Origin of the sequence: Streptomyces sp. NPDC086835 (assembly GCF_044745705.1) — a bacterium.
In the GTDB taxonomy this organism is placed as follows: domain Bacteria; phylum Actinomycetota; class Actinomycetes; order Streptomycetales; family Streptomycetaceae; genus Streptomyces.
The window spans coordinates 1-52228 of the sequence record NZ_JBIVAU010000019.1; the positions used below are offsets into that span (position 1 = coordinate 1).

The following is a 52228-nucleotide window of genomic DNA, read 5'->3' on the forward strand; positions in this document are numbered from 1 at the left end:
GAGGAGGGGGGTGTCCGGAAGTAAAGCGTCGCAACTCGCGCGAAGCGCGGTGAGGACAGCCATTCCGGACACCCCCCTCCGGAGGCCCCGCCCCCGCACCCACCACCGGCGCAGCCACGCCCCAGGGGCGACACGCATCAGGACCAGGCCCCGCCCACCATGGGCGACACGCAACCGGACCACGCCGGGCCCTGCGGGGCGCATCACCCCGCACCGGGCCCACGCCCGCAGGGCGACGACCCGCACCCGCACCGGGCCACGCCCCGCCAGGGGCGACACGCACTCGAACCGGCCCCCCGTCGGCGTCAGCCGATGTCCGGCGGGTCGATGCGGATGCGTACCTGGTCCTGGCCGCCCCGTGCCAAGCGCGCCGCCTGCGCCGACTTGAGCGCGGCCGCCAGCGCCGCCCCGCTGCCCGGCGGCACCCGGAGCAGCGCCCGGGCGGCATCCGCAGGCGCGTCGGGCCGTCGCGCACCGGGGCGCTCCGGGATCGGCAGCGGGACGGGCCCGAGAACCTCCGCCTCCGGGGGCAGTTCCACGTCCGCGAGGAACGCCGTCACGGCCGGCGCCGCTCCGACGACCTCCGCCATCCGCGACACGGGCGGAAAGCCGAGCTCGGCCCGTTCCGCGAGCTCTCGCAGCGCGTGCCCGACCGGGTCCCAGCGGACGAGGGCCTGTACGGGCCGCAGGGTCGGTTCGGCGACGACGACGACCACTCCGCCGTCCGACTGGGGTCGCACGAGCGCGGCCGCGGCGATCCAGCGGCGCAGCGCTTCCTCGCCGGCGCGCAGGTCGGGCCGGCCGAGCATGGCCCAGCCGTCGAGGAGCGCCGCGGCCGTGTAGCCGCCGTCGGCGACGGGCTCCGCGCCGGGGGTGGAGACGACGAGCGCGGGGCGCGCCGGGACGCTGTCGAGGATGTGGTCGCGTCCGGAGGTCCGGACCGGCACGGCCGGGAACGCGCGGCCGAGTTCTTCGGCGGTGCGCCGGGCGCCGACGATCTGGGCCCGCAGCCGGGTGGCCCCGCAGGCGCCGCAGTGCCATTGGGGCTCTGCGCGCCCGCACCAGCCGCACCGTAGGTCGCGTTCGTCGGGCGCTTCGAGGGGTCCGGCGCAGTGGCGGCAGCGGGCCGGCGTGCGGCAGCGCTCGCAGGCGAGCCTCGGCACGTAGCCGCGCCTCGGGACCTGGACGAGGACGGGCCCGTCGGCGAGCCCGTCCCTGACCGCCTGCCAGGCGATGCTGGGCAGGCGTGCCGCGCGGGCGGCCTCGTCCCGTGCCAGGTCGTGGTCGCCGACCGTCCGTACCACCGGGGCGACGGCCCGGACCTGGGCCCGGTCGGCGACGAGCGGCGCCGCCCAGCCGCTCTCGACGAGCTGGGCGGCTTCGACGGTGCAGCTGGTGCTGCCGAGCAGGAATCCGCACCGGTCGTGGGTGGCCCGCAGTTCGAGGACTTCACGGACGTGGGGGAAGGGGGCGCGGTCGTCGCTGTGACTGGAGTCGCCGTCGTCCCAGACGACGACGAGCCCGAGGTTCTGTACGGGGGCGAACATGGCGGCGCGGGTGCCGACGGCCGCGCGGACGGAGCCGCGGCGCACGGCGAGCCATTGCCGGTACCGCTTCTCGGGGCCGGATTCGGCGGTCAGCAGTGCGTGGCGCCCTTCGCCGAGCAGGGCGGTGAGCGCGGTGTCCACGCGGGCGGCGCGCCGGCCGTCGGGGACGACGACGAGGGCGCCCCGCCCGGACGCGAGGGTCGCGGCGACGGCGCGGGCGAGTTCGTCGGGCCAATGCGGTCCGGGCAGCGCGGTCCACACGGCGCGTGGCGATCCGCCGGCCGCGAGGGACTCGATGAAGGCCTGGCCCCGCACGTACCGCTGCCAGGTGGCGGGGGCGGGCGCGGGGGGCGGCGGCAGCGGCTCCGGGGAGGGGGCGGACTCCGCCCGGCCGTTCCTCGGGGGTACGGCGAGCTGGAGCACGTCGGCGAGGCTGCCCGCGTACCGGTCGGCGACGGCTCGGGCGAGGGAGAGGATCTCGGGGCTGAGGACCGGCTCGGGCGAGACGACGTAGGCGAGTGCGGCGAGCGCTCCCTGGTAGTCGGATTCGGCGCGCCGCTCGATGAGGAAGCCGTCGATCAGGCCGCCGCCTTCGCGGCGTCCGCCGCGGACTCGGTGTGCTCCGGCGCCGAAGCGCACCCGCACCCGCACTCCGGGCCTGGCGTCGGCGTCGAGCTCCTCGGGAACGGCGTAGTCGAAGAACTGGTCGAGGTGGAGGGCGCCCTTGTTGACCATGACGCGGGCGACGGGGAGGTCCTTCGCGAGCGCGGCTCCGCGCCAGGTGCGTGGTTTCGCCTTGGGGACCTTGGCCTTGCGGACGCTCTCCCGGATGAGCGCAAGCTGCTCGGGCCCGTCGCCGACGGGCTCTGAAGGCTGCTTGTCCTCGCTGCTCACAGCCAAATCCTGCCAGAGACCACCGACAGCGCCGCGCGCCCGGCACCTGTCCGGGACCTGTCCACCCCGCACCTGTCCGGGACCTGTCCCCCGGCACGAGAAGGGCCCCGGACCGGGAACGGTCCGGGGCCCTTCGTGGAGCCGTGTGCGGGGTGGGTTACAGACCCGCCGCCGCGCGCAGCGCGTCCACGCGGTCCGTGCGCTCCCACGTGAAGTCGGGCAGCTCGCGGCCGAAGTGGCCGTAGGCCGCGGTCTGGGCGTAGATCGGGCGCAGCAGGTCGAGGTCGCGGATGATCGCGGCCGGCCTGAGGTCGAAGACCGCGGCGATGGCCTGCTCGATCTTCTCGACGTCGACCGTCGCGGTGCCGAACGTCTCGACGAACAGGCCCACGGGCTCGGCCTTGCCGATGGCGTACGCGACCTGGACCTCGCAGCGGGCGGCGAGGCCCGCGGCGACGACGTTCTTGGCGACCCAGCGCATGGCGTACGCGGCGGAGCGGTCGACCTTGGACGGGTCCTTGCCGGAGAACGCGCCGCCGCCGTGGCGGGCCATGCCGCCGTACGTGTCGATGATGATCTTGCGGCCGGTCAGTCCGGCGTCGCCCATCGGGCCGCCGATCTCGAAGCGGCCGGTCGGGTTGACCAGCAGGCGGTAGCCGTCGGTGTCGAGCTTGATGCCGTCCTCGATGAGCTGCTTCATGACGTGCTCGACGACGAACTCACGGATGTCCGGGGCGAGCAGCGAGTCCAGGTCGATGTCGGAGGCGTGCTGCGAGGAGACGACCACGGTGTCGAGGCGGACGGCCTTGTCGCCGTCGTACTCGATGGTGACCTGGGTCTTACCGTCCGGGCGCAGGTAGGGGATGGTGCCGTTCTTGCGGACCTCGGACAGACGGCGGGAGAGCCGGTGCGCCAGGTGGATCGGCAGCGGCATCAGCTCGGGCGTCTCGTCGCAGGCGTAGCCGAACATCAGGCCCTGGTCGCCGGCGCCCTGCTTGTCGAGCTCGTCCTCGTCGCCCTCGACGCGCTTCTCGTACGCGGTGTCGACACCCTGCGCGATGTCCGGGGACTGGGCGCCGATGGAGACGGAGACGCCGCAGGAGGCCCCGTCGAAGCCCTTCTTCGAGGAGTCGTAGCCGATCTCCAGGATCTTGTTGCGCACGAGCGTGGGGATGTCGGCGTAAGCCTTGGTGGTCACTTCACCGGCGACGTGCACAAGGCCGGTGGTGATCAAGGTCTCCACGGCTACCCGGGAAGTGGGGTCCTCCCGCAGGAGGGCGTCGAGAATCGTGTCGCTGATCTGGTCGGCGATCTTGTCGGGGTGACCCTCGGTCACGGACTCCGAGGTGAAGAGACGGCGGGACACATCGCTCCCTGGGGTTGCAGCGGCTGCTGGCTGATCATTGACGGACCGGCAGGGGGCTGCGCCCCGCGACGTTCCGCGACCAGTTTATCGGTCGCGCTCCGGGACCGGACAACCCGTCTCGCAGGCTGGGAGTCCGCTGACCTGGGGCCACGGCCGAGACGGTACGACGATAGCGTCTGGGGGTGAGCGATTCGCCACATTTCGCAGGTTTCTCGTGGTCGGCCCGTCGCGCCCGTGTCGCCGGGTGTTCACGGGGGCTTCGCAGCGCCTGTGGAGAGCGCGGGGGAGACCTCAGGCGAGCCGGGGCACGACGAGGTCCCAGACCGTGTCGGCGAGGGCTTCCTTGGGGCCGTGCGGCACCGGCGTCTCGCCGCCGTCCGCGGACAGCACGACGGCCTCGTTGACCTCCGCGCCGAACGTCCTGTGCTCCCCCACCTCGTTGACGACGAGCAGGTCACAGCCCTTGCGGCGGAGCTTGTCGCGGCCGTTCGCCAGTACGTCGTCGGTTTCCGCGGCGAAGCCGACGATCACCTGTCCGGGGCGGGCCCGGTCCGCGGAGATCTCGGCGAGGATGTCGGGGTTGCGCACCAGCGTGACGACCGGGGCCTCCACGCCGTCCTTCTTCTTGATCTTCCCCTCGGCGTAGGCGGCGGGGCGGAAGTCCGCGACGGCGGCGGCCATGACGACGGCGTCCGCGTCCGCGGCCGCCTTGAGCACGGCCTCGCGCAACTGCACCGCCGTGCCGACGTGCACGACGTCGACGCCTGCCGGGTCCGGCATCCCGGTGTTCGCCTCGACGAGGGTGACGCGGGCGCCGCGGGCGGCGGCGGTACGGGCGAGTGCGTAGCCCTGCTTGCCGGAGGAGCGGTTGCCGAGGTAGCGGACCGGGTCGAGGGGTTCGCGGGTGCCGCCCGCGCTGACGACGACATGGCGGCCGGCCAGGTCGGGCGCCTCCACTCCACGGGCGAGGACGCGGCGGCAGATCTCGAAGATCTCGCCCGGGTCGGGCAGCCGGCCCTTGCCGGTGTCGACGCCGGTGAGCCGGCCCACGGCGGGCTCGATCACGACGGCACCGCGGCGGCGCAGGGTGGCGACGTTCTCCTGGGTGGCGGGGTGCTCCCACATCTCGGTGTGCATCGCCGGGGCGAAGACGACCGGACAGCGAGCGGTGAGGAGGGTGTTGGTGAGGAGGTCGTCGGCGAGGCCGTGGGCGGCCTTGGCGAGCATGTCCGCGGTGGCGGGCGCGACGACGACGAGGTCGGCGTGCTGGCCGATGCGTACGTGCGGGACCTCGTGGACGTCGGACCAGACGTCGGTGTGGACGGGCTGCCCGGAGAGCGCGGACCAGGTCGGCGCGCCGACGAACTGCAGCGCCGACGCGGTCGGCACGACCCGGACCTCGTGGCCGGATTCCGTGAGCCTGCGCAGCAGCTCGCACGCCTTGTAGGCGGCGATGCCCCCGCTCACGCCCAGAACCACCTTCGGCCTGACCGCCGCGTCCACCGAGCCGTCCACTGAGTCCACCACCGCGTCTCCCGCCCTCCACTGGTGCCCACCGGTCGCTGGTCGGGCCCGGATCGTTACGTCCTCATGCTGCATCACTCACAGGACGAGCGTCTCGCATCACCCTCGATGCACACCACAGGCCCGGCGGACAGTCCGCCGGGCCTGTGGAGAAAAGCTTGCCGCGCTTACTGGGCCGGGCCCTCGATGGCCTCGGAGGTCAGCAGACCCGCGTTGATCTCACGCAGGGCGATCGAGAGCGGCTTCTCGTGGACGTGGGTGTCCACGAGCGGCCCGACGTACTCGAGCAGGCCCTCACCGAGCTGCGAGTAGTACGCGTTGATCTGACGCGCGCGCTTGGCGGCGTAGATCACGAGGCTGTACTTCGAGTCGGTCGCCTCGAGCAGCTCGTCGATCGGAGGGTTGATGATGCCCTCGGGCGCGGTGATGGAAGAGGACACGCTATGCCTTCCGAAGAACTTGCAGAAAGATCGGACAAAAGATCAAACAACTGCCATCAAGGCTAGCAGCTCACGGGCCACGTCCTCGACGGAGGTGTTGACCAGGGTGGTGTCGAACTCCGACTCGGCCGCCAGCTCCACCTTGGCGACCGTCAGCCGGCGCTCGATGACCTCGGGGGACTCGGTACCGCGCCCGGTGAGGCGGCGGACCAACTCCTCCCAGCTCGGCGGGGCGAGGAAGACCAGCCGGGAATCCGGCATGGACTCCTTCACCTGCCGGGCACCCTGGAGATCGATCTCCAGCAGCACCGGCTCGCCCGCCTCCAGGCGGTCGAGGACCGCGCGACGGGGCGTGCCGTAGCGGTTGCCCGCGAACTCGGCCCACTCCAGCAGCTCGCCGTTGGCGACCAGCTTGTCGAACTCCTCGTCACTGACGAAGAAGTACTGGACGCCGTGCTTCTCGCCGGGACGCGGCTTCCTGGTGGTTGCCGACACCGAGAGCCAGACCTCGGGGTGGACCTTGCGCATATGAGCGACGACCGTGCTCTTGCCGACCCCGGAGGGGCCGGAGAGCACGGTCAGCCGCGGACGTACCTCTGCTGCCATGCAGCGATTATTCCAGCCTCCCGGGAGTGCCCGGGACGTCAGGCGGCGCCGCCGCCGAACTCACGCTCGAGGGAGGCGATCTGGTTGGAGCCGAGACCACGGACCCGGCGGCTCTCGGAGATGCCGAGCCTCTCCATGATCTGCTTGGCGCGGACCTTGCCCACGCCCGGCAGGGACTCGAGGAGGGCGGAGACCTTCATCTTGCCGATGACGTCGTTCTCCTGGCCCTGCTTGATGACCTCGTGGAGGGAGGCGCCGGAGTGCTTGAGTCGATTCTTGACCTCGGCCCGCTCCCGGCGAGCCGCGGCGGCCTTTTCGAGCGCGGCTGCGCGCTGTTCAGGGGTAAGGGGCGGAAGAGCCACGCCTACGTCACCTCGGATGTCGAACTGTCGGATACGGACCGGTGAGGAACCTAGTCGCCCCACACCAGGGGGAGCAACGAGCAACGCAGCGCTTCTGCCCTGCACGTTCTCTTCGACGGAGACTAGCGGCCATGGCCGCTCCAGTCAGCGAGAACAGACGAAAAGTCCTGGTCAGCATCGACCGACCAGGACAATTCGGGCAAAACAACCGGGATTTGCGTGAAGAAACCGTCAAAGAATCTTCCGGCCGCTCCCTGCCGCCGCTCCTCGACCGCCCCGCGAGGGGTCATCGACGGCCCTGAAGGCACCCTTCCGCGCGTCCGCCGCTGGTGACGGCGTTACGCAGAGCCGACGTCGTATGCACGCAGAGCTTCCGCGGCGGGCGCGTCGGCGGCCGTCACACCGAGGCGACCGCCGCGCGGATCTCATCGGCGAATCGCGCGGCCGCGTCGCGCAGGCCCCGCACATCCGGTCCGTGCCGAAGGACACCACGGCTCACGCTCGGCACCACATTGCGCACGGCCGCGCCGAAGACGCCGGGGAGGTCGGCCGGCGTCGCGCCCTGGGCGCCGATGCCGGGGGCCAGCAGCGGCCCGTTGATGTCGAGGTCCACGCCCGCGTCGCCGAGCGTCGCGCCCACGACAGCGCCGACCGGTCCGAGCGGCTGCGCACCGGCGTTCTCCGCGGCCATGTGGTCGAGCATCACCTGGGCCAGCGACTTCCCGCCGGCCGCGGTCGAGCGCTGCACCTCCGCGCCCTCCGGGTTGGAGGTGAGCGCCAGGACGAAGACACCGCAGCCGCTCAGCACGGCCTGGTCCAGGGCCGGGCGCAGCGATCCGAAGCCCAGGTACGGGGAGACGGTCACAGCATCGGAGAACAGCGGGGAGTCCTTGCGGAGGTAGGTCTCCGCGTACGCGCCCATGGTGGAGCCGATGTCGCCCCGCTTGGCGTCCATCAGCACCAGCGCCCCGGCCGCGCGCGCCTCCGCCACGGCCTTCTCCAGCACGGCGATGCCGCGCGAGCCGAAGCGCTCGAAGAACGCGGACTGCGGCTTGAGGACGGCGACCCGGTCGGCCAGCGCCTCGACCGTGGTGCGGGTGAACCGCTCGAGACCGGCGACGTCGTCGTTCAGTCCCCACGCGGTGAGCAGCGAGGCGTGCGGGTCGATGCCGACACACAGCGGGCCGCGGGTGTCCATGGCGTGGCGCAGCCGTGCGCCGAAGGTTTCCGGGAGAGTCATGAAGCGGCCTTTCGCGTCTCGGCGCCGACGGCCTCGGCGAGGGTGGCGTACGGGCTCGCGGCGAGGCGCGCGGCGAGGCCCTTGTGGATGGCGCGGGCGTAGCAGGGGCCCTCGTAGATGAAGGCGCTGTAGCCCTGGACGAGGGTGGCGCCGGCGAGGATGCGCTGCCAGGCGTCCTCGGCGTTCTCGATGCCGCCGACACCGACGAGGGTGATGCGGTCGCCCACACGGGCGTAGAGGCGGCGCAGGACCTCCAGGGAGCGTTCCTTGACGGGCCGGCCGGACAGCCCACCGGTCTCCTTGACCAGCTCGGCAGAGGACTTCAGGCCGAGGCCCTCGCGCGCGATGGTGGTGTTGGTGGCGATGATGCCGTCCAGGCCCAGCTCCAGGGCGAGGTCGGCGACGGCGTCGACATCCTCGTCCGCGAGGTCGGGGGCGATCTTGACCAGCAGCGGGACACGGCGGTCCGTCACCGTACGGTCGGCGGCCTCGCGCACGGCGGTCAGCAGCGGGCGCAGCGACTCGGTGGCCTGGAGGTTGCGCAGGCCGGGGGTGTTCGGCGAGGAGACGTTGACGACGAGGTAGTCGGCGTGGGCGGCCAGGCGCTCTGTGGAGGTCACGTAGTCGCCGACCGCCTCCTCCTCCGGGACCACCTTGGTCTTGCCGATGTTGACGCCGACGACCGTGCGGAAGATCTCGCGGCGGGCCGCGAGCCGCTCGGCCACGGCGGCCGAGCCGTCGTTGTTGAAGCCCATCCGGTTGATCAGGGCGCGGTCGGCGACGAGCCGGAAGAGGCGCTTCTTGGGGTTGCCGGGCTGGGGCTGCGCGGTGACGGTGCCGATCTCGACGTGGTCGAAGCCGAGCATCGACATGCCGTCGATGGCGACGGCGTTCTTGTCGAAGCCGGCCGCGAGACCGAAGGGGCCGTGCATCCGCAGGCCGAGCGCCTCGGTGCGCAGTTCCTTGTAGCGGGGCGCCAGGAACGCGGCGGCGAAGGTACGCAGGACGGGGACGCGGACCGCGAGCCGGATCCAGCGGAAGGCCAGGTGGTGGGCCTGCTCCGGGTCCATCCGCTTGAAGACCAGGTCGAAGAAGAACTTGTACATGGGAAGTGGTGTCCTCATGAGGAGGGGGACACCGTTTCCGGTGTCCCCCTCGTCGTTGCTAGTCGCGGGCCGCGGTCAGGTGTTCCGCGTGTTCCTGCAGTGAACGGACGCCGACGTCACCGCGGTTGAGCGCGTCGATGCCCTGGACGGCGGCGGCGAGCGCCTGCACCGTCGTCAGGCACGGGACGCCCCGCGCGACGGCGGCGGTGCGGATCTCGTAGCCGTCGAGGCGGCCGCCCGTGCCGTAGGGGGTGTTGACGATGAGGTCGACCTCGCCGTCGTGGATCAGCTGGACGATGGTCTTCTCACCGCCCGGCCCCTCGCCCTCCGACTGCTTGCGCACGACGGTCGCGTTGATGCCGTTGCGCTTGAGGACCTCCGCGGTTCCGGAGGTGGCCAGCAGCTCGAAGCCGTGGGCGACCAGCTCGCGGGCCGGGAAGATCATCGAGCGCTTGTCGCGGTTGGCGACGGAGACGAACGCGCGGCCCTTGGTGGGCAGCGGGCCGTACGCGCCGGCCTGCGACTTGGCGTACGCCGTGCCGAAGACCGTGTCGATGCCCATGACCTCGCCGGTGGAGCGCATCTCCGGGCCGAGGACGGTGTCCACGCCGCGGCCGTGCACGTCGCGGAAGCGCGACCACGGCATGACGGCCTCCTTGACGGAGATCGGCGCGTCGAGCGGCAGGGTGCCGCCGTCGCCGTTCTTCGGCAGCATGCCCTCCTCGCGCAGTTCGGCGACGGTGGCACCGAGCGAGATGCGGGCGGCGGCCTTGGCGAGCGGGACCGCGGTCGCCTTCGAGGTGAAGGGCACGGTCCGGGAGGCACGCGGGTTGGCCTCGAGGACGTAGAGGATGTCGCCGGCCATCGCGAACTGGATGTTGATCAGTCCGCGCACGCCGACGCCCTTGGCGATGGCCTCGGTGGAGGCGCGCAGCCGCTTGATGTCGAATCCGCCGAGCGTGATCGGGGGCAGGGCGCAGGCCGAGTCGCCGGAGTGGATGCCGGCCTCCTCGATGTGCTCCATCACGCCGCCGAGGTAGAGCTCGGTGCCGTCGTAGAGGGCGTCGACGTCGATCTCGATGGCGTCGTCGAGGAAGCGGTCGACCAGCACGGGGCGGGTCGGGGAGATCTCGGTGGACTCGGCGATGTACGCCTCGAGGCGCGCCTCGTCGTACACGATCTCCATGCCGCGGCCGCCGAGCACGTACGACGGGCGGACCAGGACCGGGTAGCCGATCTCGTCGGCGATGGCCTTGGCGCCCGCGAAGGTGGTGGCGGTGCCGTGCTTCGGCGCGGGGAGCCCGGCCTCGGCGAGCACCTGGCCGAACGCGCCGCGGTCCTCAGCGGCGTGGATGGCCTCCGGCGGGGTGCCGACGACCGGGACGCCGTTGTCCTTGAGCGCCTGGGCCAGGCCCAGCGGGGTCTGGCCGCCGAGCTGGACGACGACACCGGCGATCGGGCCGGCCAGCGACTCGGCGTGCACGATCTCCAGCACGTCCTCGAGCGTCAGCGGCTCGAAGTACAGGCGGTCGGAGGTGTCGTAGTCGGTGGAGACGGTCTCCGGGTTGCAGTTGACCATCACGGTCTCGTACCCGGCGTCGTGCAGCGCGAAGGAGGCGTGGACGCAGGAGTAGTCGAACTCGATGCCCTGGCCGATGCGGTTCGGACCGGAGCCGAGGATGATCACGGCGGGCTTGGAGCGCGGCGAGACCTCCGACTCCTCGTCGTAGGACGAGTAGAAGTACGGGGTGCGGGCGGCGAACTCGGCGGCGCAGGTGTCGACCGTCTTGTAGACCGGGCGGATGCCGAGCGCGTGGCGGACCTCGCGCACGACGTCCTCGCGCAGGCCGCGGATCTCGGCGATCTGGGCGTCGGAGAAGCCGTGGCGCTTGGCGTCGGCGAGCAGCTCGGGGTCGAGCTTCTCCGCGGCGGCGAGCTCGTCCGCGTGCTCCTTGATCAGGAACAGCTGGTCGACGAACCACGGGTCGATCTTCGTCGCGTCGAAGACCTCCTCCGGGGTGGCTCCGGCGCGGATGGCCTGCATGACGGTGTTGATCCGGCCGTCGGTGGGACGGACCGCCTCCCGCAGCAGCTCGTCCTTGTCGCCGGTCTCACCGGTGAAGGCGAACTGGCTGCCCTTCTTCTCCAGCGAGCGCAGGGCCTTCTGCAGCGCCTCTGTGAAGTTCCGGCCGATGGCCATGGCCTCGCCGACGGACTTCATGGTCGTGGTGAGGGTGGCGTCGGCCGAGGGGAACTTCTCGAACGCGAACCGCGGCGCCTTGACGACGACGTAGTCGAGGGTCGGCTCGAAGGAGGCCGGGGTCTTCTCGGTGATGTCGTTCGGGATCTCGTCCAGCGTGTAGCCGACGGCGAGCTTCGCGGCGATCTTGGCGATCGGGAAGCCGGTGGCCTTGGACGCGAGGGCCGAGGACCGCGAGACACGCGGGTTCATCTCGATGACGATGATCCGGCCGTCGTCCGGGTTCACCGCGAACTGGATGTTGCAGCCGCCGGTGTCGACGCCGACCTCGCGGATGATCGCGATGCCGATGTCGCGCAGCCGCTGGTACTCACGGTCGGTCAGCGTCATCGCCGGGGCGACGGTGATCGAGTCGCCGGTGTGGACGCCCATCGGGTCGAAGTTCTCGATGGAGCAGACGACCACGACGTTGTCGTGCTTGTCGCGCATCAGCTCCAGCTCGTACTCCTTCCAGCCGAGGATGGACTCCTCGAGGAGCACCTCGGTGGTCGGCGAGAGGGTGAGGCCCTGGCCGGCGATGCGGCGCAGCTCCTCCTCGTCGTGCGCGAAGCCGGAGCCGGCGCCGCCCATGGTGAAGGAGGGGCGGACGACGACGGGGTAGCCGCCGAGCGTCTCGACGCCCTTGAGGACGTCGTCCATGGAGTGGCAGATCACGGACCGGGCGGACTCGCCGTATCCGATCTTGGCCTTGACGGCCTCGACGACGCCCTTGAAGAGGTCGCGGTCCTCGCCCTTGTTGATCGCCTCGACATTGGCGCCGATCAGCTCGACGCCGTACTTCTCCAGCACACCCTGCTCGTGCATGGAGATGGCGGTGTTGAGCGCGGTCTGGCCGCCGAGGGTGGGCAGCAGCGCGTCGGGGCGCTCCTTGGCGATGATCTTCTCGACGAACTCGGGGGTGATCGGCTCGACGTAGGTGGCGTCGGCGATCTCCGGGTCGGTCATGATCGTCGCCGGGTTGGAGTTCACCAGGATGACGCGCAGGCCCTCTGCCTTGAGGACGCGGCAGGCCTGGGTGCCGGAGTAGTCGAACTCGGCGGCCTGGCCGATGACGATCGGGCCGGAGCCGATGACCAGGACGGACTGGATATCGGTGCGCTTAGGCACGCTCGGCCTCCATCAGGGATACGAAGCGGTCGAAGAGGTACGCGGCGTCGTGCGGGCCGGCGGCCGCCTCGGGGTGGTACTGGACGCTGAAGGCCGGCTGGTCGAGCAGCCTGAGCCCCTCCACGACGTTGTCGTTGAGGCAGACGTGGGAGACCTCTGCGCGTCCGTAGGGCGTGTCGGAGACCTTGTCGAGGGGGGCCTCGACGGCGAATCCGTGGTTGTGCGCGGTGACCTCGACCTTGCCGGTCGTGCGGTCCTGCACGGGCTGGTTGATGCCGCGGTGGCCGTACTTCAGCTTGTAGGTGCCGAAGCCGAGCGCGCGGCCGAGGAGCTGGTTGCCGAAGCAGATGCCGAACAGCGGCGTCCTGCGCTCCAGGACCGAGCGGATGACGGTGAGGTCGGCGGTGGCCGGGTCACCGGGGCCGTTGGAGAGGAAGACACCGTCAGGGGCGACGGCGTAGACGTCCTCCGCGGTGGCCGTGCCGGGCAGGACGTGGACCTCTATGCCGCGCTCCGCCATGCGGTGCGGCGTCATGCCCTTGATGCCCAGGTCGAGCGCGGCAACGGTGAACTTCTTCTCACCGATCGCCGGGACGACGTACGCCTCGGTGGTGGCGACCTCCGCGGACAGGTCGGCGCCCTTCATCTCGGGCGCTTCGAGGACCCGGGCGAGCAGTGTCGCCTCGTCCGCGAGGGCGTCACCGGAGAAGATGCCGACGCGCATCGCGCCGCGCTCACGCAGGTGGCGGGTGAGGGCGCGGGTGTCGATGCCGCTGATGCCGACGACGCCCTGGGCCTCCAGTTCGTCGTCGAGGGTGCGGCGGGAGCGCCAGTTCGAGGGGATACGGGCGGGGTCGCGCACGACATAGCCGGCGACCCAGATCTTCTTCGACTCGTCGTCCTCGTCGTTGACGCCGGTGTTGCCGACGTGCGGCGCGGTCATGACCACGACCTGGCGGTGGTACGACGGGTCCGTCAGCGTCTCCTGGTAGCCCGTCATGCCGGTGTTGAACACCGCCTCGCCGAAGGTCTCCCCCACGGCCCCATAGGCACGGCCGCGGAAGGTGCGGCCGTCCTCCAGGACGAGTACGGCGGGAGCTTTGGCGGCTCCCCGGGTGGAGGTCGTCATCGTGCGGTGCCTTCCGTCGTCTTGATCATGTGTGTCAGGGTGTCGACCCACTCGCTCTGCCCGGCCGCGTGGTCGGAGCGGAAACCGGAGTCGATCAGCTTGTCGCCGTGCGCCCAGGTGACGATCAGCAGACCGCCCTCCGCGAGGACCTTGCCGGCGATGCCCTTGTCGAGGCGGGCCTCGCGCAGTGCCTGGACCGGTACGAAGAAGTCCTGCGCACCGGGACGTACCACGGCCAGTCCCGCGTCGGTGAGCGTGAGCTCGACGCGGCTACGGGTGCCGAGTCCGTGGGCGACGATCCGGTCCAGCCACTGCCCGGCGGTGGTGGAGCCGTGGTAGCGACCCGTCATCGTCAGTTTCGCCTCGCCGGGCTCCGCGGGCGCGGTGGGCAGCTCCGGCAGGTCCGACTGGAGGCTGCCGCGCCACTTCCATCCCTGGCGCATCAGCCAGTAGACGAAGGCGACGAAGGCCAGCAGTCCGACGACCCAGCCGATGCGGGCGGCCCAGTCCGTCACCTCCGCCGACTTCTGCTCGGCGGCCAGAATCATCAGTGCAGGTGTCACGCCAGCTTCCCGTCCACAACCGTTGCCCGGCCCCGCAGGAAGGTGTGCGTGACGCGTCCCGGCAGCTCACGGCCCTCGTACGGGGTGTTGCGGCTGCGGGAGGCGAAGCCCGCGGGGTCCACCGCTCCACGGTATGCCGGATCGACCAGGGTCAGGTTCGCGGGCTCACCAGCCGAGACGGGCCGTCCGTGGCCCTTGGCCCCGCCGATGACCGCGGGCTTGAAGGACATCCGGTCGGCGACGCCGGCCCAGTCGAGCAGTCCCGTCTCGACCATCGTCTGCTGGACGACGGACAGCGCGGTCTCCAGGCCGACCATGCCCATGGCGGCGGCGGCCCACTCGCAGTCCTTGTCCTCGTGCGGGTGGGGGGCGTGGTCGGTGGCGACGATGTCGATCGTGCCGTCGGCGAGCGCCTCGCGCAGCGCCATCACATCGCGCTCGGTACGCAGCGGCGGGTTGACCTTGTAGACCGGGTTGTACGAGCGGACCAGCTCGTCGGTCAGCAGCAGGTGGTGCGGGGTGACCTCGGCGGTGACGTCGATGCCGCGGGACTTGGCCCAGCGCACGATCTCGACGGAGCCGGCGGTGGAGAGGTGGCAGATGTGGACGCGGGAGCCGACGTGCTCGGCGAGGAGGACATCGCGGGCGATGATCGACTCCTCCGCGACGGCCGGCCAGCCGCCGAGCCCGAGCTCGGCGGAGACGATGCCCTCGTTCATCTGGGCGCCCTCGGTGAGGCGCGGCTCCTGGGCATGCTGGGCGATGACGCCGCCGAAGGCCTTCACGTACTCCAGCGCGCGCCGCATCATCACGGCGTCGTCGACGCACTTGCCGTCGTCGGAGAAGACGGTCACGCCGGCCGCGGACTCGTGCATGGCGCCGAGCTCGGCGAGCTTCTTGCCCTCGAGGCCGACGGTGACCGCGCCGATGGGCTGGACGTCGCAGTAGCCGGACTCCTTGCCGAGCCGGTAGACCTGCTCCACCACGCCGGCGGTGTCGGCGACGGGGAAGGTGTTGGCCATGGCGAACACGGCCGTGTAGCCGCCGCTCGCCGCCGCGCGGGTGCCGGTGAGGACCGTCTCGGAGTCCTCACGGCCCGGCTCGCGCAGGTGGGTGTGCAGGTCGACCAGGCCCGGCAGCAGGATCTGCCCCTGGGCCTCGATCACGGTCGCGTCTCCGGCCTCGATGCCGGTGCCGACACGCTCGATGGTCGCTCCGTCGATCAGTACGTCCTGGGGCTCGCCGCCGAGGACCTTCGCACCGCGGATCAGGGTCTTGCTCATCGTCTTACTTCTCCTCGGTACGGGTGTTCGTGGTGGGGGCGTCGGACTCGTTGCCGCCGAGCAGCAGGTACAGCACCGCCATGCGGATCGACACGCCGTTGGCGACCTGCTCCACGACGGTGCAGCGGGGCGAGTCGGCGACCTCGGCGGTGATCTCCATGCCGCGGACCATCGGCCCGGGGTGCATCACGATCGCGTGCTCCGGCATCCGCGCCATCCGCTCGCCGTCCAGGCCGTAGCGCCGGGAGTACTCGCGCTCGGTGGGGAAGAACGCGGCGTTCATCCGCTCGCGCTGGACGCGCAGCATCATCACCGCGTCGGACTTGGTCAGGGTCGAGTCCAGGTCGTAGGAGACCTCGCAGGGCCAGGTCTCCACGCCGACCGGAACCAGGGTCGGCGGGGCGACGAGGGTGACCTCGGCGCCGAGGGTGTGCAGCAGGTCCACGTTGGAGCGGGCGACCCGGCTGTGCAGTACGTCGCCCACGATCGTGATGCGCCTGCCGGCCAGGTCCTGTCCGATCCCGTCGTCCTTGCCGACGAGACGGCGGCGCATGGTGAAGGCGTCGAGCAGGGCCTGGGTCGGGTGCTGGTGGGTGCCGTCGCCGGCGTTGATGACAGGGGCGTCGATCCAGCCGGAGTTGGCGAGGCGGTAGGGGGCGCCGGACGCGCCGTGCCGGATGACGACGGCGTCGACGCCCATCGCCTCCAGGGTCTGGGCGGTGTCCTTCAGCGACTCGCCCTTGGAGACGGACGAGCCCTTGGCCGCGAAGTTGATGACGTCGGCGGAGAGGCGCTTCTCGGCGGCCTCGAAGGAGATCCGGGTGCGGGTGGAGTCCTCGAAGAAGAGGTTGCAGACGGTACGGCCGCGCAGGGCGGGAAGCTTCTTGATCGGCCGGTCGGCGACCCGGGCCATCTCCTCCGCTGTGTCGAGGATGAGGACGGCTTCGTCGCGGGTGAGGTCGGCGGCCGAGATGAGGTGACGCATCATCGGAGGGTTTCTCCAGGTCTGTGGAGGTTTGCGAGGCATGCGGGCGCGCGGAAGGGCACGCCGTACGAAGGGGTGGCCGTACGGGGGTGCTAGCGCTCCGCGGCGGGGGCGGTCTCCCGCACACCGAGCAGGACGGTGTCGCGGCCGTCCTCCTCCGAGAGCTGGACCTTGACCGTCTCGCGCAGCGACGTGGGGAGGTTCTTGCCGACGTAGTCGGCGCGGATGGGCAGCTCGCGGTGGCCGCGGTCGACCAGGACGGCGAGCTGCACGGCCCGGGGCCGGCCGAGGTCGCCGAGGGCGTCGAGCGCGGCGCGGATGGTGCGGCCGGAGAAGAGCACGTCGTCGACGAGGACGACGAGGCGACCGTCGATGCCGTCACCGGGGATCTCGGTGCGGGCCAGCGCACGGGCGGGCTTCAGCCGCAGGTCGTCGCGGTACATGGTGATGTCGAGGGAGCCGACCGGGATCTTGCGGCCGGTGATGCCTTCGAGTTTCTCGGCGAGCCGGCGGGCCAGATACACACCGCGGGTCGGGATGCCGAGGAGAACCACGTCGTCGGCGCCCTTGGCGCGCTCGACGATCTCATGGGCGATACGGGTCAGTACCCGCGCGATGTCGGGGCCTTCGAGAACGGGCCTGGCGCCATCGGAACTGCTGGAAGCGTCCATAGGAAACGGACCTCCTTCTCCGCCTCACGGGACGGACCTTAAAGGACGTCGGAATTGCGCGCTCAACGTTACCAGGGCTTGATGGATGAACCGATCCGGGTCCACCGGCCGCCGGCCGGAACCGGTCCGGACCCATTCGGCTTGACTCATCCAAGTAACGCTGCGTAACCTCACAGTGAGTTACCAGCCACGCGGCGGAGCCGCCCGTCGTCACTGCGTCCGGGGAGCTATATGTCCAGCGAATACGCAAAACAGCTCGGGGCCAAGCTCCGCGCCATCCGCACCCAGCAGGGGCTGTCCCTCCACGGCGTCGAGGAGAAGTCCCAGGGCCGCTGGAAGGCCGTTGTCGTGGGTTCCTACGAGCGCGGCGACCGTGCCGTCACGGTGCAGCGTCTCGCCGAGCTGGCGGACTTCTACGGCGTCCCGGTGCAGGAACTGCTGCCCGGCACCACGCCCGGCGGTGCCGCCGAGCCGCCGCCGAAGCTCGTCCTGGACCTGGAGCGGCTGGCGCACGTCCCCCAGGAGAAGGCCGGCCCCCTCCAGCGGTACGCGGCGACGATCCAGTCGCAGCGCGGCGACTACAACGGCAAGGTGCTGTCGATCCGCCAGGACGACCTGCGGACCCTGGCCGTGATCTACGACCAGTCGCCCTCGGTCCTGACCGAGCAGCTCATCAGCTGGGGTGTACTGGACGCGGACGCGCGCCGTGCGGTGGCGCACGAGGAGAGCTGATCCCCGGCTCTGCCTGCACTTTTGAAAAAACGTCACGCCGGAGGGCGGGGCCGGATTCCACCGGCCCCGCCCTCCGGCGTTCCCGCCCCCGGCATTCCCCGGCTCCGCTCCCCCGTCGGCCCGCCGGCGCGGGCCGAGAGCGAGCACTCCCGCATCCTCCCGCCCGACCCGCCGGAAAAACACCAGGCCCGGGGCGGAAGACTCTCGTCTTCCGCCCCGGGCCTGGTGAAACCGGCCGGGACGCGGATCAGTCGCGGCGCAGACTCGGCTTGAGGTCCTTGAAACGGCCCAGCAGGCCGTTCACGAAGGCCGGCGACTCGTCCGTGGAGAACTCCTTGGCGAGCTGCACCGCCTCGTCGATCACCACCGCGTCGGGGGTCTCGTCCTTCCAGACCAGCTCGTACGCGCCGAGCCGGAGGATGTTCCGGTCCACGACCGGCATACGGTCGAGGGTCCAGCCGACGGCGTAGGTGGCGATGAGCTCGTCGATGCGGTCCGCGTGCTCCGCGTACCCCTCGACGAGGTCCATCGTGTACTCGGCGACCGGCGGCTGCCTGTCGTCGGTACGGGCGTGCCGGACCCAGTCCGCGAGGACCGTGTGCACGGTCGCCCCGCGCTGGTCGGCCTCGAAGAGGATCTGGAAGGCGCGCTTGCGGGCCTTGTTACGGGCAGCCACGGTTAGCTGTTCACCCGGCCGAGGTAGTCGCCCGAGCGGGTGTCGACCTTGATCTTCTCACCAGTGGTGATGAAGAGCGGGACCTGGATCTCGTAGCCGGTCTCCAGGGTGGCGGGCTTGGAGCCACCGGTGGAACGGTCGCCCTGCACGCCGGGCTCGGTGTGCTGGACGGTCAGCTCGACGGCGGCCGGGAGCTCCACGTAGAGCACCTCGCCCTCGTGCTGCGCGACGCTGGCGGTGAAGCCCTCGATGAGGAAGTTCGCGGCGTCGCCGACCTGCTTGCGGTCGACCATCAGCTGGTCATAGGTCTGCATGTCCATGAAGACGAAGTACTCGCCGTCCATGTAAGAGAACTGCATGTCGCGGCGGTCGACGGTGGCCGTCTCGACCTTCACGCCGGCGTTGAAGGTCTTGTCGACGACCTTGCCGGAGAGCACGTTCTTGAGCTTGGTGCGCACGAAGGCCGGGCCCTTGCCGGGCTTGACGTGCTGGAACTCGACGACGGACCAGAGCTGGCCTCCGTCGAGCTTGAGCACCATGCCGTTCTTGAGGTCGTTCGTGGAAGCCACGGTTGCGGAATCTCCTGGACTGACGCTGGGTGGACGACCAAGTCTTTCGCACCGCGGCTCGCTACAGCGCGAGCAGCTCCTTGGTCGTGATGGTGAGTAGCTCGGGTCCGCCGTCCGCCTCCTGGCGCACGACGAGCGTGTCATCGATCCGGACCCCGCCCCGGCCCGGGAGGTGGACCCCCGGTTCGACGGTGACCGGCACACAAGCGTCCAGTTTACCCATGGCCGCAGGGGCGAGCTGCGGGTCCTCGTCGATTTCGAGCCCGACACCGTGCCCGGTACGGGGTGGGAGCTCCTCCCCGTGGCCCGCGACCTCCAGGATCTGCCGTGCCGCGTGGTCGACGTCGCGGTAGGCGGTACCGGGGAGCAGAGCCTCCCGGCCGGCCCGCTGAGCGGCGAAGACGAGCTCGTAGAGCTCGATCTGCCAGTCGGCCGGGGTCGTGCCGATCACGAAGGTCCGGCCGATCTCGCAACGATAGCCGCGGTAATTCGCACCGAGGCAGACGGTGAGGAAATCGCCCTCCTCCACGCGCCGGTCACTCGGACGGTGTCCTGTTCGTCCCGAGTTCGGGCCCGTGGCGACAGAGGTCGCGAACGCGGGGCCGTCGGCGCCGTGGTCGACCAGACGGCGCTCCAGCTCGAGGGCGAGATGCCGCTCGGTGCGGCCCACGAGGATGGACTCGAGCAGCTCACCGAGGGCCTGGTCGGTGATCTCCGCCGCGATGCGCAGGCAGGCGATCTCGTCCTCGTCCTTGACGATCCGCTGCTGCTCGACGGCGAGCCCGAGATCGGCGAAGCGCAGCCGGGGCGCGACCGATCCGAGCGCACGGTGCCGGGCGACCGTCAGATGGTGCTCCTCGACGGCCAGCGACTCGACGCCCTCCGTACGCGCCAGCTCGGCGGCGGCGACCGCCGCGTCACCGGCGGACGTCTGCATCACGACGAGCCGCAGCCCCTCGTCCGGCCGGCCGTCGGCGGGGTCGCCGGTCGGCGTGCGGGGACAGACGAGCACGTCGTCGGCGGGCCCGAGGAGCAGCACGGCGCCTGGCGGAGCCCCACCGGCGAGATAGCGGACGTTCGCGGGCCGGGAGATCAGGGCCGCCGCGCTGCCGGTCGCGGCGCATCGATCGCGCAGTCGGCCACGACGGACCCCATACACCTCAGACATTCTTCGAGCGTACGAGCGTGGGGGGCCGCGGGCCCGGTGACGCGGCCGAGGGGGTCCGCGCGGCGGAACCCGTTCCCCTTGGCCTGCCGGCCGCGGGGAATCCCCACTTCCCCGAACCGGGCTCCGCCCGGCCCCGGGTACCGCGCTCCGCGCGGCACTTCGGGGCTGCGCCCCCGTACCCCCGCGCCTCACACGCCGGCGAGGCTCGAAATGCCCCGTTCGGCGGAGGCCGGAGCCGCGGTGCGAACGGTCTCAGCCGCCGCGGGCGAGGCTGGACCCGTCGGCCGGGCCGGATGCCGCGCAGCGGCGTTTCCGGCCCGGCGTCGATCGAGGGCACGGCCGACGGCCGTACGGGGTCCGGGCCAAGACCGGTTCGGGAAGGGGCGGGGTGGGGAGCAGGCCCGCCGCAGGCGTAGCCCCGCCCGCCTACCAGCTCGGAGGGCTCGCGATCGCTCGCGCCAGCACGTCGTCGAGGACGCGCGCCGTCGTCTCCACGTCGTACTTCGAGTTGTCGATGATCGGCAGGCCCGATCCGTACCAGCCGGCCATCCGCCCGTGGATCCCGGCGACCTCCTCGTCCGACAGGCGCCGGTTACCGCTGCGTTCCGCGTTGCGTTCGAGGACGATCTCGAGGCCCGGCAGGAGCACCACGGGCAGCAGGCCGGGGCCGACGTGGCGCTTCCAGCCGCCGAGGCCGACGGCGGGGCGGTCGGGGAAGACCGCGTCGTCGAGGATGCAGGAGATGCCGTTCGCCAGGAAGTTACGGGCGGCGAAGCCGCAGGTGCGGCGGGCGAGGCGGTACTGGGCCTCGGAGTTGTCGTTCCAGCCGGACTGGGGGTCGGCGAAGCCGGAGCACACCCATTCCCGGACGTCGTCGAGGCTGATGTGCGCCGTCGGCACCCGGCGGTGGTTGGCCCAGTGGCGCGCCACCGTGGTCTTGCCCGCGCCGGCCGGGCCGATCAGGAGCACGGCGAGCATGGCGGTGCCGGTGCCGCTGTCCGCCGGGGGCGGGGCGGGTATGGGGACCAGCCCGCCGGGCGGGAGCTGGATGTGGCCCGTCGTCTCACGGGAGGGCTGCGGCGGGGCGCCGTGCGGTGCCGGGCCTGGCCGGCCGGGAGGCGCCACGGGGCCCGCAGGGGAGCTCTGCGGGGGTGGTGGCGGAGGCCCGGTGGGCGCCGCGGGCGGCGGCGGTGGCGGCCCCGCGGGAAGCCCTGGGCCGGGGCCCGGGTGCTGAGCACCGTGTATCCATCCGGTCGGTCCCTGCCCCGGTCCGTGGGGCGGCGGCAGCGGAGCCCCCACTGCGTGCTGCATCCGGTGCCACTCCGTCTCGTACGACTGACGTTCTGTCGGACGGCCGACGGCCGCCGTGCTACCGAACGGTACCCTCCCGGTGCCGCTCGGATGTGCGACCGGGCCCGGCCGCCGTAGCGACAACGGTCCAAGGCGGCTCGAAGTGCCCTGCTCCCCGCGCGGCGCGTCAGCCGTCGAGTTCCTCCGCCAGCGCGCGCAGCGCGAGCCGGTAGGAGCCGATGCCGAAGCCGGCCACCGTGCCGCTGGCGACCGCGGCCACCACAGAGGTGTGGCGGAACGCCTCGCGCGTGTACGGGTTGGAGATGTGCACCTCGATGAGCGGGGCCGTGCGCTGTGCGGCGGCGTCGCGCATCCCGTACGAGTAGTGCGTGAAGGCACCGGGGTTGAGAACGACCGGAATTGAACCGTCCGCGGCCTCGTGCAGCCAGCGGATCATCTCGCCCTCGTCGTTCGTCTCGCGCACGTCGACGTCGAAGCCGAGCTCCTTGCCGAGGGCCTGGCAGGTGTCCACCAGACCGGCGTAGGAGGTCGCGCCGTAGACGTCCGGCTCGCGGGAGCCGAGGCGGCCGAGGTTGGGGCCGTTGAGCACGAGCACCCGGCGGGTCATGCGGAGACCTCGCCGTAGGCGGCGAGCAGGACGGCAGGGTCGGGGCCTTCGAGCACGGTCGGCTTGCCCAGGCCGTCGAGGACGATGAAGCGCAGCATGTTGCCGCGGGACTTCTTGTCGACCTTCATGGTCTCCAGCAGCTTGGGCCACTGGTCACCGCGGTAGGTCAGCGGGAGTCCGACGGACTCGAGGACCGTGCGGTGCCGGTCGGCGGTGGCGTCGTCCAGCCGTCCGGCGAGGCGGCCGAGTTCGGCAGCGAAGACCATGCCGACGGAGACGGCCGCGCCGTGCCGCCACTTGTAGCGCTCGTTCTTCTCGATGGCGTGCGCGAGGGTGTGCCCGTAGTTCAGGATCTCGCGGAGTCCGGACTCCTTGAGGTCGCTGGAGACGACGTCGGCCTTGACCTGGATGGAGCGCACGATCAGCTCGGCCGTGTGCGGACCGGCAGGCGTGCGGGCGCCCTGCGGGTCGGCCTCGACGAGGTCGAGGATGACCGGGTCGGCGATGAAGCCGGCCTTGATGATCTCCGCCATGCCGCTGACGTAGTCGTTGACCGGCAGCGAGTCCAGGGCCGCCAGGTCGCACAGCACACCGGCCGGCGGGTGGAACGCGCCGACGAGGTTCTTGCCCTCAGCGGTGTTGATGCCGGTCTTGCCGCCCACGGCCGCGTCGACCATGGCGAGCACGGTGGTGGGCACGGCGATCCAGCGCACGCCGCGCAGCCAGGTCGCCGCGACGAACCCGGCGAGGTCGGTCGTGGCGCCGCCGCCGACGCCGACGATGACGTCGGTGCGGGTGAAACCGGTCTGGCCGAGCGCCTTCCAGCAGTAGGCCGCGACCTCGGCGGTCTTGGCCTCCTCCGCGTTCGGCACCTGGATCGCGACGGCCTCGTAGCCCTGGTCGGCGAGGTCCGCGCGCAGCGCCTCACCGGTCTCCGCGAGCGCCTCGGGGTGGAGCACCGCCACCCGCTGGGCCCTGGTTCCGATCAGGCCCGGCAGTTCGCCGAGCAGCTGCCGGCCGACCAGCACCTCGTACGGGTCCGTACCGGCCGTTCCGCCGACCTGGATACGGGTCACTGCCTGGTCAGTCATGCGTCCTTCAGCTCCAGTGCGTCGAGGACCGCCTGTGCGACCTCTTCGGGGGTGCGGTCGTCGGTGGCCACGACGACGCGGGCCACTTCGTTGTAGAGAGGCCGGCGGGCGTCCATCAGTTCGCGCCACTGCCGGCGGGGGTTGACGGCGAGCAGCGGGCGGGCCGTGTTGAGCCCGACGCGCTTCACCGCCTCCTCCACGTCCATCGACAGGTAGGCGACGGGCAGCCCGGTGAGCAGGCCGCGGGTCCCCTCGTCGAGGATCGCGCCGCCCCCGAGGGCGAGCACGCCCGTGTGCTCCGCGAGGGCGGACCGGACGGCCGCGCGCTCGAGGTCACGGAAGTGGTCCTCGCCGTCCTCGACGAAGATGTCGGAGATCTCGCGGCCCTCGGCGGCGACGATGTCCGCGTCGGTGTCCCGGAAGGCCACGCCGAGCCGGCCGGCGAGGAGCTCGCCGACCGTGGACTTGCCCGAGCCCATCGGCCCGACGAGGACGATCAGCGGGGCGCTCATCGGATGTGGAGGTTGTCGAGGTACGAGCGGACGTTGCGGCGGGTCTCCGTGACGCTGTCGCCGCCGAACTTCTCCGCGACGGCGTCGGCGAGGACCAGCGCCACCATCGCCTCGGCGACGATGCCGGCGGCGGGCACCGCGCAGACGTCGGAGCGCTGGTGGTGGGCGGCCGCGGGCTCGCCGGTCTCGACGTCGATGGTCCGCAGGGCGCGCGGCACGGTCGCGATCGGCTTCATCGCGGCGCGGACGCGCAGCAGCTCACCGGTGGACATGCCGCCTTCGGTGCCGCCGGACCGGCCGGACGTGCGGCGGATGCCCTCGTCGGTGGACACGATCTCGTCGTGCGCCTTGGAGCCGGGCACGCGGGCCAGCTCGAAGCCGTCGCCGACCTCGACGCCCTTGATGGCCTGGATGCCCATGAGGGCGGCGGCGAGACGCGCGTCGAGCCTGCGGTCCCAGTGGACGTGCGAGCCGAGGCCGACCGGCACGTTGTACGCGAGGACCTCCACGACGCCGCCGAGGGTGTCGCCGTCCTTGTGGGCCTGGTCGATCTCGGCGACCATCGCCTTGCTCGCGTCGGCGTCCAGGCAGCGGACCGGGTCGGCGTCCAGGCGCTCCTCGTCGGCGGGGACGGGAACGACACCGTACGGGGCCTTGGCCGCGGCCAGCTCGACCACGTGGGAGACGATCTCGATGCCCGTCGTCTCCTTCAGGTACGAGCGGGCCACAGCGCCGAGGGCGACCCGGGCCGCGGTCTCACGGGCGCTCGCGCGCTCCAGGATCGGACGGGCCTCGTCGAGCGCGTACTTCTGCATACCGGCGAGGTCGGCGTGACCGGGCCGGGGCCGTGTCAGGGGGGCGTTACGGGCCAGCTGGGCGAGCTCGTCGGGGTCGACGGGGTCGGCCGCCATGACCTTCTCCCACTTCGGCCACTCGGTGTTGCCGACCATGACCGCCACCGGCGAGCCCATGGTCAGCCCGTGGCGCACGCCGCCGATGAAGGTGACCTCGTCGCGTTCGAACTTCATCCGGGCACCGCGACCGTAACCGAGGCGCCGCCTCGCAAGGTGGTCCGCCACCATGTCGGTGGTGATCGGCACACCGGCGGGAAGACCCTCCAGCGTCGCCACCAGTGCGGGTCCGTGCGACTCGCCCGCGGTCAGCCAACGCAACCTGCTCAACGGTGCTCCTCATGCTCGCGCGTGGAACTGCGACGGCGCGGCCTGGGGAAACCTCCCGGCAGCGGCCGGGGAGGCGCGGCCCTGGCCCGCCTCCCTCGATCCTCCCACGTCCGCGCCCCGCGCCCGGCCACCGGTCCACCTGGCGGACGCCCGTGGACAGTCGGTCCCGAGCCGGTCAGTCGCCGTCGCGGCGCTGCTGGGGCGCGTACGCTCCCAGGAAGTCGGCGCCGCTGGACTGCTGCGGAGCCTGCTGTACCTGCCCCGCAGGCGCATACGGGCCGAGGAAGTCGGCGCCGCCGGGTTGCTGCGGAGCCTGCTGGGCAGGGGCGTACGGACCGAGGAAGTCCGCGCCGCTGCCCTGGCTGCCGGGCGCCACGGGCACCGGCTGCGGGCTGCGCGCGGCACGGCGCCGGGCGATCTTCTTGCGGATCGAGGACGCCCAGCCGAGGACGACCAGCAGGACGATCAGGCACAGAATCGGGATCTGCAGCCAGTCGGGCAGGAACGAGACGATGCCCTCGAAGATGTTCTTGGCGATCGACGCCTGCGGCTGACCCGTTTCCATGGCCGGACTCCCCCTGTGCTGTTGACGTGCCCCTGATCGAACGCGCCGATCCTAGCGGGCTCCGAGCGCGTGTTCGCCAGCGGTACGCATCTCCCGCAGCGGCGCGGGTGAGCGGCCCGTCATCTGCTCGACCTGGAACACCGCCTGGTGCACGAGGAGGTCGAGCCCGCCCACGATCCCGCCGCCGCTCTTCGACCAGGCCGCCGCCAGGGCCGTCGGCCACGGGTCGTACAGCACGTCGAAGAGGGTGCCGGACGCGGCAGGGACCGCGGCCGCGAGGGCGTCGGTGGTGCCGGCGGGCGTGGTGGCGATCACGAGCGGCGCGTGCAGTGCCTCGGCCGCGTCCGACCAGTCGGCGGTACGGACGTCGACGCCCAGTCGCTCGCCCCAGCCGCGCATCTCCGCGGCCCGCGCCTCACTGCGCACATACGCCGTCACCCGGCCGGTGCAGACACGGGCCAGGGCTGCGACCGCGGAGGAGGCGGTGGCCCCGGCGCCGAGGATCGCGGCGGAGTCCACCTCCTCGACACCTCGCTCGCGCAACGCCGCAACCATGCCGGGGATGTCGGTGTTGTCGCCGACCCGGCGGCCGTCGTCGGTGAAGACGACGGTGTTGACGGCCTCGACGGAGGCAGCCGTGTCACTGATCTCGTCGAGAAGCGGGATGATCGCCCGCTTGAGCGGCATCGTCAGCGACAGACCGGCCCACGACGTGTCGAGCTCCGCGACGAATCCCGGCAGCGCCGCCTCGTCGACCTCGAACCGGTCGTAGGACCAGTCGTCGAGGCCGAGTTCGGTGTAGGCGGCTCGGTGCAGCACCGGCGACAGCGAGTGCGCGATGGGCGAGCCGAGGACCGCCGCGCGGTGACGGGAGGGGGCGGGTGACGGCGCCATCAGTTGCCCCGCGAGTCGTTGAACTTGTCCACCAGCTTCTGGTGCTCGGCGAGTGTCTTCGCGAACTCGGTCTTGTTCATGCCGTCCGTCGCCACGAAGTACAGCCAGCCGTCGTCCGTCGGGTTGAGGGCCGCCGTCAGGGCCTCGTTGCCGGGGTTGCTGATGGGCCCCGGAGTCAGTCCCCTCTGGGTGTACGTGTTGTACGGGTCCTGGTTGCTGTTGATCTCGTCCTCAGAGATGTCGATCTTGCTCTGACCCTTGAGGTAGTTGAACGCGGAGTCGAACTGGAGCAGCTGGTTCGTCTCGGTGTTCTCGGGCTTGAGACGGTTGTAGATGACCTCGGACATCTTGCGGAAGTCGTCGTGCGTCTTGCCCTCGACCTGGACCAGGCTGGCGAGCGTGAGCAGCTCCCACGGGTTCTCGAGGCCGAGGCCCTTGGCCTTGGACTCCAGGCCCGCCTTCTCGTACTCCTGGTTGGCGCGGGTGACCATCTTCTTGAGGATCGCCTCCGGCTTGTCGCCCTGCGAGACCGGGTAGGCGGCCGGGAAGAGGAAGCCCTCGAGCGGATCCTTGACGTCCTCGTGGTTCTTCGCCCAGTCGGGCAGCCCGAGGCTGTCCGCCTTGGCCTCCGCGACCGACTCCGTCGTTCCCGGCTTGAGCTTGAGCTTCTTGTCGATCGACGTGTAGACCGCGGCGTTGCGGGTGCCCTCGGGGATCGTCAGGTTGTTGCGGCTGGCGGGGTTGAGCATCGACTCGACCGCGCTCTCGGCCGACTGCTCCTTCTTCAGGAGGTAGACACCGTCCTGGATGGTGCCGCCCTTGGGGTTCTTCGTCTGGGCGGCGACGAACGCCTCGACGCTCTTGACGACCCCGCGCTCCTTGAGGATGCCGCCGATCTCGTAACCGCCGGCGCCCTTGGGGATGGTCACCTCGACCGTTTCCGAGACACCCGTGCCGGAGAAGTCGGGAGCCTCGCCGAACTGGCCCTGCAAGAACTGGTATCCGAAGTATCCGACGGCGCCGAGGCCGCCCGCGAGGACAACCGCGACCACCAGGCAGGCCAGGCCGTTGCGGCCGCCCTTCTTCTTGGTCTTCGACTTCCCGCGGCGGTCGCGGCCGCCACCGTCGCCGCCGCCACGCGCTTCCTCGTCGTGGCCGTCGTCCTCGTCACGGCTTTCGTCGCCGGTGAAGAAGGGGTGGGTCTCCTCCTTCGCGGCTTCGGCGTCCCAGTCGGTGTCCGGCTCCGGCTCGGCGCGACGCCGGGCAGGCGGCTGCGGCGGCGGGTAGGCGTCGGGCGTGCCGTAGTAGTCGGCTTCCTGGCGGGTGGTGTACCCGGCGGGCTCGCCGCCGTAGGTGGCCGACGGGTCGGTGCCGTACGGCACCGAGGAGTGCTGACCGGTGTCCCAGCCGCCGCCGTCGTAGGGCTGTTGCTGCTGGTTCTGGGACTGCTGCTGGTACGGGTCCTGGTACTGCTGCTGACCGCCCTGCTGGTACGGGTCGTGGTACTGGCCCTGCCCCGTGTCGTAACGGCTCTGCCCCGTGTCGTACTGGCCCTGCCCGGTCTCGTACTGACCCTGCCCCGTGTCGTGCCGGCCCTGGGCGTACTGGTCCTGCCCATACTGGTACTGCTGGCCCTGCTGGTACTGGTCCTGCGGGTACTGCTGCTGCGGTTCGCCGGCGTACGGAGCATGACCGGCCGCGGGCTGCTGTCCTCCCCACCCCTGATCCCCGTACAAAGGGTCCTCAGGGTGCCACGGTTCGGAGCCGGGGCCCCGGCCATACTCAGTCATCGATCCCCTAGGGCCGCGAGACGGCGCGGAACGTTCCGCCTCTTTTCTGTGCGGCGGCTGTTCGAACACCGCCGCATCGCGCGGAACGTTACCGTATCGCGATCAGACAATCGGTTCGACGCCCTCACCCGGGGCATTGCCTGACGCTCGTTCGGACTCCAGAGCGTTCTGAAGGATCACCACAGCGGCAGCCTGGTCGATGACGGACCTGCCCTTTTTGGACTTCACGCCCGAAGCGCGCAGCCCCTGAGTGGCCGTCACTGTGGTCATCCTCTCGTCGACCAACCGGACGGGCACCGGCTTGACGCCCTGGGCGAGCGTCTGTGCGAAGCTCCGGATCTTCTTGGCCGCGGGCCCTTCCCGTCCGCTGAGGGAACGGGGCAGGCCGACCACGACCTCGATGGGCTCGTACTCCTCCACCAGTTGGCGCAGCCGCCGGTGGGCGGCCGGGACGTCACGTCCCGGCACGGTCTCCACCGGCGTGGCGAGGAGCCCGTCGGGGTCGCACGAGGCGACCCCGATCCGGGCGTCCCCGACGTCGATCGCGAGGCGACGTCCGCGGCGCATCTGCGGCCTGTCCTCGGTCACGCGGTCTCGGCGACGAGGCGCTCGACGGCGGCCACGGCGTCGCCGATGGCGTCCGGGTTCTGGCCGCCGCCCTGGGCGACGTCCGGCTTGCCGCCTCCGCCGCCGCCCAGCGTCTTGGCGGCCGTGCGGACCAGATCGCCGGCCTTGAGGCCGCGCTCGCGGGCGGCCTCGTTGGTGGCGATGACCGTGAGCGGACGGCCGTTGGCCGTCGTGAAGACAGCCACGACGGCCGGGCGGTCACCCGGAATGCGGCCGCGCACGTCGAGGACCAGCTTGCGCAGGTCGTCGGCGGACGTGCCGTCCGGGACGGTGCCCGTCACCAGGGCGACGCCGCGGACGTCCTTGGCGCCCTCGGCGAGCCCGGCGGCGGCGCCGAGCACCTTCTCCGCGCGGAACTTCTCGATCTCCTTCTCGGCGTCCTTCAGCTTGCCGAGCATGGCGGCGATCTTCTCCGGCAGCTCCTCGGAGCGGCCCTTGACCAGCTCCTGGAGCTGGGCGACGACCGTGTGCTCCTTGGCGAGGAAGTTGTACGCGTCGACGCCGACGAGGGCCTCGACCCGGCGCACGCCGGAGCCGATGGAGGACTCGCCGAGCAGCTTCACCAGACCCAGCTGGGCGGTGTTGTGGACGTGCGTGCCACCGCACAGTTCCTTGGAGAAGTCACCGATGGTCACGACGCGGACCCGCTCGCCGTACTTCTCGCCGAACTCGGCGATGGCGCCCTGCTTCTTGGCCTCGTCGATGCTCATGACCTCGGCGTGCACGTCGAGTTCACGGGCGAGGACCTCGTTGATCTTCTGCTCGACGTCGGTGAGAACCGTGCCGGGGACGGCGTTCGGCGAGCCGAAGTCGAAGCGGAAGCGGCCCGGGGAGTTCTCCGAGCCGGCCTGGGCGGCCGTCGGGCCGAGGGCGTCGCGCAGGGCCTGGTGGGTCAGGTGGGTGGCGCTGTGGGCGCGGGCGATGGCCCGGCGGCGGCGTACGTCGATGACGGCGTAGGCGGAGGCGCCGACGGTGACCTCACCGACCTGGACGACACCCTTGTGGACGCTGACGCCCGGGACCGGCTGCTGCACGTCGCGGACCTGGATGACGGCACCCGAGTGCAGCTTGATCCGGCCCTGGTCGGCGAGCTGGCCGCCGCCCTCGGCGTAGAACGGCGTGCGGTCGAGGACGACCTCGACCTCGTCGCCCTCGGAGGCCGCCGGGGAGGAGACGCCGTCGACGAGCAGGCCGACGACGGTGGACTCGCCCTCGGTGGACGTGTAGCCGGTGAACTCGGTGTTGCCCGAGGTGTCGGCGATCTCGCGGTAGGCGGTGAGGTTGGCGTGACCGGTCTTCTTGGCCTTGGCGTCGGCCTTGGCCCGGTCCCGCTGCTCCTTCATCAAGCGGCGGAAGCCGTCCTCGTCCACGGACAGGCCCTGCTCGGCGGCCATCTCGAGGGTGAGGTCGATCGGGAAGCCCCAGGTGTCGTGGAGCAGGAAGGCCTTGTCGCCGGGCAGGACGGTGCCGCCCTTGGCCTTGGTCTCCGTGACGGCGGTGTCGAGGATGTTGGTGCCGCCCTTGAGGGCCTTGAGGAACGCGGCCTCCTCGGCGAGGGCGACGGTCTCGATCCGCTTGCGGTCGGTGATCAGCTCCGGGTACTGCTGCCCCATCGTGTCGACCACGACGTCGACGAGTTCCTTGACGACCGGGCCGGTGGCACCCATCAGGCGCATGTTGCGGATGGCGCGGCGCATGATGCGGCGCAGCACGTAGCCGCGACCCTCGTTGCCCGGGGTGACGCCGTCACCGATGAGCATCGTGGAGGTGCGGATGTGGTCGGCGACCACACGCAGGGAGACGTCGGTGTCGTGCTTGTCGCCGTAGCGCACACCGGTGAGCTCGGTGGCCTTGTCCATGACGACGCGCAGGGTGTCGGTCTCGTACATGTTCTGCACGCCCTGCAGGATCATCGCGAGGCGCTCGAGGCCGAGACCGGTGTCGATGTTCTTGCTCGGCAGGTCACCGAGGATCGGGAAGTCCTCCTTGCCCTCGCCGGCGCCGCGCTCGTACTGCATGAAGACCAGGTTCCAGATCTCCACGTAGCGCTCGTCGTTGACGGCGGGGCCGCCCTCCTCGCCGAACTCCGGACCGCGGTCGTAGTTGATCTCGGAGCAGGGTCCGCAGGGGCCGGGGACGCCCATCGACCAGAAGTTGGGGCCCATGCCGAGGCGCTGGATGCGCTCGGCGGGTACGCCGATCACGTCGCGCCAGATCTGCTCGGCCTCGTCGTCGTCCTGGTAGACCGTGATCCAGAGCTTCTCCGGCTCGAGGCCGTAACCACCCTTGTCCTGGGGGCCGGTGAGCAGCTCCCAGGCGAACTTGATGGCGCCTTCCTTGAAGTAGTCGCCGAAGGAGAAGTTGCCGCACATCTGGAAGAACGTGCCGTGCCGGGTGGTCTTGCCGACCTCTTCGATGTCCGGCGTGCGCACGCACTTCTGCACGCTGGTCACGCGCGGGGCGGGCGGCTTGACCTCACCGAGGAAGTACGGCTTGAAGGGGACCATGCCCGCGGGGACGAGGAGCAGAGTCGGGTCGTCCGCGATGAGCGACGCCGAAGGCACGACGGTGTGCCCGCGCTCCTCGAAGAAGCTCAGCCAGCGGCGGCGGATTTCAGCCGACTCCATCAGTGGTCCTCATTCCGGTTGTACGAATGCTCGCCGTGCGGCTCTTCGCCGTGCGGCTGCTCGGTGTTCGAGTGCTTGCGGTGCGACTTCCCGCCCGGCTCCCCGCCGTGCAGGTACGTGATCTGCGCGGGCTTCCCCCGCCCGACCGCCGCCCGCCCCCGCTGGGCCGGCAGCTCGCCGTCGACGGGGGCGTGCAGCCCCAGTACCTCGGCGAGTTCGCCCTCGCGCTGCACCATTCCGGCGCGGACGTCGAGCGCGAAGTCCTTGAGCTTGTGGCCCGCGTCGACGGCCTTGTTCGCCGCCTGGGCGGCGAGGCTCTCCGGGGTGAGTTGCTTGAGCTTGCGGTTGACCTTGGTGGTGGCCCAAACGCCGGCTGCTGCGCCGGCGGTGAACCAGAACGTGCGGCGGAACATGGTGTTTCAGCCCTTCCGGTTCCTGCGCCGGGCGGCCGGCACGGTGCGGCCGACGATCACCGAACGGCGCGACGGCGCGGCGGGCTTGTCGTCGCCCTTGCGGCTCATGGCACGGCGGACGCCGTAGCCGAAGGCGGCCACCTTGACGAGCGGGCCGCCGAACGTGGAGGCGACCGTCGTGGAGAGCGCGGAGGCGTTGGAGGTGACCTCCTGGACGTCGGTCGCGATGGCGTCCACCCGCTCGAGCTGGGTCTGCGCGGAGCGCACGGTCGCGGAGGCGTCGGCCAGCAGGGGCACCGCCTGTTCGGTCACGTCCGCCACGAGTTTGGTGGTCGCCTTGAGCGTCTGGGCCAGCCTCACGAGCACCACGGCGAGGAAGGAGACCAAGATCGCCCAGAAGACGGCCACCAGAATCCCGGCAACCTCTCCACCGGTCACTGCGCACCGCTCTCTGCATCGTCTTCGGGTGTACGGGAAATCGTCCTCCGAGCCTATCGCGCCCTCGGCGGCGGCCCGTACCGCATTACCGGCGCGCTCCAGGCGGGTTCTCCGAGCCGATTGTACGCAGTGCTTACGCGTGAGTACGCTGCGTGTCCTATGCGACGTCGCCACAGCAGTCTTCCCGCGGAACTGAACCGTTTCGTGGGTCGCAACGACGAGTTGACCGCGCTCATCGGCGCCCTCGACAGCTCCCGTCTGATCACCGTCGTCGGACCGGGCGGCGTCGGCAAGTCCCGCCTGGCGGTGCACGCCGCGGCGGCCGTGCAGAATCGGTACGCCGACGGGGTGCGCCTGTGCGAGCTGTCCCTGTTACGGGACCCCGATCTGCTGGCCCACTCCTTGGCGGAGACGCTCGGCGTCACCGACCACACCACCAGACCGCCCCGCGAGGTCGTGACCGACGAACTCGCGGGCAGCAGCCTGCTGCTCGTCGTGGACGGCTTCGAGCAGATCGTCGACGAGTGCGCCGAGCTCGTAAGAGAAGTACTGCGCCGCGCTCCTGGAGTACAGGTCCTCGCGGTGGGCCGCAGACCGCTGCGGATCGACGGGGAGCAGATCTTCGAGCTGGCCTCGATGACCGAGGAGGACGCCATGGCGCTCTTCGAGGCCCGGGCCGCGGCCGTGCTGCCGCACCACCGTGCCACCGACGCCGAGCGGCCCGCGGTCCTCGAAGTGTGCCGCCGCCTCGAGCACCTCCCGCTGGCGCTGGAACTGGCCGCCGGACGCCTGCCGGCGCTCTCCCTGGACCAGCTGCTGCACCGGCTCGACGACCGCTTCGCCCTGCTCACCGGCGGCTGCCGGGGGGCCCTGCCGCGTCATCGCACCCTGCGCACCGCCGTCGGCTGGAGCCATGAGCTGTGCTCATCGGAGGAACGGCTGCTGTGGGCCCGGCTGTCGGTCTTCGCCGGACAGTTCGACCTGGACGCCGTGGAGTACATCTGCACCGGCCCGGACCTGCCCGCCGACAGCGTCCTCGACGTGCTCGGCGAGCTGGTCGCCCAGTCCGTGGTCTGCCGCGAGGAGACGCCGGCCGGCCTGCGTTACCGCCTGCTGGACACGGTCCGTGAGTACGGGGCGCAGTGGCTTCGCGCGATCGGCGACGCGGATCGGCTGCGCAGACGGCACCGCGACTGGTACATGGGGCTCGCCACCTGGTGCGAACTGGAGTGGTTCAGTCCCCGCCAGGCGGAGGTGGCGGCCTGCGCCGACAGCGCGCTCCCCAATCTGCGGGCAGCGCTCGAACTCTGCCTGGAACAACCGGAGGACGCCCACCTGGGCCGGCACCTGGCGGGGACCCTCTGGTTCTACTGGGTCGGCTGCGGCCGGCTCGCCGAGGGCCGGCACTGGCTCGACCGGTGCCTCGCCCACGACTCGGGGCACGAGGAGACACGCCTCAAGGCGCTGTGGGTGCTCGGTCACGTGGCGATCCTGCAGGGCGACCCGGCTGCCGCGGCGGCCGCGCTGCACGAGTGCGCCGAGCGGGCCGACCGGACGGAGGACCGGCTCGCCGCCGCCTACGCGACGCACCGCAAGGGCTGCCTTGCCCTGCTCTCCGACGAGATGCCGCGCGCCGAGGGGCTGCTGCGCTCGGCACTCGCCTCGTACGAGGAGCTGGGCGAGCTCAACAGCAACGTCCTGATGGGCCGGGTCGAACTGGCGATGACGCTGGTCTTCCAGGACCGGCTGGACGCGGCGGTCGCCCTGTGCGAGGCCGTCAAGGAGGTCTGCGAGGACCACGGCGAGCAGTGGGCCCGCGCGTACGCGCTCTACGTGCTGGCCTACGCGGCCTGGGAGTCGGACAAGTACGACCAGGCGCGGAAGCTGCTGAACGAGTGCGTCGCCATCGACCACCGGTTCAACGACCTCGTGGGCCTGGTCCTGGCCCTCGAGCTGCTGGCCCTGGTGACGGCGAGCGAGGGGGACCCGGCGGAGGCTGCGGTCCTTCAGGGCGCGGCGGCCACGCTCTGGGGTTCGGTGGGCCCTTCCCTGTTCGGCTCCAGCTACTTCGGCGCGCCGCGTGCCCTGTCCGAGGAGCGGGCGAGAGGGCTGCTGGGTGACGAGCGGTTCGAGGAGTACGTACGCGACGGTCGCGGACTGTCCCTCGACGCGGCGGTGCAGCGTGCTCTCGCGGCGCCCGGGGGCTCGCGGTCGGCCCTGGTGGGGACACAGCGGGTACGGCCCCGGGAAACGCGGGAGCCCGCCGGCTCCCCCACCGGGAACGGTGGGGAAGCGGCGGGCTGAAGCGCTGCGAGCGGCCACCTCCCCCGGCTACTGCCGGGAGGGGCCGCCAGGATCAGCGGGCGTAGTACTCGACGACGAGCTGCTCGTCGCAGATGACCGGAACTTCCTTGCGCTGCGGGTCACGGTCCAGGCGGAACGCCAGGGCCTTGAGGTTGACCTGCAGGTAGCGCGGGGTCTCACCGTCGGCGGCGAAGCCACCCTCGCGGGCGACCTGGAAGAGGGTCTTCTCGCGGGAGCGCTCGCGGACCATCACGACGTCGTCGGGACGGACGCGGAAGGACGGCTTGTCGACCTTGCCGCCGTTGACCTCGATGTGGCCGTGGACGACCATCTGACGGGCCTGGTAGATGGTGCGGGCGATGCCCGAACGCAGGACCAGGGCGTCGAGGCGGCGCTCGAGCTCGACGACCAGCGCCTCGCCGGTCTTGCCCTCGGCCTTACGCGCGCGGTCGTAGGCGCGGGCCATCTGCTTCTCGCTGATGTCGTACTGCGCACGCAGGCGCTGCTTCTCGAGCAGACGGACCTTGTAGTCCGAGTTCTGCTTGCGGCCACGGCCGTGCTCGCCCGGCGGGTAGGGGCGGGCTTCGAAGTACTTGACAGCCTTCGGCGTCAGCGCAATACCGAGCGCACGCGACTTCTTGACCTTGGGACGCGACTGGTTAGGCACGTTCTCCAGACCTCCGTTGTAGGTTAGGTTAGGCTCACCTTACTCAAGGAGATCGCATGTCTCGCCCTGGGAACACCAAGCGCATCACGGACAGCACAAACAACGCCGATGCCTCTTCGGGCATCGAGGTGACGGAGGTCCGATCAGCTCATGGTCAGCCGCGTCCCAGCGGGCTTGAAATCACTCGGATGCCGTCAGCAGCCGAGCGCACACGAACTCTCGTACAGAGTACATGCTCAGCGGTACTGCTCGTCCCCGGTCTGGAGGGCGCCCGGCCGGAGCAGTTGAGCCCCCACGCCAGGGCGGTCGGCACCGACGGCGAGATCTTCCTGCTGTTCGCCGCCGACTCGCCCGCCGTGCGGGCCGCGACCCACGCACAGGACGACGAGCTGTCGGCGGTGCTGGAGCTCACCGACGTCGCGCCGGTCGCCGTGCGCGATCGTATCCGGGGCCGTGCCTGGGTCTCCGGCTGGCTGACCAGCGTCCCCGGCCTCGCGGCCGAGCCCGGGTACATGATGCTGCGTCTCGAGGTCGGCGAGGCGAGCGTCGACGACCTGTGGGGCGCCGCCCGTGTGGAACCCGAGGAGTTCACGCACGCGGCCGTCGACCCGCTCGTCTCCCACGAGACCGAACTGCTCCAGCATCTGCACTCCGCGCACAGCGACCAGGTGCAGGCGCTGGGCTCACTGCTCGGCGAGCGGGAAGGGACGGCCGCCGAGGAAGGACTGCGAGCGGTACCGCTGGCGCTGGACCGGTTCGGGCTACGGGTGCGGTTCACCGGCGAGCGCTGCTTCGACGCCCGCTTCGACTTCCCCTCACCCGTGGGGGACGTCACGGAGCTGCGCCGCGCGATGCACACCCTCTTCGAGGCGGCGTCACACTGACGCCGCTCAGTCCTCCTCGCCGCGCAGGCGCGCGCGCACCTTCTCCACCACGTCCGCGTACCGCGCCTCCGCGCCGTAGCGCGTCGGTTCGTAGTAACGCTTGCCGTGGACGGCGTCCGGTGCGTACTGCTGGGCCGCGATTCCGCCGGGGACGTCGTGCGGATAGACGTAGCCCTGGGCGTGGCCCAGCTTCGCGGCCCCCTTGTAGTGGCCGTCGCGCAGATGACGCGGGACCGGGCCGGCCAGGCCGCCTCGCACGTCCTGCTGGGCCGCGGAGATCGCCGTCGTCGCGGCGTTGGACTTGGGGGCGAGCGCGAGGGCGATCGTGGCATGGCTGAGGGTCAGCGCCGCCTCGGGGAAACCGATCATGGCGACGGCCTGGGCCGCCGCCACCGCCGTCGGCAGAGCGGTCGGATCGGCCAGACCGATGTCCTCGCTCGCCGAGATCATCAGCCGCCGGGCGATGAACCGCGGATCCTCCCCCGCCTCGATCATCCGCGCCAGATAGTGCAGCGCCGCGTCCACGTCGGAACCGCGGATCGACTTGATGAGCGCGCTGGCGACGTCGTAGTGCTGGTCGCCGTCGCGGTCGTACTTCACCGCCGCCCGGTCGACCGTCTCCTCCACGGTCACCAGACTGATCCCGTCCTCGCCCTTGTCGAGGGCCGCACCGGCCGCGGCCTCCAGGGCCGTCAGCGCCCGGCGGGCGTCGCCACCCGCGATACGCAGCAGATGCGCCTCCGCGTCCTCGGGGAGCGACACCGCGCCGCCGAGCCCCCGCTCCTCGGTGAGCGCCCGGCGGAGCAGGCCGCGCACGTCGTCGTCGGTCAGCGGCTCAAGGGTGAGCAGCAGCGAACGGGAGAGCAGCGGGGAGATCACCGAGAAGTACGGATTCTCGGTGGTGGCGGCGATCAGCGTGACCCAGCGGTTCTCGACCGCGGGCAGCAGCGAGTCCTGCTGGGCCTTGGAGAAGCGGTGGATCTCGTCGAGGAAGAGGACGGTCTCCTTGCCGAAGCCGCCCGCGGCGCGCTTGGCGCCCTCGATGACGGCCCGGACCTCCTTGACGCCCGCGGTGATCGCGGAGAGCTCGACGAAGCGCTTGTTCGTCGCCTTGGAGACCACGTAGGCCAGCGTGGTCTTGCCCGTGCCGGGCGGGCCCCAGAGGATCACGGACGAGACGCCGGCCGGCCCTCCCCCGCCGCCTTCGCCGACCAGGCGACGCAGCGGTGAACCGGGCTTGAGCAGATGCCGCTGGCCGACGACCTCGTCGAGGGTGCGCGGGCGCATCCGGACCGCCAGTGGACTGCTGGTCGGGTCCTTCTCCTGGCGTTCTTCGGCTGCGGCGGTAAAGAGGTCGGGCTCCACGCTGTGAAGCCTATGTCAGCCCACCGACAGCGCCGGCTCCGGTCAGGAGGTCCAGAAGTCCCACCAGCGGGTCAGGATCAGCATGCCGATCACACCGGTGTGCAGGACGGGCAGCACCCAGGTGAACTCGTCGAGGAAACCGCGCAGCCAGGCCGGCGCGGGCAGCAGTCCGTGGCGGACGTTGTGCGAGGTCACGTACCAGAACATGAAGATCGTGGCGACCCAGGCCAGGCAGCACCACAGGCACAGCGCGTTGATCTCGTACAGCGACTGCTGCATCAGCCACGTGCAGAAGCCGACGCCGAAGAGGGTGCCCGCGTTGAAGGTGAGCCAGTACCAGCGGCGGAACCGGGCGCCGGCGAGCAGGCTCATGCCGACGCAGACCACGATGCCGTAGGTCACCAGTCCCAGCATCGGGTTGGGGAAGCCGAAGGCCGCGGCCTGGTCGCTCTCCATGACGCTGCCGCAGGAGACCACCGGGTTGAGGCTGCACCCCGGGGTGAAGGTGGTGCCGGCGATCTTCGCCTCGAGGATCTTGAACTTGTCGATCGTGATGACCCACGCGGCCAGCACACCGGCGGCGCCGGTGACGACGAGCAGCCAGGCGAAGGCCCTGCCCGAGCCGACCCTGCGCCCACCGGGTGCGTCCTCGTCGGTGGACACGTCTTTGGCCGCTGCACTCGTCATTTCGCCGTTCCATCGCTCCGGGGCTGCTGGGCACGGCCATTCTGCCGCACCGCTACGGATCTTCTCCGTTCGATCCGGATAAGGAAGATCCGGATCGAACGGCCCGCCGGTCCGGTAACAGCGCGAAGGCCCGGGGCAGTTGTCCGCCCCGGGCCCCCGCGACCACCGTTGCCGGCCGGACCGCGCGGCGTCTCAGCCGAGCAGGGCGCGCAGCCGGGTGAGAACCTCGGCGACCGGCACCGGCTCCTGCTCGCCCGACTCCATGTCCTTGAGCTGGACCACGCCGTCGGCGAGATCACGCTCGCCGGCCACGAGCGCGTACCTCGCACCGCTGCGGTTGGCGTTCTTCATGGCGCCCTTGAGGCCCTTCCCGCCGTACGAGAAGTCGGCCGCGACGCCCGCCTTGCGCAGCTCGGTCACGACGCCGAACAGGACGCGCCTGGCCTCGTCGCCCAACGGCACCGCGTACACGCTGGTGGCGGCCGGGATGTCGAGCTCGACGCCCTCCGCCTCCAGTGCCAGGACCGTGCGGTCCACGCCGAGCGCCCAGCCGACGGACGGCAGCGCGGGGCCGCCGATCATCTCGGACAGGCCGTCGTAGCGGCCGCCGCCGCCCACCGCGGACTGCGAGCCGAGACCGTCGTGGACGAACTCGAAGGTCGTGCGCGTGTAGTAGTCGAGGCCCCGGACCAGCTTCTCGTCGTCCTCGAAGGCGACGCCCGCCGCGGTCAGCAGCTCACGCACCTGCTCGTGGTACGCCTTGCACGCGTCGCACAGGTAGTCGCGCAGCATGGGCGCGCCGGTCAGCTGCTTCTGCACCGCGTCACGCTTGTCGTCGAGGACCCGCAGCGGGTTGATCTCGATACGGCGGCGGGTGTCCTCGTCGAGGTCGAGGTCGCGCAGGAAGTTCTGCAGCGCCTCGCGGTAGACGGGGCGGCACTCCTTGTCGCCGAGCGAGTTGAGCAGGATGCGGAAGTTGCGCAGACCGAGCGAGCGGTACGCCTGGTCGGCCAGGATGATCAGCTCGGCGTCCAGCGCCGGGTCCTCGGTGCCGATCGCCTCGGCGCCGACCTGGGAGAAGTGCCGGTAGCGGCCGGCCTGCGGGCGCTCGTAGCGGTAGTACGAGCCCGAGTACCAGAGCTTGACCGGCAGGTTGCCGGCCTTGTGGAGGTTGGCCTCCAGCGCCGCGCGCAGCACCGACGCCGTGCCCTCGGGCCGCAGGGCCAGCTTGTCACCGCCCTTGGTCTCGAAGGCGTACATCTCCTTGGTCACGATGTCGGTGGACTCACCGACGCCTCGCGCGAACAGCTCGACGTTCTCGAAGCCGGGCGTCTCGATGTAGCCGTAGCCCGAGTTCTTCAGCGGAGTGGAGATCGCGTCGCGCACCGCCAGATACGTCGCGGACCGCGGCGGGATCAGGTCGTACGTGCCCTTGGGGGCCTGGAAGGTATTCACCTGTGAAGTCTCGTCACATTCCTCGTCGGGGAGCGGGCCGACCGCTCCCGTGGCCGGCGGCCACCTCACGCAGATACGGATTGGTGGCGCGCTCGCGGCCGATGGTCGTCTGGGGGCCGTGGCCGGACAGCACCACGGTCGAGTCGTCGAGGGGCAGGCACACCCGTGCCAGCGACTCGAGCATCTCGTCCATGTCGCCGCCGGGCAGGTCCGTGCGTCCGATGGAGCCGGCGAACAGCAGGTCGCCCGAGAAGAAGACGGACGGGACGTCCGCCGACTCGGGCATCTTGAAGGTCACCGACCCCTTGGTATGGCCGGGCGCGTGCGAGACGGAGAAATCGAGGCCCGCCAGGCTGAGCGCGGCGCCGTCGGTGAGCTCCTTGACGTCGTCGGGCTCCCCGACGGTGAGCTCGCCCATGAGCGGCATCCCGATGGAGCGGCCGAGCGCCTTCTCCGGGTCGCTCATCATGTAGCGGTCCTCGGGGTGGATCCAGGCCGGGACGTCATGGGCGCCGCACACAGGCACGACGGAGGCGACGTGGTCGATGTGCCCATGGGTGAGGACGACGGCGACGGGCTTGAGCCGATGCTTCTTCAGCGCTTCCTCGACACCCTCGGTGGCCTGGTGGCCCGGGTCGATGATCACGCACTCCTCGCCTGCGGCGGGGGCGACCAGATAGCAGTTGGTCCCCCAGGCCCCGGCGGGGAACCCGGCAATAAGCACGATCGTCCTCAGTTCGGTCGTCGTCGGTCGGCTGCTGCGTCCTTTGCAGTGGATTGCAGCAGATCAGAGCCTACCGGCGCTGCTCATCACACAGCCAACCCGTATACGGTACGGGCAAGCCCGGCGGTCGGCCTCGCCCGACGTACGCGCCTTGAACGACCTTCGACCCACGAGTTACAAGGAGAAGACCCGGTGGTCAGCAGCGATCAGCGACGGCGGCAGCTCGCCAGGGAGAAGTTCGAGCGCCAGCAGCAGCGCAGGGAGCAGGCGCGGAAGAAGGCGAAGGTCCGCAACTCCGTGATCGCGGCGGCGCTCGCCGTGGTGCTCGCGGGCGGCGGCGCCGTCTATGCCTTGGGCCTCACCGGGGAGGACAAGAAGGACGACGCCGCGCCGCTCGATCCCCCGCCGAGCGCCTCCCCTTCCGAGAGCAGCCGGCCGGCACCGGCGATGGCGATCGACAAGAAGGCCAAGTACTCGTTCCAGCTCAAGACCGACCAGGGTGACATCGCGATCGCGATGGACGCCGCGAAGACCCCGCACACGGTCAACTCGTTCAAGTCGCTGGCGGACAAGGGCTACTTCGACGGCACGAAGTGTCATCGTCTGACCACGGAGAACATCTTCGTGCTGCAGTGCGGCGACCCGAAGGGCGACGGCACCGGCGGTCCCGGCTACACGATCCCCGACGAGAACCTCGACGCGCTCGGCAAGGCCGGCGCGGACGGCACGGTCACGTTCCCGGCGGGCACGGTCGCGATGGCGAACACCAGCCAGCCCGACACGGGCGGCAGCCAGTTCTTCCTCGTCTACAAGGACACCAAACTCCCGCCCACGTACACGCCGTTCGGCACCATGGACGCCAAGAGCCTCAAGGCTGTTCAGGACGTGGCGAAGGCAGGCGTCGAGGGCGGCGGCGCGGACGGTCCGCCGAAGAAGGCCGTGACCATCGAGAAGGCCACCGTCCCGAAGGCGTAGCCGGGCAATTTCGGCCGCGCTGAGTGCGGACAGCCGGGTGGCCGGTCGCCTAGATTGGGCGTTGTACGGCGCGTGCTGGACGCGCGCCGTGGAGGGCGGGCGAGGCCCGTCCAGGAAACTGTGGACGATGCCCGGGGGACGAACCCCTCGTCGGCATCAGGTTGAGGAGGCGCTGTGAGCAGCGACCCGTGGGGCCGCGTCGACGAGACGGGCACCGTGTACGTGCGTACTGCCGAGGGCGAGCAGGTCGTCGGATCGTGGCAGGCCGGGACTCCAGAGGAGGCTCTTGCCTACTTCGAGCGCAAGTACGAGGGCCTGGTGGTCGAGATCGGCCTCCTCGAGCGGCGGGTGAAGACCACCGACCTGTCGGCCAAGGACGCCCAGGCCGCCATCGACCATCTGCGTCAGCAGGTGGACGAGCACCACGCGGTGGGCGACCTCCAGGCGCTCCGGGTGCGGCTCGACGCACTCGTGGCAACGGTCGAGAAGCGCCGTGAGGAGCGAAAGGCACAGCGGGCGAAGCAGACCGACGAGGCGCGCAAGGCCAAGGAGGCCCTGGTCGCCGAGGCGGAGGAGCTGGCCCAGAGCGAGCAGTGGCGGTCGGCGGGCGAGCGGCTGCGTGCGCTGGTGGACACCTGGAAGGGCCTGCCCCGGCTCGACCGGAAGTCCGACGACGAACTGTGGCACCGGTTCTCGCACGCGCGCTCCGCTTTCTCCAAGCGCCGCAAGGCGCACTTCGCGTCGCTGGACGCGCAGCGCGAGGAGGCCCGCAGGACGAAGGAGAAGCTGGTCGCGGAGGCCGAGGCGCTCTCCGGTTCCACGGACTGGGGTGTCACCGCGGCCCGCTACCGGGACCTGATGACGCAGTGGAAGGCCGCCGGCCGTGCCCAGCGGGAGGCAGAGGACGACCTGTGGAACCGCTTCCGCGGCGCCCAGGACGTGTTCTTCGCCGCCCGCAGCGGCGTCTTCGCCGAGCGTGACGCCGAGCAGGCGGAGAACCTCAAGCTCAAGGAGGAACTCGCGGCCGAGGCGGAGAAGCTGGTGCCGGTGACCGACCTGAAGGCCGCCCGTGCCGCTTTCCGTTCGATCAACGAGCGCTGGGAGGCCATCGGCCATGTGCCGCGGGACGCCCGTCCCAAGGTCGAGGGCCGGATGCAGGCGGTGGAGAGGGCCCTGCAGGAGTCCGAGGAGAACGAGTGGCGCCGGACGAACCCGGAGGCGCGTGCGCGTGCCGAGGGTCTGACCGGCCAGCTCCAGGCGGCCGTCGACAAGCTGCGCGGCCAGATCGACGCGGCCCGCGCTTCGGGCAACAACGCACGGGCCGACAAGCTCGCCAAGGAGCTCGAGGGCCGTCAGGCGCTGCTGGACCAGGCGCTGAAGGGCCTGCACGAGTTCGGCGGCTGAGGCACTCTGCCCCGGTGGTCCGGAGCCCGGCGACGTACCGTCGCCGGGCTCCGGCCGTTCAGCGTCCCAGCGGGCGCCGTCGGGAGCTCCTGCCGCCCCCGTGTCCGCGCGGTCTACGGCCTGCGTGCCGAGGTCACACGGTAGACGTCGTAGACGCCCTCCACGCCGCGAACGGCCTTCAGGACATGGCCCAGGTGCTTGGGGTCGCCCATCTCGAAGGTGAAGCGCGAGGTGGCCACCCGGTCGCGTGAGGTCTGCACGGCCGCGGAGAGGATGTTGACGTGCTGGTCGGAGAGGACCCGTGTCACGTCGGACAGCAGCCGGGACCGGTCGAGGGCCTCGACCTGGATGGCGACGAGGAACACCGACGACTGGGTGGGGGCCCATTCGACGTCGAGGATCCGTTCGGGCTGCTGCGAGAGCGAGTCCACGTTGACGCAGTCCGCGCGGTGCACGGACACGCCGCTGCCGCGGGTGACGAACCCGATGATCGGGTCGCCCGGCACCGGTGTGCAGCAGCGGGCCAGTTTCACCCACACGTCCTCGACGCCCTTGACCACGACACCCGGGTCGGCGCTCTTGCGGCGCTTGCTGCGGCCGTGGGACGGCGGGGTGGACTCGGCGAGGTCCTCGCTGGCGGCCTCCTCGCCGCCGAGGGCCTGCACCAGCTTCTGCACGACGCCCTGCGCGGCCACATGGCCTTCACCGATCGCCGCATACAGCGACGAGATGTCGGGGTAGCGCATCTCGTGGGCGAGGGTGACCAGGGAGTCGCCGGTGAGGATCCGCTGGATCGGCAGGTTCTGCTTGCGCATGGCGCGCGCGATGGCGTCCTTGCCCTGCTCGATGGCCTCGTCGCGGCGCTCCTTGGAGAACCAGGCGCGGATCTTGTTGCGCGCCCTCGGCGACTTGACGAAGCCCAGCCAGTCACGTGACGGGCCCGCGCCCTCGGCCTTGGAGGTGAAGACCTCCACCAGGTCGCCGTTGTCGAGGGTCGACTCGAGCGGCACGAGACGCCCGTTGACCCGCGCCCCTATGGTGCGGTGACCGACCTCGGTGTGCACCGCGTAGGCGAAGTCGACCGGGGTGGCGCCCGCGGGCAGCGCTATGACGTCGCCCTTGGGCGTGAAGACGAAGACCTCGTTGCGGGAGAGGTCGAAGCGCAGCGACTCCAGGAACTCGCCCGGGTCCTCCGTCTCCTTCTGCCAGTCCAGCAACTGCCGCAGCCACGCCATGTCGTTGACGGTGTCCTGGCCGGCCGTGCCCTTGCCGGCCTTGGGGACGTCGGTGCGGATCTTGGAGGCGCCGGCGACGGTCTCCTGCTTGTACTTCCAGTGCGCGGCGATGCCGTACTCGGCGCGGCGGTGCATGTCGAAGGTGCGGATCTGCAGCTCGACGGGCTTGCCGTTCGGTCCGATGACCGTCGTGTGCAGCGACTGGTACATGTTGAACTTGGGCATCGCGATGTAGTCCTTGAACCGCCCCGGAACCGGGTTCCAGCGGGCGTGGACGGTGCCCAGTGCCGCGTAGCAGTCGCGGACCGTGTCGACGAGGACGCGGATGCCCACGAGGTCGTAGATCTCCGCGAAGTCCCGGCCGCGGACGATCATCTTCTGGTAGACGCTGTAGTAGTGCTTGGGCCTGCCGGTGACGGTGGCCTTGATACGGGCGGCGCGCAGATCGGACTGGACCTCGTCGGTCACTATGGCGAGGTACTCGTCGCGCTTGGGCGCCCGCTCGGCGACGAGACGGACGATCTCGTCGTACATCTTGGGGTAGAGGATCGCGAAGGCGAGGTCCTCGAGCTCCCACTTGATGGTGTTCATGCCCAGGCGGTGGGCCAGGGGCGCGTAGATCTCGAGCGTCTCGCGGGCCTTCTTCTCCTGCTTCTCCCGCTTGAGGTAGCGCATGGTGCGCATGTTGTGCAGCCGGTCGGCGAGCTTGATGACCAGGACGCGCGGGTCCTTGGCCATGGCGACGACCATCTTGCGCACTGTCTCGGCCTGGGCGGCCTCACCGAACTTGACCTTGTCGAGCTTGGTGACGCCGTCGACGAGCAGGGCGACCGAGTCACCGAAGTCCCGGCGGAGTTGGTCGAGGCCGTACTCGGTGTCCTCGACCGTGTCGTGCAGAAGCCCGGCCATCAGCGTCGCCGGGTCCATGCCCAGCTCGGCGAGGATGGTGGTGACGGCCAGCGGATGCGTGATGTACGGGTCGCCGCTCTTGCGCTTCTGCCCGCGGTGCCAGCGCTCGGCGACCTGGTAGGCGCGCTCGATCTGGCGGAGCGTCGACGTCTCGATCTTGGGGTCGTTGCTGCGCACGATCCGCAGCAGCGGCTCGAGCACCGGGTTGTACGGGGACGAGCGCTGCACGCCCAGGCGCGCGAGACGGGCGCGTACCCGGTTCGAGGAGCCGCCGGTGCGCGCCGTGCTCGGTGGCAACGGCTTGGGCGCCGAGACGGGGACCTGGCTCACTCGCTCGGGCGCGGCCGGCCCCGGCCTCTCCGCCCGCTTCGGCTCGGGCGTGACAGGGGATGCCGCGGCCTTCTCGGCCTTCTCGTCGGGCTGCGCGGCGGCGGGCTGGGCCTCGTCTGGCAAGAGCGCTCCTCGTGCGGGTCCGGGTCCCCCGGGTCAGGCCCGGAAAGCCCATGGTATCGACCTCCGCCGCCCCGATCGCGCGGGGAGGGGAGGGTGCTCACAACGCGAGACGGGCACCCGGTTGTTCCCGGGTGCCCGTCTTTACGGGTGAGCGGCCCGAGCTGTCGGTGAATCCGCAGCTCAGGGGCGCGTCAGATGGTGATCAGGGCCTCCAGCGGGGCCCCGGCGAGCGCCGGCTCGAGCCGGGCCCGGCCGCCGAGGAATCCCAGCTCCATCAGGACCGCGACGCCTGCGACCTCGGCTCCGGCCCGGCGGATCAGCTCGAGGGACGCCTCCGCGGTGCCGCCGGTGGCGAGGACGTCGTCGATGACCATGACGCGGTCACCCGCGCTGAGGTCCTCGGCGTGCACCTCGATCTCGGCGGTGCCGTACTCCAGCTCGTACGCCTGGGAGAGCGTCGCCCCGGGGAGCTTGCCCGCCTTGCGGACCGGGATGAAGCCCATGCCGGCGCGGACGGCGACCGGCGCGGCCAGGATGAAGCCGCGGGCCTCCAGGCCCACGATCTTCGTCGCGCCGTGCCGGACGCAGAACTCGGTGAACGCCTCGGTCAGCGCTGTGAAGGCGACCGGGTCCGCGAGCAGGGGCGTGATGTCCTTGAACATCACCCCCGGCTTCGGGTAGTCGGCGACGTCACGGATACGGCTGAGCAGCAGCTCCTGGGTGCTGAGCGCCATCAACGCCTGCCCGAGGGGCGGCCACGGCCACGGCCGCGGGGTCCGACGACCGCACCGGCGGGCGCGGCGCCGTCGGGCACCGCGTCGTCCGGCGCCTCGCCCTGCTGGTCCTCGCCTGCTTCGCCCCGGGCCCCGGCGGCCGCGCGCTTGGCGAGCACCCGCTTCTTCAGGGCCTTCATCTGCGGGTCGCGTTCCTTGAGGTCGGCGACGAGCGGGGTGGCGATGAAGATCGAGGAGTAGGCACCGGCCGCGAGGCCGACGAACAGCGACAGCGAGATGTCGTTGAGCATGCCGGCGCCGAGGAAGCCGCCGCCGATGAACAGCAGGCCGGCGACCGGCAGCAGCGCGACGACCGTGGTGTTGATGGAACGCACCAGCGTGCTGTTGATGCTGCGGTTGGCGATCTCGCTGTAGGTGAAGCGGGTCTGCTTGGTGATGTCCTTCTGGCCTTCCTTGAGGCTGTCGAAGACGACCACCGTGTCGTACAGCGAGTAACCGAGGATGGTCAGCAGACCGATGACCGTACCGACGGTGACCTCGAACCCGACGAGCGAGTAGATGCCGACCGTGATGGTGATGTCGTGGATCAGCGCGACCAGGGCCGCCACGGCCATCCGCCACTCGAAGGCGATGGCCAGGTAGATCACGACCAGGAGCATGAAGACGCCGAGGCCGGTCCAGGCCTTGTTGGCGATCTGCTCACCCCAGCTGGGGCCCACGAGGTCGGCGTTGATCTTGTCGGCCTCGATGTTCAGGGCCTTGGCGAGCTCCGCCTGGACGCGGTCGGCCTCGGCCGTGTCCACGCCGCTGATCTGGATCCGCAGACCGCCGGTGCCCAGCTCCTGGACGATCGGGATGTGGTCGGAGATCTCCTCGGCCACCTCCGTGGCCTGGGTGACGCTCACGTCCGCCTTCGGGGTCGTGAAGACGGCTCCGCCCTTGAACTCGATGCCCATGTTGAGGCCCTGGACGGCGAGGGCGACGATCGCGGTGATCGTGATCAGGATGGAGACGCCGTACCAGACCTTGCGCTTGCCGACGAAGTCGTAACCGACCTCGCCCTGGTAGAGCCTGGCGCCGAGATTGCCGAGTCGCGACATCTCACGCCTCCTTCGGTTCGGTCGTCGGGGCGGTGGTGCGGCGCGAACGGCGCAGCGGCGGCTTGGCGCCGAGCCGCTTCGGGTCGAGTCCGGACCACGGGTGGCCGCTGGCGAAGAACTTCCGGCGGGCCATGAGCGTCATCACCGGCTTGGTGAAGAAGAAGACCACGACCACGTCGAGCAGGGTGGTCAGACCCAGCGTGAACGCGAAGCCCTGGACCTTTCCGACGGTGACGACGAACAGCACCGCGGCGGCGAGGAACGACACGAAGTCGGAGACCAGGACGGTGCGACGGGCGCGCGGCCAGGCGCGCTCGACGGCGGGACGCAGGGTGCGTCCTTCCCTGATCTCGTCACGGATGCGTTCGAAGTAGACGATGAACGAGTCGGCGGTGATACCGATGGCGACGATGGCGCCGCAGACCGCCGGCAGGTTCAGCGCGAAGCCGATGGCCGGGCCGAGCAGCGTCATGATCGTGTACGTGAGGATCGCGGAGACGCCGAGGCTCAGCAGAGCGATCAGCGACAGCCCGCGGTAGTAGACGACCAGGTAGATGACGACCAGGGCGAGACCGATCGCACCGGCGATCAGACCGGCCTTGAGCTGCTCGCCGCCGAGGGCGGCGGTGACGGTGGTGACGCTGTCCTCTTCGAAGGACAGCGGCAGCGCGCCGTAGGACAGGATGTTGCCCAGGTTCTGGGCGGAGTCCTGGTCGAAGTTGCCGGTGATCTCGGCACTGGCGCTCAGGGTCTGGTTGACCTGCGGGGCCGAGACCACTTCACCGTCGAGGACGATGGCGAACTGGTTCATCGGGGGCTGCTGCTGCGACAGCCGGCTGGTGATCTTCTGGAACTTCTTGGCACCGGCCTCGGTGAAGTCCATCGTGACGATCCACATGCCGCGCTGCTGGTCGAGCTGACCCTTGGCGTCGTCGACGTCCTTGCCGTTCACCTCGGCGGGACCGAGGATGTACTTCTCCCACTGACCGGCGCTGTTCTTGCCGCAGGCGACGGTCGGCTCGGTCGGCTTGACGTTGTCGCCGAGCGTGCCGCGGGCCTTGTCGTCGGTGCAGTCCAACGTGGTGAACTGCTTCTCCAGCGCCGCGGTGGCCGGGTCGGCCGACGGCGTCGGCACGGGGCTCTCACCGGGCTTGGGGCTCTCGGACGCCTTGGGCGATCCGGACGCGGACGGGCTGGGGCTCGCGGCCGGGGCCTTGAGGCCCTCGGTGACCGCGCGGCCCTGTGTGGTGGCACTGGCCGACGGTGTGCCGGACGGGGAACCGGACGGCGGGGTGGCCGTCTCCTTGTCCTTGTCGTCCTTGGGCGCACCGCTGGTCGAGGCGCTCGGGGAGGGCTCCGGGGCGGCCGGACCGCCGGCGGCGACCGTCAGAACGGGCCGGAAGAACAGCTGGGCGGTGGTACCGACCTGCTCACGGGCCTGCTCGGAGTTCGTGCCCTTGGGGATGTTCACAATGATGTGACTGTTGCCCTGGGTCTGAACCTCGGCCTCGGAGACGCCGAGACCGTTGACACGGCGCTCGATGATGCCGACCGCGGTGTTCATGTTGGTCTCGTTGACCGCGTTCTCCTGGCCAGGCTGGTTCTTGGCCTCGAGCGTGATGGTCGTACCGCCCGCCAGATCGATGCCCAGACGCGGCGTGAGCTGACCGGCCCAGAACATCCCGCCCGTGAGCGCGACCATGGCGATCAGGATCAGAGCCAGGGCGCGCCCCGGCTTGCCCTGAGCCCCCGCGGGCCTTCGGCCCCTGTTCGGTGCTGCCACCTTCTCGTTTCTCCCTGTCCAACCGCCCACGGCGCAGGGTGTGCGCCCGGGGCGGCCACGAAGTGTTGTGGGGGCCTGCCCCCGCGATCAGTCGGCACGCCCGGGGGACCGCACGGACGCCTGCCGGCGTCGACGCGGTCCCCGAATCGTGGCTACTTCGCGTCGGCCTCGCCGTCGGCCTTGCCGTCCTTCGGCTCGACGCCGTCCTTCTCGGCCTCGGCGCCGCTCTCGGTCTTCTCGGTCTTCTTGCCGAGGTCGAGCTTGGCGTCGTCCGCGGGCTGGTCCGCGTCGTCGGCGGCGGTCAGCGAGGAGGCGTCGTCGGGAACGACCTCGGTGTCGGCCGAAGGGTCGTCGCCGTGGACGATGCGGTTGTACTCCTCGTCGGAGAGCACGGCACCGATCGCGTTCTTCGCGAACACCAGGTGGACGCCGGGAGCGGCCTCGAGGAGGACCGTGTCGTCATTGACCTCCTTGACGGTGGCGTAGAGGCCACCGATGGTCCGCACGCCGGTTCCGGGCTGCATCTGGTCGCGCATGTTGGCGGCCGCCTGCTGCTTCTTCTTGGCGGAGCGGGTCATCAGGAACATGGCCCCGATGAGCACGATGAAAGGGAGGAGGGTCAAGATATCCACGGGGGAATTCCTTCGCATGACCGCGCTGAGTGAGCGGCCGATCTACGGGGGTGGGCACGCCGACCTGTACGGGCGGCATCGGCGGAGTCTAAGCGAGTCCGCATCGATGGAACAACGCCCAGCATCCCACCGTGGTTCCTGGGCGCGCGAGTCTCCTCGCCGTCACGTCCCGAACAGACCCTGTTGTCCGCTTGCGCCCTGCGCCTGCTGGGGCGGGGTCAGCCCGAGGTGTGTCCACGCCGCGGGCGTGGCCACCCGGCCACGGGGAGTACGGGCCAGTAGCCCCTCCCTCACGAGGAACGGCTCGGCGACCTCCTCGACGGTCTCCCGCTCCTCCCCCACGGCCACCGCCAGCGTCGACAGGCCGACGGGACCGCCGCCGAACAGCTTGAGCAGAGCCTGGAGCACGGCCCGGTCGAGGCGGTCCAGACCGCGGGGGTCGACCTCGTACACCTGCAGTGCCGCGGCGGCCACCTCGCGGTCGACCCGGCCGTCGGCCTCCACCTGCGCGTAGTCGCGCACCCGGCGCAGCAGACGGTTGGCGATACGGGGTGTGCCGCGGGAACGGCCGGCGATCTCGGCGGCGCCGTCGGGGTCGATCTCCACGTCGAGGAGCTGCGCGGAGCGGTGGATGACGCGCTCGAGCTCGACCGGCTCGTAGAACTCCATGTGTCCGGTGAAGCCGAACCTGTCCCGGAGCGGCGGCGGCAGCAGACCGGCCCTGGTGGTGGCCCCGACCAGCGTGAACGGCGGCAGCTCCAGCGGGATGGCGGTGGCGCCGGGACCCTTGCCGACGATGACGTCGACCCGGAAGTCCTCCATCGCCATGTAGAGCATCTCCTCGGCGGGGCGGGACATCCGGTGGATCTCGTCGAGGAAGAGGACTTCACCTTCCTGGAGGGAGGAGAGGATGGCCGCGAGGTCGCCCGCGTGCTGGATGGCGGGGCCGGAGGTGATACGGATCGGCGCGTTCATCTCGGACGCGATGATCATGGACAAGGTGGTCTTGCCGAGGCCCGGCGCCCCGGAGAGAAGGACATGGTCCGCGGTGGCGCCGCGCTGCCGGGCGGCCCGCAGGACGAGGTCCAGCTGCTGGCGGACCCGTTCCTGGCCGACGAACTCGTCGAGCGTCCTCGGCCGAAGGGCCGCCTCGACGGCACTGTCCTCGGTGTCGGCGGAGGGCGTGACCAGCCGGGCGTCCGCGGCGGTGGTGGTCTCGTCTTCCCAGTTCACGTGTGTCTGCCTTCTCGGTGGTGGGTGGGACGGGCAGGGGAACAGGCCCCTCTCGGACAGGTCACCGCGCCCGGCTCAGCGACTGGAGCGCCGCCCGCAGCAGCGGGCCCACCTCCGGGGCCGCCCCCATGGCCTCCGCCTGCGGCGCCACCGCGGCGACCGCCTCGTCCGCCTCCCTGGTGGCATAGCCGAGGCCGATCAGCGCGGCGTGCAGCTGGTCGCGCCACGACTGGCTGACCGGGGCGCCGACGGCGGGGCCGGAGCCGAGCGGCTCGCCCAGCCGGTCCTTCAGCTCCAGCAGCAGCTTCTGTGCGCCCTTCTTGCCGATGCCGGGCACCGCGGTGAGCGCCTTCTCGTCGCCGGTGGCGACGGCGATCCGCAGCGCGTCGGGGCTGTGCACGGCGAGCATGGCCTGCGCCAGCCTCGGACCGACGCCGCTCGCGGTCTGCAGCAGCTCGAACACCTGACGCTCGTCGTCGTCGGCGAAGCCGTAGAGCGTGAGCGAGTCCTCACGGACGACGAGCGAGGTGGCGAGCTTCGTCTCCTGGCCGATCCGCAGCTCGGAGAGGGTGTTCGGGGTGCACTGGACGGCCATGCCGATGCCGCCGACCTCGATCACCGCGGTGGTCGGTGCGAGCGCGGCGACGGGGCCGCTCACGAAGGCGATCATGCGGTACGTCCTTTCGATGCGTACGTCGTGCGGTGCGCGGCGACGGCTTGCTGGAGGCGGTTCTGCGCGGGGGCGCGCCAGATGTGGCAGATGGCGAGGGCGAGGGCGTCCGCCGCGTCGGCCGGCTTCGGCGGGGCGTCGAGCCGCAGCAGCCGGGTCACCATCGCGCCGACCTGTGCCTTGTCGGCCCGGCCGCTGCCGGTGACGGCGGCCTTGACCTCGCTGGGGGTGTGCAGGGCCACGGGGATGCCGCGCCGTGACGCGCACAGCATGGCGACGGCGCTGGCCTGGGCGGTGCCCATCACCGTGCGCACATTGTGCTGGCTGAACACCCGCTCCACGGCCACGAATTCGGGCCGGTGCTCGTCGAGCCACTGCTCGATGCCCTGCTCGATGGCGACGAGCCGGGCGCCGAGCTCGGCGTCCGGCGGGGTCCGTACGACTCCGACTCCGCGCATCGTCAGCGGACGGCCCGCGACGCCTTCCACCACGCCCACGCCGCACCGGGTCAGCCCCGGGTCCACGCCCAGTACGCGCACGCGCCCCTCCCATCGTTCATCTGTTTGTGCAGGCTATCGGCTGCCACCGACAGAGCACGGACGGGGCGGCGGGGGCGGGGGCCGGCGGCCCCGCCGGATGGACCCGTTTTACTGGGGTGCGGCGTGGGCCATCGACATGGCCGCGTGGGGGCGGTGGGTGTGTGGGGAGGCGGTCTGCCCGGGGTGGCTGG

The 52228-nt window shown here is 70.9% G+C and carries 47 protein-coding genes; 5 read left to right on the forward strand and 42 right to left on the reverse strand.

Features of this window, described 5'->3' with window-relative positions; all coding sequences use genetic code 11:
• Positions 1-305 precede the first annotated feature (305 nt).
• The 14 genes from ACIPJI_RS35040 to pyrR all read right to left on the reverse strand — a co-directional run bounded on the left by ACIPJI_RS35040 (position 306) and on the right by pyrR (position 17083).
• The gene (locus ACIPJI_RS35040) at positions 306-2441 is read right to left on the reverse strand and encodes a primosomal protein N' (protein WP_402250981.1); all 2136 of its coding nucleotides are present in this window, start codon (positions 2439-2441) and stop codon (positions 306-308) included.
• A gap of 157 nt (positions 2442-2598) precedes the next feature.
• On the reverse strand, positions 2599-3807 hold the full coding sequence (metK, locus tag ACIPJI_RS35045) for a methionine adenosyltransferase (RefSeq protein WP_402250983.1): 1209 nt from the start codon (positions 3805-3807) through the stop codon (positions 2599-2601).
• Between the two features lie 291 nt (positions 3808-4098).
• Positions 4099-5334, reverse strand: a complete 1236-nt coding sequence (coaBC, locus tag ACIPJI_RS35050; protein WP_244258311.1) for a bifunctional phosphopantothenoylcysteine decarboxylase/phosphopantothenate--cysteine ligase CoaBC — start codon at positions 5332-5334, stop codon at positions 4099-4101.
• A 164-nt stretch (positions 5335-5498) separates the two neighbouring features.
• Complete coding sequence (gene rpoZ, locus ACIPJI_RS35055) at positions 5499-5771, reverse strand: DNA-directed RNA polymerase subunit omega (protein WP_005319902.1); 273 nt, start codon at positions 5769-5771, stop codon at positions 5499-5501.
• Positions 5772-5813: 42 nt separating this feature from the next.
• Positions 5814-6377 (reverse strand): guanylate kinase, encoded by a 564-nt coding sequence (gene gmk / locus ACIPJI_RS35060; RefSeq protein WP_159693867.1) that lies wholly within the window; start codon positions 6375-6377, stop codon positions 5814-5816.
• Positions 6378-6415: 38 nt separating this feature from the next.
• Positions 6416-6739 (reverse strand): integration host factor, encoded by a 324-nt coding sequence (locus ACIPJI_RS35065; RefSeq protein WP_005319887.1) that lies wholly within the window; start codon positions 6737-6739, stop codon positions 6416-6418.
• A 397-nt stretch (positions 6740-7136) separates the two neighbouring features.
• The gene (gene pyrF, locus ACIPJI_RS35070) at positions 7137-7979 is read right to left on the reverse strand and encodes an orotidine-5'-phosphate decarboxylase (RefSeq protein WP_402250987.1); all 843 of its coding nucleotides are present in this window, start codon (positions 7977-7979) and stop codon (positions 7137-7139) included.
• The gene (locus ACIPJI_RS35075) at positions 7976-9085 is read right to left on the reverse strand and encodes a quinone-dependent dihydroorotate dehydrogenase (RefSeq protein WP_307705384.1); all 1110 of its coding nucleotides are present in this window, start codon (positions 9083-9085) and stop codon (positions 7976-7978) included. The genes pyrF and ACIPJI_RS35075 overlap by 4 nt, the downstream gene beginning before the upstream one ends.
• A gap of 58 nt (positions 9086-9143) precedes the next feature.
• Positions 9144-12452 (reverse strand): carbamoyl-phosphate synthase large subunit, encoded by a 3309-nt coding sequence (gene carB / locus ACIPJI_RS35080; protein WP_356621250.1) that lies wholly within the window; start codon positions 12450-12452, stop codon positions 9144-9146.
• The gene (carA, locus tag ACIPJI_RS35085) at positions 12445-13581 is read right to left on the reverse strand and encodes a glutamine-hydrolyzing carbamoyl-phosphate synthase small subunit (RefSeq protein WP_356621249.1); all 1137 of its coding nucleotides are present in this window, start codon (positions 13579-13581) and stop codon (positions 12445-12447) included. The genes carB and carA overlap by 8 nt, the downstream gene beginning before the upstream one ends.
• Entirely contained in the window at positions 13578-14129 is a 552-nt protein-coding gene (locus ACIPJI_RS35090; RefSeq protein ID WP_373465398.1) for a hypothetical protein, read from the reverse strand. Before ACIPJI_RS35090 ends, carA begins: the two co-directional genes overlap by 4 nt.
• Before the next feature lie 11 nt (positions 14130-14140).
• Positions 14141-15427, reverse strand: coding sequence for a dihydroorotase (locus ACIPJI_RS35095; protein ID WP_356621248.1), 1287 nt, complete (start codon positions 15425-15427; stop codon positions 14141-14143).
• A 4-nt stretch (positions 15428-15431) separates the two neighbouring features.
• On the reverse strand, positions 15432-16415 hold the full coding sequence (locus ACIPJI_RS35100) for an aspartate carbamoyltransferase catalytic subunit (protein WP_189473620.1): 984 nt from the start codon (positions 16413-16415) through the stop codon (positions 15432-15434).
• 89 nt (positions 16416-16504) lie between these two features.
• Complete coding sequence (gene pyrR, locus ACIPJI_RS35105) at positions 16505-17083, reverse strand: bifunctional pyr operon transcriptional regulator/uracil phosphoribosyltransferase PyrR (RefSeq protein WP_356621247.1); 579 nt, start codon at positions 17081-17083, stop codon at positions 16505-16507.
• 231 nt (positions 17084-17314) lie between these two features.
• Between pyrR and bldD the strand changes: the two genes are divergently transcribed.
• A complete protein-coding gene (gene bldD, locus ACIPJI_RS35110) occupies positions 17315-17815 on the forward strand; it encodes a transcriptional regulator BldD (RefSeq protein WP_005319862.1) in 501 nt (166 codons plus the stop codon).
• 247 nt (positions 17816-18062) lie between these two features.
• On the opposite strand, the gene nusB is transcribed toward bldD, so the two are convergent.
• The 15 genes from nusB to ACIPJI_RS35185 all read right to left on the reverse strand — a co-directional run bounded on the left by nusB (position 18063) and on the right by ACIPJI_RS35185 (position 32284).
• Positions 18063-18491 carry a transcription antitermination factor NusB gene (nusB, locus tag ACIPJI_RS35115; RefSeq protein WP_307705390.1) on the reverse strand — a complete coding sequence of 143 codons (429 nt, stop codon included), beginning with the start codon at positions 18489-18491 and terminating at the stop codon, positions 18063-18065.
• Between the two features lie 2 nt (positions 18492-18493).
• Positions 18494-19060, reverse strand: a complete 567-nt coding sequence (efp, locus tag ACIPJI_RS35120; protein WP_005319856.1) for an elongation factor P — start codon at positions 19058-19060, stop codon at positions 18494-18496.
• Between the two features lie 61 nt (positions 19061-19121).
• Positions 19122-20228, reverse strand: a complete 1107-nt coding sequence (locus tag ACIPJI_RS35125) for an aminopeptidase P family protein (protein WP_356621246.1) — start codon at positions 20226-20228, stop codon at positions 19122-19124.
• A gap of 426 nt (positions 20229-20654) precedes the next feature.
• Complete coding sequence (locus ACIPJI_RS35130) at positions 20655-21539, reverse strand: Pro-rich N-terminal domain-containing protein (protein ID WP_356621245.1); 885 nt, start codon at positions 21537-21539, stop codon at positions 20655-20657.
• A gap of 166 nt (positions 21540-21705) precedes the next feature.
• Positions 21706-22146, reverse strand: a complete 441-nt coding sequence (locus ACIPJI_RS35135) for a type II 3-dehydroquinate dehydratase (RefSeq protein ID WP_307705393.1) — start codon at positions 22144-22146, stop codon at positions 21706-21708.
• Positions 22143-23237, reverse strand: coding sequence for a 3-dehydroquinate synthase (aroB, locus tag ACIPJI_RS35140; RefSeq protein ID WP_402250993.1), 1095 nt, complete (start codon positions 23235-23237; stop codon positions 22143-22145). Before aroB ends, ACIPJI_RS35135 begins: the two co-directional genes overlap by 4 nt.
• Positions 23234-23749 (reverse strand): shikimate kinase, encoded by a 516-nt coding sequence (locus ACIPJI_RS35145; RefSeq protein WP_402250994.1) that lies wholly within the window; start codon positions 23747-23749, stop codon positions 23234-23236. The genes aroB and ACIPJI_RS35145 overlap by 4 nt, the downstream gene beginning before the upstream one ends.
• A complete protein-coding gene (gene aroC, locus ACIPJI_RS35150) occupies positions 23746-24930 on the reverse strand; it encodes a chorismate synthase (RefSeq protein ID WP_307705396.1) in 1185 nt (394 codons plus the stop codon). The genes ACIPJI_RS35145 and aroC overlap by 4 nt, the downstream gene beginning before the upstream one ends.
• 175 nt (positions 24931-25105) lie before the next feature.
• The gene (locus tag ACIPJI_RS35155) at positions 25106-25495 is read right to left on the reverse strand and encodes a hypothetical protein (RefSeq protein ID WP_356621243.1); all 390 of its coding nucleotides are present in this window, start codon (positions 25493-25495) and stop codon (positions 25106-25108) included.
• 51 nt (positions 25496-25546) lie between these two features.
• Entirely contained in the window at positions 25547-26389 is an 843-nt protein-coding gene (locus ACIPJI_RS35160; RefSeq protein ID WP_402250996.1) for a shikimate dehydrogenase, read from the reverse strand.
• Positions 26389-28179, reverse strand: a complete 1791-nt coding sequence (gene mltG, locus ACIPJI_RS35165; protein WP_402250998.1) for an endolytic transglycosylase MltG — start codon at positions 28177-28179, stop codon at positions 26389-26391. The genes ACIPJI_RS35160 and mltG overlap by 1 nt, the downstream gene beginning before the upstream one ends.
• Before the next feature lie 102 nt (positions 28180-28281).
• Positions 28282-28746 carry a Holliday junction resolvase RuvX gene (gene ruvX / locus ACIPJI_RS35170; RefSeq protein ID WP_053557810.1) on the reverse strand — a complete coding sequence of 155 codons (465 nt, stop codon included), beginning with the start codon at positions 28744-28746 and terminating at the stop codon, positions 28282-28284.
• 17 nt (positions 28747-28763) lie between these two features.
• Positions 28764-31433: an alanine--tRNA ligase gene (alaS, locus tag ACIPJI_RS35175; RefSeq protein ID WP_402251001.1), complete on the reverse strand. Its 2670-nt coding sequence runs from the start codon at positions 31431-31433 to the stop codon at positions 28764-28766.
• On the reverse strand, positions 31433-31846 hold the full coding sequence (locus tag ACIPJI_RS35180; RefSeq protein WP_356621239.1) for a DUF6167 family protein: 414 nt from the start codon (positions 31844-31846) through the stop codon (positions 31433-31435). The genes alaS and ACIPJI_RS35180 overlap by 1 nt, the downstream gene beginning before the upstream one ends.
• Positions 31847-31852: 6 nt before the next feature.
• Positions 31853-32284 carry a DUF948 domain-containing protein gene (locus tag ACIPJI_RS35185; RefSeq protein WP_307705402.1) on the reverse strand — a complete coding sequence of 144 codons (432 nt, stop codon included), beginning with the start codon at positions 32282-32284 and terminating at the stop codon, positions 31853-31855.
• Positions 32285-32443: 159 nt separating this feature from the next.
• On the opposite strand from ACIPJI_RS35185, the gene ACIPJI_RS35190 reads away from it, so the two are divergent.
• A complete protein-coding gene (locus tag ACIPJI_RS35190) occupies positions 32444-34588 on the forward strand; it encodes a tetratricopeptide repeat protein (RefSeq protein WP_356621238.1) in 2145 nt (714 codons plus the stop codon).
• A 52-nt stretch (positions 34589-34640) separates the two neighbouring features.
• On the opposite strand, the gene rpsD is transcribed toward ACIPJI_RS35190, so the two are convergent.
• The gene (gene rpsD, locus ACIPJI_RS35195; RefSeq protein ID WP_005319815.1) at positions 34641-35255 is read right to left on the reverse strand and encodes a 30S ribosomal protein S4; all 615 of its coding nucleotides are present in this window, start codon (positions 35253-35255) and stop codon (positions 34641-34643) included.
• 188 nt (positions 35256-35443) lie between these two features.
• On the opposite strand from rpsD, the gene ACIPJI_RS35200 reads away from it, so the two are divergent.
• Positions 35444-36139, forward strand: coding sequence for a DUF2470 domain-containing protein (locus tag ACIPJI_RS35200; RefSeq protein WP_307705404.1), 696 nt, complete (start codon positions 35444-35446; stop codon positions 36137-36139).
• Between the two features lie 6 nt (positions 36140-36145).
• On the opposite strand, the gene ACIPJI_RS35205 is transcribed toward ACIPJI_RS35200, so the two are convergent.
• From ACIPJI_RS35205 to ACIPJI_RS35220, 4 genes are all read right to left on the reverse strand, one after another.
• A complete protein-coding gene (locus ACIPJI_RS35205) occupies positions 36146-37504 on the reverse strand; it encodes a replication-associated recombination protein A (protein ID WP_307705405.1) in 1359 nt (452 codons plus the stop codon).
• Between the two features lie 42 nt (positions 37505-37546).
• Positions 37547-38191, reverse strand: coding sequence for a vitamin K epoxide reductase family protein (locus ACIPJI_RS35210; protein WP_307705406.1), 645 nt, complete (start codon positions 38189-38191; stop codon positions 37547-37549).
• Between the two features lie 192 nt (positions 38192-38383).
• Positions 38384-39646, reverse strand: a complete 1263-nt coding sequence (gene hisS, locus ACIPJI_RS35215; RefSeq protein WP_356621237.1) for a histidine--tRNA ligase — start codon at positions 39644-39646, stop codon at positions 38384-38386.
• A 13-nt stretch (positions 39647-39659) separates the two neighbouring features.
• Complete coding sequence (locus ACIPJI_RS35220; RefSeq protein ID WP_189473601.1) at positions 39660-40370, reverse strand: MBL fold metallo-hydrolase; 711 nt, start codon at positions 40368-40370, stop codon at positions 39660-39662.
• A 192-nt stretch (positions 40371-40562) separates the two neighbouring features.
• On the opposite strand from ACIPJI_RS35220, the gene ACIPJI_RS35225 reads away from it, so the two are divergent.
• On the forward strand, positions 40563-41345 hold the full coding sequence (locus ACIPJI_RS35225; protein WP_307705408.1) for a peptidylprolyl isomerase: 783 nt from the start codon (positions 40563-40565) through the stop codon (positions 41343-41345).
• A 174-nt stretch (positions 41346-41519) separates the two neighbouring features.
• Positions 41520-42749 (forward strand): DUF349 domain-containing protein, encoded by a 1230-nt coding sequence (locus ACIPJI_RS35230; RefSeq protein WP_307705409.1) that lies wholly within the window; start codon positions 41520-41522, stop codon positions 42747-42749.
• Positions 42750-42862: 113 nt separating this feature from the next.
• Here ACIPJI_RS35230 and ACIPJI_RS35235 read toward each other — a convergent pair whose 3' ends face one another.
• The 8 genes from ACIPJI_RS35235 to ruvC form a co-directional block, all read right to left on the reverse strand.
• Positions 42863-45223 carry a bifunctional (p)ppGpp synthetase/guanosine-3',5'-bis(diphosphate) 3'-pyrophosphohydrolase gene (locus tag ACIPJI_RS35235; protein ID WP_307710291.1) on the reverse strand — a complete coding sequence of 787 codons (2361 nt, stop codon included), beginning with the start codon at positions 45221-45223 and terminating at the stop codon, positions 42863-42865.
• Between the two features lie 314 nt (positions 45224-45537).
• Positions 45538-46080: an adenine phosphoribosyltransferase gene (locus tag ACIPJI_RS35240; RefSeq protein WP_307705410.1), complete on the reverse strand. Its 543-nt coding sequence runs from the start codon at positions 46078-46080 to the stop codon at positions 45538-45540.
• Entirely contained in the window at positions 46080-47180 is a 1101-nt protein-coding gene (gene secF / locus ACIPJI_RS35245) for a protein translocase subunit SecF (protein WP_307705411.1), read from the reverse strand. The genes ACIPJI_RS35240 and secF overlap by 1 nt, the downstream gene beginning before the upstream one ends.
• 1 nt (position 47181) lies before the next feature.
• A complete protein-coding gene (gene secD / locus ACIPJI_RS35250; RefSeq protein ID WP_402251007.1) occupies positions 47182-48963 on the reverse strand; it encodes a protein translocase subunit SecD in 1782 nt (593 codons plus the stop codon).
• A 152-nt stretch (positions 48964-49115) separates the two neighbouring features.
• Complete coding sequence (yajC, locus tag ACIPJI_RS35255) at positions 49116-49595, reverse strand: preprotein translocase subunit YajC (protein ID WP_402251010.1); 480 nt, start codon at positions 49593-49595, stop codon at positions 49116-49118.
• A 162-nt stretch (positions 49596-49757) separates the two neighbouring features.
• Positions 49758-50828, reverse strand: a complete 1071-nt coding sequence (ruvB, locus tag ACIPJI_RS35260) for a Holliday junction branch migration DNA helicase RuvB (RefSeq protein WP_402251012.1) — start codon at positions 50826-50828, stop codon at positions 49758-49760.
• 61 nt (positions 50829-50889) lie between these two features.
• Positions 50890-51498: a Holliday junction branch migration protein RuvA gene (ruvA, locus tag ACIPJI_RS35265; RefSeq protein WP_307705415.1), complete on the reverse strand. Its 609-nt coding sequence runs from the start codon at positions 51496-51498 to the stop codon at positions 50890-50892.
• Positions 51495-52037, reverse strand: coding sequence for a crossover junction endodeoxyribonuclease RuvC (ruvC, locus tag ACIPJI_RS35270; RefSeq protein ID WP_159693799.1), 543 nt, complete (start codon positions 52035-52037; stop codon positions 51495-51497). Before ruvC ends, ruvA begins: the two co-directional genes overlap by 4 nt.
• Positions 52038-52228: the final 191 nt, after the last annotated feature.

Excerpts from the sequence above, each read along its gene's own strand:
- ACIPJI_RS35145 (WP_402250994.1), bottom strand. The coding sequence starts at position 23,749 with ATGAGCGCCCCGCTGATCGTCCTCGTCGGGCCGATGGGCTCGGGCAAG.
- carA (WP_356621249.1), bottom strand. The coding sequence starts at position 13,581 with ATGACGACCTCCACCCGGGGAGCCGCCAAAGCTCCCGCCGTACTCGTC.
- ACIPJI_RS35125 (WP_356621246.1), bottom strand. The coding sequence starts at position 20,228 with ATGTCTGAGGTGTATGGGGTCCGTCGTGGCCGACTGCGCGATCGATGC.
- mltG (WP_402250998.1), bottom strand. The coding sequence starts at position 28,179 with ATGACTGAGTATGGCCGGGGCCCCGGCTCCGAACCGTGGCACCCTGAG.
- ACIPJI_RS35200 (WP_307705404.1), top strand. The coding sequence starts at position 35,444 with ATGCCGTCAGCAGCCGAGCGCACACGAACTCTCGTACAGAGTACATGC.
- pyrF (WP_402250987.1), bottom strand. The coding sequence starts at position 7,979 with ATGACTCTCCCGGAAACCTTCGGCGCACGGCTGCGCCACGCCATGGAC.
- ACIPJI_RS35240 (WP_307705410.1), bottom strand. The coding sequence starts at position 46,080 with ATGGCGCTCAGCACCCAGGAGCTGCTGCTCAGCCGTATCCGTGACGTC.
- ACIPJI_RS35160 (WP_402250996.1), bottom strand. The coding sequence starts at position 26,389 with ATGGCGCCGTCACCCGCCCCCTCCCGTCACCGCGCGGCGGTCCTCGGC.
- secF (WP_307705411.1), bottom strand. The coding sequence starts at position 47,180 with ATGTCGCGACTCGGCAATCTCGGCGCCAGGCTCTACCAGGGCGAGGTC.
- ruvA (WP_307705415.1), bottom strand. The coding sequence starts at position 51,498 with ATGATCGCCTTCGTGAGCGGCCCCGTCGCCGCGCTCGCACCGACCACC.
- ACIPJI_RS35090 (WP_373465398.1), bottom strand. The coding sequence starts at position 14,129 with ATGATTCTGGCCGCCGAGCAGAAGTCGGCGGAGGTGACGGACTGGGCC.
- ACIPJI_RS35210 (WP_307705406.1), bottom strand. The coding sequence starts at position 38,191 with ATGACGAGTGCAGCGGCCAAAGACGTGTCCACCGACGAGGACGCACCC.
- ACIPJI_RS35155 (WP_356621243.1), bottom strand. The coding sequence starts at position 25,495 with ATGGAAACGGGTCAGCCGCAGGCGTCGATCGCCAAGAACATCTTCGAG.
- ACIPJI_RS35190 (WP_356621238.1), top strand. The coding sequence starts at position 32,444 with ATGCGACGTCGCCACAGCAGTCTTCCCGCGGAACTGAACCGTTTCGTG.
- aroB (WP_402250993.1), bottom strand. The coding sequence starts at position 23,237 with ATGACTGACCAGGCAGTGACCCGTATCCAGGTCGGCGGAACGGCCGGT.
- ACIPJI_RS35075 (WP_307705384.1), bottom strand. The coding sequence starts at position 9,085 with ATGTACAAGTTCTTCTTCGACCTGGTCTTCAAGCGGATGGACCCGGAG.
- gmk (WP_159693867.1), bottom strand. The coding sequence starts at position 6,377 with ATGGCAGCAGAGGTACGTCCGCGGCTGACCGTGCTCTCCGGCCCCTCC.
- ACIPJI_RS35180 (WP_356621239.1), bottom strand. The coding sequence starts at position 31,846 with ATGTTCCGCCGCACGTTCTGGTTCACCGCCGGCGCAGCAGCCGGCGTT.
- ruvX (WP_053557810.1), bottom strand. The coding sequence starts at position 28,746 with ATGCGCCGCGGACGTCGCCTCGCGATCGACGTCGGGGACGCCCGGATC.
- alaS (WP_402251001.1), bottom strand. The coding sequence starts at position 31,433 with ATGGAGTCGGCTGAAATCCGCCGCCGCTGGCTGAGCTTCTTCGAGGAG.
- pyrR (WP_356621247.1), bottom strand. The coding sequence starts at position 17,083 with ATGGACGCTTCCAGCAGTTCCGATGGCGCCAGGCCCGTTCTCGAAGGC.
- ACIPJI_RS35130 (WP_356621245.1), bottom strand. The coding sequence starts at position 21,539 with ATGCAGCACGCAGTGGGGGCTCCGCTGCCGCCGCCCCACGGACCGGGG.
- bldD (WP_005319862.1), top strand. The coding sequence starts at position 17,315 with ATGTCCAGCGAATACGCAAAACAGCTCGGGGCCAAGCTCCGCGCCATC.
- ACIPJI_RS35135 (WP_307705393.1), bottom strand. The coding sequence starts at position 22,146 with ATGACCCGCCGGGTGCTCGTGCTCAACGGCCCCAACCTCGGCCGCCTC.
- ACIPJI_RS35100 (WP_189473620.1), bottom strand. The coding sequence starts at position 16,415 with ATGATGCGTCACCTCATCTCGGCCGCCGACCTCACCCGCGACGAAGCC.
- ACIPJI_RS35095 (WP_356621248.1), bottom strand. The coding sequence starts at position 15,427 with ATGAGCAAGACCCTGATCCGCGGTGCGAAGGTCCTCGGCGGCGAGCCC.